This is a genomic window from Hydrogenophaga intermedia (assembly GCF_023715105.1).
In the GTDB taxonomy this organism is placed as follows: Bacteria; Pseudomonadota; Gammaproteobacteria; order Burkholderiales; family Burkholderiaceae_C; genus Hydrogenophaga; species Hydrogenophaga intermedia_A.
In genome coordinates, this window is sequence record NZ_JAMBNO010000011.1 from 1 (window position 1) to 56,487 (window position 56,487).

General features: G+C 69.1%; 52 protein-coding genes (1 of these 52 only partly in view). 11 read left to right on the forward strand and 41 right to left on the reverse strand.

What is annotated here, in order from left to right; all coding sequences use genetic code 11:
* On the forward strand, positions 1–656 hold a 656-nt coding region (locus tag M3149_RS23310), incomplete at its 5' end, for a TonB family protein (RefSeq protein ID WP_251709584.1).
* Here the strand turns inward: M3149_RS23310 and M3149_RS11565 are convergent.
* Genes M3149_RS11565 through M3149_RS11590 form a run of 6 tightly spaced genes read right to left on the reverse strand, consistent with a single transcriptional unit; the run spans position 653 to position 7,319 of the window.
* Positions 653–1,453 carry a S1 family peptidase gene (locus tag M3149_RS11565; RefSeq protein WP_251709586.1) on the reverse strand — a complete coding sequence of 267 codons (801 nt, stop codon included), beginning with the start codon at positions 1,451–1,453 and terminating at the stop codon, positions 653–655. The genes M3149_RS23310 and M3149_RS11565 overlap by 4 nt on opposite strands.
* Complete coding sequence (gene gshB, locus M3149_RS11570) at positions 1,450–2,394, reverse strand: glutathione synthase (RefSeq protein ID WP_251709588.1); 945 nt, start codon at positions 2,392–2,394, stop codon at positions 1,450–1,452. Before gshB ends, M3149_RS11565 begins: the two co-directional genes overlap by 4 nt.
* A complete protein-coding gene (locus M3149_RS11575; protein WP_251709590.1) occupies positions 2,391–3,575 on the reverse strand; it encodes a benzoate/H(+) symporter BenE family transporter in 1,185 nt (394 codons plus the stop codon). Before M3149_RS11575 ends, gshB begins: the two co-directional genes overlap by 4 nt.
* Positions 3,576–3,603: 28 nt before the next feature.
* On the reverse strand, positions 3,604–4,137 hold the full coding sequence (locus M3149_RS11580) for a hypothetical protein (protein ID WP_251709592.1): 534 nt from the start codon (positions 4,135–4,137) through the stop codon (positions 3,604–3,606).
* A 42-nt stretch (positions 4,138–4,179) separates the two neighbouring features.
* Positions 4,180–5,715, reverse strand: a complete 1,536-nt coding sequence (locus tag M3149_RS11585; protein ID WP_251709594.1) for an OmpA family protein — start codon at positions 5,713–5,715, stop codon at positions 4,180–4,182.
* A complete protein-coding gene (locus M3149_RS11590; protein ID WP_251709596.1) occupies positions 5,715–7,319 on the reverse strand; it encodes a hypothetical protein in 1,605 nt (534 codons plus the stop codon). The genes M3149_RS11585 and M3149_RS11590 overlap by 1 nt, the downstream gene beginning before the upstream one ends.
* A 137-nt stretch (positions 7,320–7,456) precedes the next feature.
* Between M3149_RS11590 and M3149_RS11595 the strand changes: the two genes are divergently transcribed.
* Entirely contained in the window at positions 7,457–8,410 is a 954-nt protein-coding gene (locus tag M3149_RS11595) for a helix-turn-helix transcriptional regulator (RefSeq protein ID WP_251709598.1), read from the forward strand.
* Here M3149_RS11595 and M3149_RS11600 read toward each other — a convergent pair.
* Entirely contained in the window at positions 8,407–10,278 is a 1,872-nt protein-coding gene (locus M3149_RS11600; RefSeq protein WP_251709599.1) for a potassium transporter Kup, read from the reverse strand. The genes M3149_RS11595 and M3149_RS11600 overlap by 4 nt on opposite strands.
* Positions 10,279–10,422: 144 nt before the next feature.
* Positions 10,423–11,715, reverse strand: a complete 1,293-nt coding sequence (gene gshA, locus M3149_RS11605) for a glutamate--cysteine ligase (protein ID WP_251709601.1) — start codon at positions 11,713–11,715, stop codon at positions 10,423–10,425.
* Positions 11,716–11,849: 134 nt separating this feature from the next.
* Here gshA and M3149_RS11610 point away from each other — a divergent pair, with 134 nt between their 5' ends.
* Positions 11,850–12,128 carry a BrnT family toxin gene (locus M3149_RS11610; protein WP_251709603.1) on the forward strand — a complete coding sequence of 93 codons (279 nt, stop codon included), beginning with the start codon at positions 11,850–11,852 and terminating at the stop codon, positions 12,126–12,128.
* The gene (locus M3149_RS11615) at positions 12,103–12,375 is read left to right on the forward strand and encodes a BrnA antitoxin family protein (protein WP_251709605.1); all 273 of its coding nucleotides are present in this window, start codon (positions 12,103–12,105) and stop codon (positions 12,373–12,375) included. The genes M3149_RS11610 and M3149_RS11615 overlap by 26 nt, the downstream gene beginning before the upstream one ends.
* 7 nt (positions 12,376–12,382) lie before the next feature.
* Here M3149_RS11615 and M3149_RS11620 read toward each other — a convergent pair whose 3' ends face one another.
* The 5 genes from M3149_RS11620 to M3149_RS11640 all read right to left on the reverse strand — a co-directional run bounded on the left by M3149_RS11620 (position 12,383) and on the right by M3149_RS11640 (position 15,534).
* Entirely contained in the window at positions 12,383–12,769 is a 387-nt protein-coding gene (locus tag M3149_RS11620; RefSeq protein WP_251709607.1) for a RidA family protein, read from the reverse strand.
* Positions 12,770–12,785: 16 nt separating this feature from the next.
* The gene (locus M3149_RS11625) at positions 12,786–13,265 is read right to left on the reverse strand and encodes a DUF1772 domain-containing protein (RefSeq protein WP_251709608.1); all 480 of its coding nucleotides are present in this window, start codon (positions 13,263–13,265) and stop codon (positions 12,786–12,788) included.
* A gap of 7 nt (positions 13,266–13,272) precedes the next feature.
* Positions 13,273–13,731, reverse strand: a complete 459-nt coding sequence (locus M3149_RS11630) for an SRPBCC family protein (protein WP_251709610.1) — start codon at positions 13,729–13,731, stop codon at positions 13,273–13,275.
* Between the two features lie 154 nt (positions 13,732–13,885).
* Complete coding sequence (locus M3149_RS11635; RefSeq protein ID WP_251709612.1) at positions 13,886–14,251, reverse strand: hypothetical protein; 366 nt, start codon at positions 14,249–14,251, stop codon at positions 13,886–13,888.
* 2 nt (positions 14,252–14,253) lie between these two features.
* Positions 14,254–15,534, reverse strand: a complete 1,281-nt coding sequence (locus M3149_RS11640) for a glutamate-5-semialdehyde dehydrogenase (RefSeq protein WP_251709614.1) — start codon at positions 15,532–15,534, stop codon at positions 14,254–14,256.
* 83 nt (positions 15,535–15,617) lie between these two features.
* Between M3149_RS11640 and M3149_RS11645 the strand changes: the two genes are divergently transcribed.
* Positions 15,618–15,935: a YnfA family protein gene (locus M3149_RS11645; RefSeq protein ID WP_251709616.1), complete on the forward strand. Its 318-nt coding sequence runs from the start codon at positions 15,618–15,620 to the stop codon at positions 15,933–15,935.
* 158 nt (positions 15,936–16,093) lie between these two features.
* Here M3149_RS11645 and M3149_RS11650 read toward each other — a convergent pair whose 3' ends face one another.
* Positions 16,094–17,728 (reverse strand): DUF3455 domain-containing protein, encoded by a 1,635-nt coding sequence (locus M3149_RS11650; RefSeq protein WP_251709618.1) that lies wholly within the window; start codon positions 17,726–17,728, stop codon positions 16,094–16,096.
* 26 nt (positions 17,729–17,754) lie between these two features.
* Positions 17,755–18,600 (reverse strand): class I SAM-dependent methyltransferase, encoded by an 846-nt coding sequence (locus M3149_RS11655; protein WP_251709620.1) that lies wholly within the window; start codon positions 18,598–18,600, stop codon positions 17,755–17,757.
* A 70-nt stretch (positions 18,601–18,670) separates the two neighbouring features.
* Between M3149_RS11655 and M3149_RS11660 the strand changes: the two genes are divergently transcribed.
* The gene (locus M3149_RS11660; protein ID WP_251709622.1) at positions 18,671–20,761 is read left to right on the forward strand and encodes a transcriptional regulator; all 2,091 of its coding nucleotides are present in this window, start codon (positions 18,671–18,673) and stop codon (positions 20,759–20,761) included.
* Between the two features lie 195 nt (positions 20,762–20,956).
* Complete coding sequence (locus M3149_RS23030) at positions 20,957–22,696, forward strand: methyl-accepting chemotaxis protein (protein ID WP_435370742.1); 1,740 nt, start codon at positions 20,957–20,959, stop codon at positions 22,694–22,696.
* Between the two features lie 24 nt (positions 22,697–22,720).
* Here the strand turns inward: M3149_RS23030 and M3149_RS11675 are convergent, their stop codons facing one another.
* Positions 22,721–24,370: a phosphoethanolamine transferase gene (locus M3149_RS11675; RefSeq protein ID WP_251709624.1), complete on the reverse strand. Its 1,650-nt coding sequence runs from the start codon at positions 24,368–24,370 to the stop codon at positions 22,721–22,723.
* Positions 24,371–24,489: 119 nt separating this feature from the next.
* Between M3149_RS11675 and M3149_RS11680 the strand changes: the two genes are divergently transcribed.
* Entirely contained in the window at positions 24,490–25,251 is a 762-nt protein-coding gene (locus M3149_RS11680; RefSeq protein WP_251709626.1) for a hypothetical protein, read from the forward strand.
* Here M3149_RS11680 and M3149_RS11685 read toward each other — a convergent pair.
* Both M3149_RS11685 and M3149_RS11690 read right to left on the reverse strand, forming a co-directional pair.
* Entirely contained in the window at positions 25,167–27,707 is a 2,541-nt protein-coding gene (locus M3149_RS11685) for a cation-translocating P-type ATPase (protein ID WP_251709628.1), read from the reverse strand. The two genes, M3149_RS11680 and M3149_RS11685, sit on opposite strands and share 85 nt — an antisense overlap.
* Positions 27,677–28,099, reverse strand: coding sequence for a universal stress protein (locus M3149_RS11690; protein WP_251709629.1), 423 nt, complete (start codon positions 28,097–28,099; stop codon positions 27,677–27,679). Before M3149_RS11690 ends, M3149_RS11685 begins: the two co-directional genes overlap by 31 nt.
* 255 nt (positions 28,100–28,354) lie before the next feature.
* Between M3149_RS11690 and M3149_RS11695 the strand changes: the two genes are divergently transcribed.
* Positions 28,355–29,635, forward strand: coding sequence for a thiolase family protein (locus M3149_RS11695; RefSeq protein WP_251709631.1), 1,281 nt, complete (start codon positions 28,355–28,357; stop codon positions 29,633–29,635).
* Between the two features lies 1 nt (position 29,636).
* A complete protein-coding gene (locus M3149_RS11700; RefSeq protein WP_251709633.1) occupies positions 29,637–30,056 on the forward strand; it encodes a Zn-ribbon domain-containing OB-fold protein in 420 nt (139 codons plus the stop codon).
* Positions 30,057–30,095: 39 nt separating this feature from the next.
* On the opposite strand, the gene M3149_RS11705 is transcribed toward M3149_RS11700, so the two are convergent.
* The 18 genes from M3149_RS11705 to M3149_RS11790 all read right to left on the reverse strand — a co-directional run bounded on the left by M3149_RS11705 (position 30,096) and on the right by M3149_RS11790 (position 50,206).
* Positions 30,096–31,127, reverse strand: coding sequence for a histone deacetylase family protein (locus tag M3149_RS11705; protein ID WP_251709853.1), 1,032 nt, complete (start codon positions 31,125–31,127; stop codon positions 30,096–30,098).
* Between the two features lie 137 nt (positions 31,128–31,264).
* Positions 31,265–31,975: an ABC transporter ATP-binding protein gene (locus M3149_RS11710; protein WP_435370743.1), complete on the reverse strand. Its 711-nt coding sequence runs from the start codon at positions 31,973–31,975 to the stop codon at positions 31,265–31,267.
* Complete coding sequence (locus M3149_RS11715) at positions 31,972–32,721, reverse strand: ABC transporter ATP-binding protein (protein ID WP_251709636.1); 750 nt, start codon at positions 32,719–32,721, stop codon at positions 31,972–31,974. Before M3149_RS11715 ends, M3149_RS11710 begins: the two co-directional genes overlap by 4 nt.
* Entirely contained in the window at positions 32,718–33,770 is a 1,053-nt protein-coding gene (locus M3149_RS11720) for a branched-chain amino acid ABC transporter permease (protein WP_251709638.1), read from the reverse strand. Before M3149_RS11720 ends, M3149_RS11715 begins: the two co-directional genes overlap by 4 nt.
* Position 33,771: 1 nt before the next feature.
* Positions 33,772–34,665, reverse strand: a complete 894-nt coding sequence (locus tag M3149_RS11725) for a branched-chain amino acid ABC transporter permease (protein ID WP_251709640.1) — start codon at positions 34,663–34,665, stop codon at positions 33,772–33,774.
* A 22-nt stretch (positions 34,666–34,687) separates the two neighbouring features.
* Complete coding sequence (locus tag M3149_RS11730; RefSeq protein WP_251709642.1) at positions 34,688–35,869, reverse strand: ABC transporter substrate-binding protein; 1,182 nt, start codon at positions 35,867–35,869, stop codon at positions 34,688–34,690.
* A 44-nt stretch (positions 35,870–35,913) separates the two neighbouring features.
* Positions 35,914–36,726 (reverse strand): enoyl-CoA hydratase/isomerase family protein, encoded by an 813-nt coding sequence (locus M3149_RS11735; protein ID WP_251709644.1) that lies wholly within the window; start codon positions 36,724–36,726, stop codon positions 35,914–35,916.
* A 45-nt stretch (positions 36,727–36,771) separates the two neighbouring features.
* Positions 36,772–38,319, reverse strand: a complete 1,548-nt coding sequence (locus M3149_RS11740) for an AMP-binding protein (RefSeq protein ID WP_251709646.1) — start codon at positions 38,317–38,319, stop codon at positions 36,772–36,774.
* Positions 38,312–38,815, reverse strand: a complete 504-nt coding sequence (locus M3149_RS11745) for a (2Fe-2S)-binding protein (RefSeq protein ID WP_251709648.1) — start codon at positions 38,813–38,815, stop codon at positions 38,312–38,314. Before M3149_RS11745 ends, M3149_RS11740 begins: the two co-directional genes overlap by 8 nt.
* Positions 38,812–39,627, reverse strand: coding sequence for an FAD binding domain-containing protein (locus M3149_RS11750; protein ID WP_251709650.1), 816 nt, complete (start codon positions 39,625–39,627; stop codon positions 38,812–38,814). The genes M3149_RS11745 and M3149_RS11750 overlap by 4 nt, the downstream gene beginning before the upstream one ends.
* Positions 39,624–42,566, reverse strand: coding sequence for a xanthine dehydrogenase family protein molybdopterin-binding subunit (locus M3149_RS11755; protein ID WP_251709854.1), 2,943 nt, complete (start codon positions 42,564–42,566; stop codon positions 39,624–39,626). The genes M3149_RS11750 and M3149_RS11755 overlap by 4 nt, the downstream gene beginning before the upstream one ends.
* A gap of 205 nt (positions 42,567–42,771) precedes the next feature.
* Entirely contained in the window at positions 42,772–43,650 is an 879-nt protein-coding gene (locus M3149_RS11760) for an AraC family transcriptional regulator (protein ID WP_251709651.1), read from the reverse strand.
* Between the two features lie 237 nt (positions 43,651–43,887).
* Positions 43,888–45,342 (reverse strand): aldehyde dehydrogenase, encoded by a 1,455-nt coding sequence (locus tag M3149_RS11765; protein ID WP_251709653.1) that lies wholly within the window; start codon positions 45,340–45,342, stop codon positions 43,888–43,890.
* 28 nt (positions 45,343–45,370) lie between these two features.
* The gene (locus M3149_RS11770) at positions 45,371–46,186 is read right to left on the reverse strand and encodes an ABC transporter ATP-binding protein (RefSeq protein WP_251709655.1); all 816 of its coding nucleotides are present in this window, start codon (positions 46,184–46,186) and stop codon (positions 45,371–45,373) included.
* Positions 46,183–46,977, reverse strand: coding sequence for an ABC transporter ATP-binding protein (locus tag M3149_RS11775; RefSeq protein ID WP_251709657.1), 795 nt, complete (start codon positions 46,975–46,977; stop codon positions 46,183–46,185). The genes M3149_RS11770 and M3149_RS11775 overlap by 4 nt, the downstream gene beginning before the upstream one ends.
* The gene (locus M3149_RS11780) at positions 46,967–47,995 is read right to left on the reverse strand and encodes a branched-chain amino acid ABC transporter permease (protein ID WP_251709659.1); all 1,029 of its coding nucleotides are present in this window, start codon (positions 47,993–47,995) and stop codon (positions 46,967–46,969) included. Before M3149_RS11780 ends, M3149_RS11775 begins: the two co-directional genes overlap by 11 nt.
* Positions 47,992–48,894 carry a branched-chain amino acid ABC transporter permease gene (locus M3149_RS11785; RefSeq protein ID WP_251709661.1) on the reverse strand — a complete coding sequence of 301 codons (903 nt, stop codon included), beginning with the start codon at positions 48,892–48,894 and terminating at the stop codon, positions 47,992–47,994. Before M3149_RS11785 ends, M3149_RS11780 begins: the two co-directional genes overlap by 4 nt.
* A gap of 115 nt (positions 48,895–49,009) precedes the next feature.
* Positions 49,010–50,206: an amino acid ABC transporter substrate-binding protein gene (locus tag M3149_RS11790; protein ID WP_251709663.1), complete on the reverse strand. Its 1,197-nt coding sequence runs from the start codon at positions 50,204–50,206 to the stop codon at positions 49,010–49,012.
* A 174-nt stretch (positions 50,207–50,380) separates the two neighbouring features.
* Here M3149_RS11790 and M3149_RS11795 point away from each other — a divergent pair, with 174 nt between their 5' ends.
* Complete coding sequence (locus M3149_RS11795; RefSeq protein ID WP_251709665.1) at positions 50,381–51,346, forward strand: helix-turn-helix domain-containing protein; 966 nt, start codon at positions 50,381–50,383, stop codon at positions 51,344–51,346.
* An 18-nt stretch (positions 51,347–51,364) separates the two neighbouring features.
* Here the strand turns inward: M3149_RS11795 and M3149_RS11800 are convergent, their stop codons facing one another.
* The 5 genes from M3149_RS11800 to M3149_RS11820 form a co-directional block, all read right to left on the reverse strand.
* Positions 51,365–51,916, reverse strand: coding sequence for a glycine zipper 2TM domain-containing protein (locus tag M3149_RS11800; protein ID WP_251709667.1), 552 nt, complete (start codon positions 51,914–51,916; stop codon positions 51,365–51,367).
* 130 nt (positions 51,917–52,046) lie between these two features.
* Complete coding sequence (holA, locus tag M3149_RS11805; RefSeq protein WP_251709669.1) at positions 52,047–53,099, reverse strand: DNA polymerase III subunit delta; 1,053 nt, start codon at positions 53,097–53,099, stop codon at positions 52,047–52,049.
* A gap of 13 nt (positions 53,100–53,112) precedes the next feature.
* Positions 53,113–53,619 carry an LPS assembly lipoprotein LptE gene (gene lptE, locus M3149_RS11810; RefSeq protein WP_251709671.1) on the reverse strand — a complete coding sequence of 169 codons (507 nt, stop codon included), beginning with the start codon at positions 53,617–53,619 and terminating at the stop codon, positions 53,113–53,115.
* Positions 53,620–53,621: 2 nt separating this feature from the next.
* On the reverse strand, positions 53,622–56,282 hold the full coding sequence (gene leuS, locus M3149_RS11815) for a leucine--tRNA ligase (RefSeq protein ID WP_251709673.1): 2,661 nt from the start codon (positions 56,280–56,282) through the stop codon (positions 53,622–53,624).
* A 97-nt stretch (positions 56,283–56,379) separates the two neighbouring features.
* A protein-coding gene (locus tag M3149_RS11820) for an ExbD/TolR family protein (protein ID WP_251709675.1) crosses the window boundary here: on the reverse strand, positions 56,380–56,487 show its final stretch. The gene runs 324 nt beyond the window's last position; only the last 108 of its 432 coding nucleotides appear in the window; the start codon falls outside the window, past its right edge; the stop codon is at positions 56,380–56,382.

Consider the following 56,487-nt stretch of genomic DNA (forward strand, 5'->3'; position numbering starts at 1 on the left):
AAGCCGCAGCGCGTGAAGCCGCAGCGCGTGAAGCCGCAGCGCGTGAAGCCGCAGCGCGTGAAGCCGCAGCGCGTGAAGCCGCAGCGCGTGAAGCCGCAGCGCGTGAAGCCGCAGCGCGTGAAGCCGCAGCGCGTGAAGCCGCCGACCGGGCCGCGGCGGCGCAGGCCGAGCGGCGCGACGCCGAGGCCCGACGCGAGGCGCGCTTGCAGGAGATCGGCCGCCAACTCAATGAGGAGGCCGACCGCCGCCGCGAAGCTCAGGAGCGGCGCGAAGCCGAGTCACAGCGCGAACCGTCTGCCAGCCCGCTGCGCCGTGTTCGCCTGCTCGGGCGATACGACCCCAACCCCGAACTCGTGCGCTACGCCGAGGTCTGGGCGCGGCGCATCGAACTCAACACCCTGCCCGATGCGTTCGGCACTGCGCGGCAGCAGCCCCACGTCGACCCGGTGGTCAATGTGGCGGTGCGCAGCGACGGCACGGTGGAGTCCGTCACCCTGCTGCGCTCCAGCGGGGTGGCGGCGCTGGACGCCGCCATCGAGCCGATCGTGCGCAGCCCTGCCGTGCAACTGCCCTTCCCACCCACGCTCGAGCGGTTGTACGACGTGATCGAGATCCGCCGCAGCTGGCACTTCGACACCGCGGTGCGGCTGTACTAGGCCGTGCGTCGCGCGCTGGAATCCTGCGTCAGCGTGAGCAGGATGTCGGCGTACCAAGCGCAGTTCAGGCCCAGCGATTCGTCGAGCACGTGGTCGCGGTTGCCCATGTCCATACGCGCCGAGTGCACGCCCAGCAGCCGCCAGGGCAGCGCATCGGTGGCAAGCGCGGCATCGCGCATCACCACCGGCGCGCCGCTGGTGCCCCGGTGGGTGCGCGCGTCGGTGAGGAAGTAGCCCCGCCCCTGGAAGCGGATGCCGAAGGGCGACGCGATGGCCGCGTGGCGCAGCACCGGTAGCTGGTGCACCGTGTCCTGAAAGCCCAGCGGGTAGCCGGCGATGCACAGCGTGGCGTCGATCGGCACGGCCTTGAAATCGCGCGCCAGGTGGGCGGGCGTGAAGGCAAACACCAGCGCACCCGCGGGCAGCGCCGGGCGCTGGATCTCCAGCACCGCCACGTCGATGTCGCCGCCGCCGTCCTGCCCCTGGTGCCACGCCGCCACGCCCTTGGCGTAGAGCGGCATCGAGAAGCCAGTGCAGCGCGTGAGGTCGCGCGGATCGAGGTGCAGGGTGATCTCGATGCGGTCCGGGCGGTGATCGCTCTCCTCGTCGATGAACACGTGCCGGCTGGTGGCCAGGAACAGGCGCTCGCCGCGCTGGAAGAAGAAGCCGCTGGCGTTGGTGAGCGGCTGCGTGCCGTTGAAGGTGGCCACGCGCGGCGTGGCCAGGAACAGCGGGTCCACCGCGGGCGAGGCACCGGCTTCGGGCACGGCAGGGGCGGCGGCGGGCGCGGCGCTCATCGCAGCGCCGCTTCGAGCGCGTCGACGAACATGGCCGGTACGTCGAAGCCGGTCTGCTGCTGGATCTCCTGGAAGCAGGTCGGGCTGGTGACGTTGATCTCGGTCACGCGGTTGCCGATCATGTCCAGCCCCACGAGCAACAGGCCGCGCGCGGCCAGCACCGGCGCCATGGCCTCAGCCACCGCGCGGTTGTCGTCGGTGAGCGGCTGGGCCACACCCTTGCCGCCGGCCGCCAGGTTGCCGCGCACCTCGCTGCCCTGCGGAATGCGCGCCAGAACGAAGGGCGCCACCTTGCCGCCGATGAGCAGCAGGCGCTTGTCGCCATCCACGATCTCGGGCAGGTAGCGCTGCACCATCACGCTGGTGTGGCCACCGTGGTTGAGCGTCTCGATGATGGAGCCGAGGTTCATGCCATCGGGCCCGACGCGGAAGATGCCCATGCCCCCCATGCCGTCGAGCGGCTTGAGGATGATGTCCTTGTGCTCGGCGTGGAAGTGGCGGATCGCCTCTGGCGAGCGCGTCACCAGCGTGGGCGGCGCGTACTGCGCGAACTCCATCAGCGCGAGCTTCTCGGGGTGGTCGCGCAGGGCAGCGGGCTTGTTGAACACGCGCGCGCCCTCGCGCTCGGCCTGCTCGAGCAGGTGGGTGGCGTAGAAGAACTCGCTGTCGAAGGGCGGGTCCTTGCGCATGACCACGGCGTCGAAATCCTTGAGCGCCTCGCGGCCCTGGTGCGTCACGCGGTACCAGTCGTCGAGCGCGCCGGTGAGTTCGATGCGCCGCACCAGCGCCGTTACCGGCTCACCGCCCTGCCACTGAAGGTGCTGCGGTTCGCACGCGGCCAGCGCATGGCCGCGCCGCTGCAGCTCGCGCATCATGGCGAAGGTGCTGTCCTTGTAGGTCTTGAAGCTCGCCAGGGGATCGGCGACGAAGAGAACGTTCATGATGCTTTCGGATGGGTGCGGTACTGTTGCACAAAGAGCGCGATCGCGCCCGCGACCACGCCCCAGAAGGCCGAGCCGATGCCGGCGATGACGACGCCGCTGAGCGTGACGAGGAAGGTGATGAGCGCGGCCTCGCGGTGCCGCTCGTCCTGCAGCGCGGTGTGCAGGCCACCGCCGATGCTGCCCAGCAGCGCGATGCCGGCGATGGCCATCACCAGCTCGCGCGGGAAGGCAATCAGCAGGCCCGTGACCAGCGCGCCCACCAGGCCGATGCCGCCGTACAGGGCGCCACACACCACGGCCGCGGTGTAGCGCTTGTTGCGGTCGGGGTGGGCCTCGGGGCCCATGCAGATGGCCGCGGTGATCGCCGAGAGGTTGAGCGCGAAGGCGCCGAAGGGCGCGAGCACCAGCGTGGCGATGCCGGTGACGGTGAGAATGCGCGAGATCGGCATGTCGTAGCCCGCGGCGCGGATGGCCGCCACGCCCGGCAGGTTCTGCGAGGCCATGGTGACGATGAAGAGCGGCAGGGCCAGGCTGGTGAAGGCCGCGAGGCTGAACGCCGGCGCGGTGAACACCGGCACCGCCCATTCGAGCGAGATGGCGCCGGCGTTGAAGCGGCCAGCCATCACCACCTGCGCGATGCCCGCGGCCAGCGTGAACACCACCGCGTAGCGCGGCGCAAACCGCCGCGCCACAAGGTAGACGCCCAGCATCAGCACCACCAGCCCGAGCGCGGTTTGCGCTGCACCGAACGCCTGCAGGCCGAAGCGCGCAAGCACACCGGCCAGCAAGGCCGCGGCGATGGCCATCGGGATGCGGTTCATCACCCGCTCGAACCAGCCGGTGGCCCCCGCCAGCGTGATCAGCGCGCCGCACATCAGGAAAGCGCCGATGGCCTCGGCCATCGAGAAGCCGCCGGCCAGGCCGGCGCTGGCCAGCACCGCCGCGCCCGGTGTGCTCCACGCCACCATCACCGGCTGGCGCAGCACCAGCGAGGGAATCACCGTGCACAGGCCCATGCCCACGCCGAGCGCCCACATCCACGAGGTGATTTGCGCCGGCGTAGCGCCGAAAGCCTGCGCGGCCTGGAAGACGATGGCCACCGAGCTGGTGAAGCCCACCAGCACCGCGACGAAGCCCGCGGTGGCGGCCGAAAGGCTCAGATCCTTGAAGAACGACATGCGGCATTTTGCCGCCCGGCGCGTCCCCTCAGAGTCCGTGGGCCTTCACGAGGGCGTCGGCGAAGGCGCTGGCGCGCTCGCGCCGTGCTTCTTTCTGCGCTTCGTCTTCCTTGAGCACCACGTGGGGATTGACCGTGATGGCTGCGACCGCACCGCTGGTGTGCGGGAACAGCGTGAGACGTCCGCGGTCCTTGCGCATGACCAGCGTGGCCGCGCCGCCAGGCGATCGGGTCGCCGAGAAGCGGCCACCGCCGTACTGCGCGATCTGCTGCAGCGTGCTGTCGCGCTCGGCCACCAGGTTGGCGGGCGTGTCCCACTTCACCACCGACGCGGTGAGCACCGGGTTGCCCTTCGCGGTGCGCCAGACACAGGAGACGTCGGCGCGTGTGGTGCGCAACTGGGCCTTGACGCCCTCGCCCACCAGCGGCGCCACGGTGGTCGCGGGTAACCAGTCGCAGGGCGATTGGCGGATCAGCGCCTCCCAGCGCTCGGCGGCGCTCGTCTGCGCCAGCGCGGCAGCGGGGGTGAGCAGGGCCGCGGCGACGAAGATGGCAATCCTCATGGGGTGTGACAGCGGCGTGCGCATCGGCGACTCCTTCGATTCTCAGCGCCGGGTGCCAGTGGGCGCGATCAGCAGGTCCACGCGGCGGTTCTTCGCGCGGCCCTCCTCGGTGTCGTTGGTCGCCACCGGCCGCGTCTCACCATAACCCTTCAGGTTCACGCGGTTGGCCGGCAGCGCCACGCGTTGACCGAGGTAGGTCCAGACCGATTTCGCGCGCGCCTCGGACAGCGCCAGGTTGGCCGCGTCGGCGCCGGTGCTGTCGGTGTGGCCTTCCACCGTGACGCGGATGTCCTTGCCGTAGGCCTGCACCTGCTGCGCCAGCGCGTCGAGCGCGGCCAGCGCCTCGGGCTTGAGCACCGATTTGCCGACGTCGAACAGCAGCGCGCTGTCCAGCGAGAGCCGGATCTCGGCGCCCACGGCGGCGATGGCGTCGATGTCGGCGCCCGCGTGGTTGCCGCCGCAGGCCTTGCCCGCGTTGCGCAGGCGCACGAAGCCGTAGCGCTCGCCTTTCTTCGCAAACGGGCGGATGTCGACGTCGGAGCGCGCGCCTTCGATCACACCGACCTCGACCCAATCGCGCCCGTCGACCGAGATGGCGAGTTCGGTGCGCTCGACGATGGGGCCGATCTCGAAGATGTAGAGGTCCACGCCCTCCACGTCCACCAGCACGTTGTCGGTGAACTGCACCACCAGCTCGCCGTCGCAGCCGAGCGAGATGAAATCGGCGCTGGTGGTGCTGCGGTAATCGGGTTCGCCGAGCGCCGAACCGGGGAAGTCGAACGGCGTGCGCGAGGGCTTGGCACCGGGCTTGAACGACACCGCCACATCGGCGAACGACAGCTGGCCCAGCGGCAGGCAGATGGCGCGCTTGCCGGTGCCGTAGACGAGGCCCGGGCAGTCCTTGTCGGGCCGGCCCGAGGGCGCGTCGGGCTTGATGCGCTCGTCGGCACTGTGCGGCATCATCGCCTCGATCTGCGCGAGCGAGATGCCATTCGGCCCGGCTTCCTTCATGAGCTGCTTCATGTCGGCCGTGGTGAGACCGATGCGGTTGCCGTTGGTGGCCAGCAGCGCATCCAGTTGCTCGCGTGGCATCGCCAGGCTGCCGCCCATGCCCTTGACCATGTGCTCCAGCGCACTGGCCGTCAGTTCGATGACCTGCCCGCGGCGCGCGCGCTCGATCGCCTCGCGCGCGCCGGGGGTGGCGTCGGCCAGGCGGTCGCGCGCGTCGCGCAGCTCGGCCGCGCGGCGCTGGCGGTCCTGCCGCGACGACGCCTCGGGCGGTGCATCGGCGCCGGGCAGGGCGCTGAAGTCGAGGTCGGGATACGCTTTTTGCAACGCCGCCAGACGCCCTGCGGTGGCGCCCAGCGGGCCGCTGCCGCGCTGCTCTTGCAGCAGGTAGCGGTCGCCACCGCGCGGAATCACCCACACGCGGCGATCACCGTCGTCCAGCAGCACGGTGGCCTCGGGTGGAATCGGCACCCTTTGCGACTGCGCCCAGACCGGCGCCAGGACGGCCAGGCACAGGGCGATCAAGGCATGGCGAAGTGCCTGGCGAAAGCGGTGGTTCGGCGGTCTCATCAGTCGCTGCGCTTGTAGCTGTTGGCCATGGTCTGGTGAAAGAACAAGCCCGAGGTCTGGCGCCACATCGGGTTGTTGTTGAGCTCGGTTTCGCAACGGCCAATGCGATCGAGGATGTCGGCCAGCCGGTCGTTGAACTCGATGAGCTTGGCGTCGTAGGCCTTCTTCGTGCCGTCGAAGGACTGGCGGATCGACAGCTTCTGCGCCGCCCAGGCGCCCTCCAGCAGGCTGTGCGGTTTGGGCAGCTTGTCGCCCAGGTCGATCACCTTGGTGACGTAGTCGCGCGTGCCGCTGTAGAGCACCCGCAGTTGTTCGTAGAGCTGCAGCTGGCGCTCGAAATCGGCCAGCGGCTGCGCGTAGCACTGCTGACACCGCTCGAAATGCGCCCACGCGGCATCGGCCTCGCTGGCACGCTGCACGCCGTCGCCCTCGATGCTCGGCGGGCGACACGACAGCGGCATTGGCGGAAAGCGATCCGGCTGGGGTTCCGCGTCGCGGTCCGAGTCGAGCAGCAGCTTCAGGCGCTCGATTTCGGCGCGGTTGCGTGCCACTTGCTGGGCGAGTTCACGCGCGTGGTTCTCGGCGGCGGCGATGCGCTCGCGGTAGTCGCCCTCGGGCGCGGCGCCGCTGTCGGCCTCGGCGGGGTCCTTGGGCGCGCCGGCGCTGGCGTCCTTGTCCTTGTCGCCGGTGCTTTCACCTTCGGCCGCCTTGTCCTTGTTGGCCGCCGTGTCGCGGGCGGCGTCCTTGTCCTTGTCGGCGGGCTGGTCGCTGTCCACCGCCTTGTCCTTGTCGACCACGTCCTCCTTGTCCTTGGACTCCTTGGGCGAGCCGGGGCCACCGGGCGGTTTCCAGCCCTGCACATCGAACGGGTTGGGCGCACCCGGCTGGGCCAGCACGGGCCCCGCCGGTGCCAGCAGCGCGCCGCTGGCGAGAGCGAGCGCGGCCCACGCCAGCGGGTCGCGCCCGCGGCGACCCCACCACCAGCCCGCCGCACCCATCGCCAGCGCACCCAGGGCCAGCGCGCCCCAGAGCACGGTGTTCGAACCTGCCCCCGCAGCACCGTCGGCCATGCCGGCCTGCGCCGCGCGCGCGGTGCCCGGCGCGGCATACACCGCTGCCAGCGAGCGCGGCACCGGCTCGCCCTGCCAGAACAGCACGGTCGCGCGCACCGGCTCGCCTGTGAGCGAGACCAGCCTCACGCCCACATCCCCGTGCGCGCGACCGTCGAAGCGAAACACGCCGCCCCCCTCGGTGCTGCCTTCGGCTTGCGCCTGCGCCCAGGCATGGCGGTGCAGGCTCACCCGCACCGGCCGCTCGGCGTGCTCGGCCACCACCTGCACGGACAAGGGTGCCGCCACGTTGAGACCGCGCACGTAGACGCGCTGCTCGCGATCACCCTGCAACCGCAGCTGGACGCGGCCCCATTGGCCGGGTTCGCCGCTGCGCTCGGCCAGGCGCACCTGCCGCGCCTTGACCTTGTCGCCCGGCGCCACCATGGGTTCGGCCAGGGCGGGCAAGACGGCGACGGTACCCAGGCACCACAGTGCGGCGTGCAGCCAACGCCGCCAGACCCGCCACTGCGCTTCACGCCATGCACGATTCACCGCCCACCTCCACGAGAGCCCCGGGCACGGGACCACGGACCGATGTTCCATGCGATCAATGGCGATGTTGCGACCGCGGTGCTGTGCTACACCGCCGACTGCTGTGATGGACAGACACAGGTTCAGGAGGACACGGCATGAACGACACAACCTGGCGAGTCGACTGGCGGGCCGCGCGCGCCCGAGCGCCCCATGAAGGGGCCAGCCTGCTGCGCCAGACGCGCAGCGCCCTGCGCTGCGAGCGCATCGGCCTCACGGCGGGGCTGGCCCTGTGCCAGGTGCAGGGCCACAGCGAGCAGGCGCTAACGCTCGAAGCCCCGGCGGTGAGCGAGCCGCGCGTGCACTGGCAATTTCTCGCCGATGGGGCGGGCCGCCTGCTCGACCCGCTGGGCGAGCACGACATCGCACCCGAGACGCCGATGCTGTTCGCGCCGCCGTCGGGGGGCGTGGCCTGGCAACTGCCACGCCGCGCGCGTGTGCACCTGATGAGCCTGGATGTCACCGCGTCGGCGCTGGGGCACTGGTGCGACAGCCGCCAGGCCCATGAGTTGCTGTTCCGCCGCTCGCAGGCCGTCGTGCTGGACCTGGGCCACCTGCGCAGCCTGAACGCACAACTTCGCACACTGCTGCACGCCGACCACCCGCGCGGGCCGACCTGGCGCCTGCAATGCGAGTCGCTGGCGCTGCAGTTGCTGGCCGAGGGCCTGGGGCATCTGGGTCTGCAGGCGCCATCCCCGCACATCGGCCCGGCCGACCGCACCCGGCTGCGACGCGCGCGCGAGTGCCTGCTGGAGGCACCCACCCCACCGGTGACGATGCTGGCGCTGGCGCAAAGCGTGGGGCTGCCCTTGCGGCGCCTGCAGCGGCTGTACGAACAGGAGCACGGCGAGCCGTTGAAGCAGGCGCTGTACCGCGCGCGCCTGGAGGCCGCGCGGCGTGCGCTGCTGGAGGGCGGCGCGTCCATCAAGCAGGTGGCATGGCGGGCGGGCTACGCCCACGCGACCAGCTTCACACACGCGTTCAAGGCCTACTGGGGGCACGCGCCGAGCGAACTCACCTCGCGCCGGACACGCGGCGGGCGTGGGACCTAGATCTCCACCTTCGAGCCGAGCTCGATCACCGCGTTGGCCGGCAGGTTCAGGAAGCCCGCCGCTGCAGCCGCGTTGTGGTGCATGGCGGCGAACAGCTTTTCGCGCCAGGGCGCCATGCCGCTGCCCAGCGTGGGCGTGACCACGTCGCGCGAAAGAAAGTAGCTGGTGGTCATGGGCTCGATCTCGCAACCACGCAGGCGCAACGGCTGCAGCGCGGCAGGCACGTCGGGGTCGTTCTTGAAACCGTAGTGGATGGTCACGGCCCAGCAGTCGTGCCCCAGCGGCTCGACCTGCAGTCGCTCGTTGAGGCCGATCCACGGCACCTCGTGCGAGCGCACCGTGACGAACAGGTTCTGCTCGTGCAGCACCTTGTTGTGCTTGAGGTTGTGCAGCATGGCGTTGGGTACCACGCCGGGCTCGGCGGTGAGGAACACCGCCACGCCGGGCACTCGAAGCGGCGGCTCGACGAACACCGCGTCCAGAAAGCCGCGCAGGTCGAGCGCCTCATCCTGCTGCGCTTTCGAGACCAGGCTGCGGCCCTGCTGCCACGTCATCATGAGCATGAACACCACGCCGCCGATGAGCAGCGGGAACCAGCCCCCGTCGAACAGCTTGAGCAGGTTGGAGCTGAAGAAGGCCAGGTCGATGAGGAAGAACACGCCGGTGGCGGCCACGCACAGCCACAGCGGGTACTTCCAGCCGTAGCGGATGACGAAGAAGGTGAGCGTGGTGGTGATGAGCATGTCCAGCGTGACGGCGATGCCGTAGGCCGCGGCCAGGTTGCTGGAGGACTTGAACATGACCACCGCGAGCACGATGGCGGTGAACAGGGCCCAGTTCACGAACGGGATGTAGATCTGCCCGGTGTCGCGCACGCTGGTGTGCAGCAACCGCAGCCGCGGCAGGTAACCGAGCTGGATGGCCTGCTTGGTGACGCTGAAGGCGCCCGAGATGAGCGCCTGCGAGGCAATGACCGTGGCCATGGTGGCCAGCACCACCAGCGGCAGCAGCGCCCAGGTGGGCGCCATGCGGAAGAACGGGTTGCTCACCGCGCTCGGATCGGCCAACAGCAGCGCGCCCTGGCCGAAGTAGTTGAGCGTGAGGCAGGGCATGACGACCGAAAACCAGGCCAGGCGGATCGGCTTCTTGCCGAAGTGGCCGAGGTCGGCGTACAGCGCCTCGGCCCCGGTGACGGCCAGCACCACGGCCCCAAGGATGATGAAGGTGGTGCCCGGCTGCTGCCACATGAAGCGCAAGGCATGGTGCGGGCTGAGCGCGCCCAGGATCTCGGGGTGGTGCACGATGTGCGAGACACCCAGCACCGCCACCGTGAGGAACCACACCAGCGTGATCGGCCCGAAGTAGCGCCCGATGCCGCCGGTGCCGCGCTTTTGCACCGCGAACAGCACGAACAGCACGATCAGCGTGAGCGGCACCACGTAGCGGTGCAGCGCGGGCGAGATCACGGTCAGGCCCTCCACCGCCGACAGCACCGAGATGGCGGGCGTGATCACGCCATCGCCGTAGAAGAGCGAGGTGCCGAAGATGCCGATGACCAGCAGCGCGCGGCGCAACGCGGGCTTGTCCTTCACCGCGTTCGCGGCCAGCGCGAGCATGGCGATCAGGCCGCCCTCGCCCGCGTTGTCGGCGCGCAGCACCAGCACCACGTACTTGAGGGAGACGATGGTCGTGAGCGTCCAGAAAATGATGGACAGGACGCCGTAGACGTTGTCGTGCGTGAAGGGCACGTGGCCGGATCCGAAGATCTCTTTCACGGCGTACAGCACGCTGGTGCCGATGTCGCCGTAGACCACACCGATGGCGCCCAGCGTGAGGGCGGCCAGCGAAGAAGGCGCGCGGGAATTCAAGCGAAAACCCCACCGGAAATCCGTGGGGCGTGTGCTCAGAGGCTGCGAATTCTGCGCCCGCCGGACGGCGCGCGCCATGGGCTGCAGGGCCTAAAACACGGGGAGTTGTGCAGTATGTTGCGCTGCAGCAACCTTGGCCCCCTTTCAGTCGAGGTTTTCCGCCTCGGGGTCGGTTGCTTCGAGCTCGTAACTGGCGGCCAGCATGGCCAGACGCCCGATCACGCCGTACATGTAGAAGCGGTTGGGCACGCTGGCGCCGGGCTTCACACCGGGCTGCGGCAGCTGCGCGCTTTGCTCGAAGGCCAGCGGCACGAAGCTGGAGCCCGGGGCGTTGAGGTTCTCGTCCTCGCCACGGTCGGCGTGGATGCGGTAGAAGCCGCCCACCACGTAGCGGTCCATCATGTAGACCACCGGTTCGGCCACGGCGCTGTTGATGCGCTCGTGCGTGAGCACGCCTTCCTGGATGATGACCTCGGTGACGGCCTGCCCGGCCTGCACCGTGGCCATGCGCGCGCGGGCCTTGGGCGTGAGGGCGTCGAGGTCCTTCACGTCGCGCACCGTCATGATGCCCATGCCGCCGGTGCCGTTGTCGGCCTTGACCACCACGAACGGCTTCTCGTTGATGCCGTATTCCTTGTACTTGCGCCGCACCTTGGTGAGCAGTGTGTCGGTGTTGGTGCGCAGGCATTCGAGCCCGTCGTCGGCCGTGAAATCGACCTGGCCGCACTGGTTGAACATCGGGTTGATGAGCCACGGGTCCATGCCGAGCAGCTTGCCGAAGCGCTTGGACACTTCCTCGTAAGCCTTGAAGTGCGTGCTCTTGCGCCGCGTGGGCCAACCGGCGTGCAGGGGCGGCAGGAGGTACTGCTCGTGCAGGTCCTCCAGGATGCCGGGCACGCCGGCCGAGAGGTCGTTGTTGAGCAGGATGGTGCAGGGATCGAAGTTCTTGAGGCCCAGGCGGCGCTTGCCGCGCTGGATGGGCTCGAGCGTGACCTGCCCGCCATCGGGCAGATCGATCTTCGTCGGTGCGGTGATGTCGTTGGAGAGCGAGCCCAGGCGCACATTGAGCCCGGCCATGTAGAAGATCTTCTGCAGCGTGGCCAGGTTGCTCAGGTAGAACGAGTCGCGCACGTTCTCGGGCACCAGCAGCAGGTTCTTGGCCTCGGGGCAGATCTTCTCGATCGCCGCCATGGCCGCCTGCACAGCCAGCGGAATCATCTCGGGCGTGAGGTGGTTCCAGCCGCCGGGGAACAGGTTGGTGTCCACCGGCGCCAGCTTGAAGCCGGCGTTGCGCACGTCCACCGAGGTGTAGAACGGCGGCGTGTGCTCCATCCATTCCAGTCGGAACCAGCGCTCGATCACCGGCGTGGATTCGAGGATGCGCTGCTCGAGTTCGTTGATCGGGCCGGTGAGGGCAGTGACGAGGTGGGGGACCATGGGCTGCTGGATAGGGCGGTGGGGGTATCCATCATAGGGATGCCCCAAGAATGTTCGATGTGAGGCCGTGGGCCAGGAATGCAAGCAGCGACGGCTGCGGCTGGTCAGACCATCAAATCGTACATACAATCTGGATGCGCATCACCTTCGATCCCGCCAAGAATGAGCGCAACGTTCGCGATCGCGGCCTGTCTTTCGAGGCGGTGTCCGGCTTCGATTTCGACAGTGCCCTGGTCTGGATGGATGAACGCCAGCCCCACGGCGAGACGCGCTACGTGGCCATCGGCTGGCTGCATGGCCGCCTGCACGTGCTGTGCTTCACCGAAGCGCCCGGGGGAATCCGGGTGATCAGCCTGCGCAAAGCCAACCCCAGAGAGGTCCGCCGCCATGCCCAGAACCCGACCACTGATTGACGCCAAGGGAGAGGTGCGCGAACTCGCGACGCGAGACCTTGCCGGCTTTCGTCCTGCTGATGAGGTGCTGCCGCCCGCGCTGAAGCGCCGCCTCGGCGTGCGGGGTCCGCAGAAGGCGCCGACCAAGGAGCGCATCACGATCCGCCTGTCGCCAGACGTGGTCGACGCCTTCAGGGCAACGGGCGAAGGTTGGCAGACGCGGGTCGACAGCGCGCTGAAGGACTGGCTCAAGTCACACCGGCCTTGAAGTCGGTTCACGCCCCGCCCTTGAGCGCTGTGACCTCGATCTCGATGCGCATGCGCGGATCGGCCAGGCCGGCCGAAATCATCATGGCCGCGGGGCGAACCTGACCAAAGTAGCGCTGCAGCACCGGCCAGGTCTTGGGGAATTCGCTGCCGTCGGGCAGCACGTAGGTCACGCGCACCACGTCGCGCAGGCTGGCGCCGGCCTGCTGCAAGGCCGCCTCGATGTTGCGCAGGCATTGCTCGGTCTGTGTCTCGATGTCGGGCGCGATGGTCATGGTGCCGTAGTCGAAGCCGGTGGTGCCGGAGACGAACACCCAGTCGCCCTGCACCACGGCGCGCGAGTAACCGATCTGCTGCTCGAAGGTGGAGCCGGAGGAGATGAGGCGGCGTGACATGTCGGCGTCCTTGGGTTCAGTGGTGGGAAAGCGCCAGCCCCCAGGCCAGCAGCGCGATCGACAAGGCACCCAGTGCCGTGCGCACGTGGTTCCAGCGCAGCCAGTCGTGCGCGTAGCGCGGCCACAGCACCTGGGCCTCGCGCAGATCAACGCGGGCCAGGCGGTTGTTGAGCGGCACGTTGAAGGCCGTGGTGATGCCCAGTGGGCCGAGCAGGTAGGCCAGCGCGCCGGCGGCCAGGGCGATCGCGCCCGCGCCGCCCTGCCACAGCGCACCCCCACCCAGCAGCACGCACAGCAGCGCTGTGCCCAGAAAGGGCAGCAGGAACAACGGGCGCACGATCAGCACGTTGATGCGCTGCATGGTCGACATGCCCTCCTCGGGGGGCAGCTCGAGCAGCGCGCGCATGACCACGAGCGAGAAGGCGAACAACAGGCCGGTGATCAGACCGGCGCCGACGAGGGCGGCAATCGCGGCGAGCTGGAGCAGGGTCGGCATGCGCCGATCATGCCCGCTCGGGCGACTCACACAAAGCCTTCAGGCGCGCCAGCGCCTGGGGCCAGGTCTCGTTCATCATGGCCGCCCATTCGGTGGGGATGTCCTGCTCGATGTCCAGCCGCGTGCCACCGGCCTCGGGCGTGAAGCGGTAATTCTCGTAGGCCGGCGCCCACGCCTTCACGGCCTCGCTCGTGGTGTCTTCGATGCCATTGGCAATGAGGCCCAGATGGCGGATGGAGACAAAGGCGTGGCGGCGGTTCTCGGCAATCTCGGCCACCATGCCGTCACCCGAGGGCGCAAGAAAGCGGATGCGTGCGCCCGGCGCCCAGGAGCCCTCGTAGGTCGAGCCTTCACAGAAGGCCGAGGTCCAGTCGCGGTAGGTGTCGAGTTCGAGCATGGTGGCCCACACGCGCACGACGGGGGCGGCGATGTGGGTGCTCAAGCGCAGGTGTTGCAAGCGGTTCATGAAGCCTCCAGAAGGGGTGGGCAGGTCATGACTCGACGTTGCAGCGCGGCAGGATTCGACACCGGTGATCCAGGCCGTCGCGGTGGACCGACCGCAAGGTAGGCCACGTAGCCCAGGTGCGTCATGCCCATGGCGGCACCTGCTGGTCCGTGGTTCAGCGCTGCGGCTGCGGCCGCACGCAGGCGCTGGCGCTGGCCGGCACGCAGGCACCGGCGCAGGCCGCCGCGCCATAGCGGTCGATCGCCACCGCGCCGTGCGGCTGGTTCGAGCAGAAGACGTCGCCACGCTGATCGCGCACGCAGTTGCCCGGGCCGCAGACGAGGTCGCCATAGCGGTTGGCCAGGATGCCGCCACCGGCGTTGGAGCACAGCACATCGCCGTAACGGTTGGTGAGGCAGCGCCCCTCGGGCGGCGGGCACACGATGCGGCCTTCCCGGTTGGTGGTGCAGGCCACGTCGCCCGAGGCCATCGCCGACGACGCCGCGAACACCAGCCACAGGAATGGAGCAAGCAAGCGCATGTTCAACCCCGCACCTCGCCTTCGCCCAGCACCACGTACTTGAGCGAGGTCAGGCCTTCCACGCCCACCGGGCCGCGGGCGTGGAACTTGTCGGTGCTGATGCCGATTTCAGCGCCCAGGCCGAACTCGAAGCCGTCGGCAAACCGGGTGCTGGCGTTGACCATCACGCTCGCGGAATCGACCTCGCGCAGGAAACGCTGCGCGTGCACGTGGTTGGTGGTGAGGATGGCGTCGGTGTGGTGGCTGCTGTAGCGGTTGATGTGGGCAATGGCCTCGTCCACACCGGCCACCACTTTGATGCTGATGACGGGCGCGAGGTATTCCTCGTACCAGTCCTGCTCGGTGGCGTCGACCACCTTGGCGCCAGGCAAGCCCGCAAGCAGCGCCTTGCTCTCGCCGCACACGCGCATTTCGACGCCCTTGGCCGCGAAGATGGCGCCGATCTGCGGCAGGAACGCATCTGCCACGCCGCGCGCCACGAGCAGGCTCTCGGTGGCGTTGCAGGGGCTGTACTTTTGTGTCTTGGCGTTGTCGGTCACCTTCACCGCGAGCGCGATGTCGCACGGGTCGTCCACGTAGGTGTGGCAGTTGCCGTCCAGGTGCTTGATGACCGGCACCTTGGCCTCGGCGCTGATGCGCTCGATCAGGCCCTTGCCGCCGCGCGGGACGATCACGTCCACGTACTGCGGCATGGCGATGAGCTGGCCCACGGCGGCGCGGTCGGTGGTGGGCACGAGTTGCACCGCGTCGGCGGGCAGGCCGGCGTCCAGCAGTGCGCGCTGCACCAGCGCGGCCAGGGCCCGGTTGGAATCGATGGCCTCGGAGCCGCCGCGCAGGATGGCGGCGTTGCCGCTCTTGATGGCCAGCGACGCGGCCTCGATGGTCACGTTCGGGCGGCTCTCGTAGATCATGCCGAACACGCCGATGGGCACGCGCATCTGGCCCACGCGGATGCCGCTGGGCATCTGCTTCATGCCCGAGATCTCACCAATGATGTCGGGCATGGCAGCGAGCTGCTCGCAGCCTTGGGCACAGGTTTCCAGCACCTTGGGCGTGAGCTTGAGCCGGTCCACCATCGGTTCGGCCAGGCCATTGGCGCGCGCGCGCTCCAGATCCTTTGCGTTCTCCACCGAGAGTGGCTGCACGCTCTCGCGCAACAGCGCGGCCAGACGGCGCAGCGCCGTGCCCTTGGCCGCGGCGCTGGCCTTGGCCATCAGGCGCGAGGCCGCCAGCGCCTGCTGCCCCAGGGTGTGCATGAGTTCGGTGGTGTTGCTCGCGTTCATGGGGTGGGATTTTCGCACCGGCGCCACCCGGGCGCGCACCGTGGGGCCGCAGGGGCCGATACTGCGGGCACCCGAGCCCACCCATGCGCACCGTCCTGCTCTACCTCGCCACCGCCCTGGCCGAAATCGTCGGCTGCTACCTCGTCTACGCCTGGCTGCGCCTGCACCAGTCGGCCTGGCTGCTGCTGCCGGCCGCGCTGGCGCTGGCCGCCTTCGCCTGGCTGCTAACGCTGCACGACACGGCCTCGGGCCGGGTCTATGCCGCCTACGGCGGTGTCTACGTGGCCGCCTCGCTGGCCTGGCTGTGGGCGGTGGACGGCGTGCGGCCCACCGGCTGGGACGTGGCGGGCGTGGCGGTGGCGCTGCTGGGCATGGGGCTGATCGCTTTTCAGCCGCGCTGAGACATCAGCGCAACCGGATCGCCACGGTCCGACCCACCGGCACGCCGGCCGCGACGTTCTGCGGGGCGCTCGGCCAGGCCGAACGCTCCGCAGGTAGCGCCGCCGCGGACGCGCGCCAGGTAGCAGGTAACGCCATGCACAACGCGATGGGCCACGCTTCAGGACACGTAGAACAGGTAGTCCGCCGTGTACGGCACGCGCTCGGTCTCGCCCACCGCGGCCGCGCTGCAGGCACGGGCCGGCGCCGTGCCGCCCTGGGTGTTGACACGCTGGATCTGGGTCACACGGGCGAAGCGGCCCTCGTTGCCCACCGAGCGCGCGGACAGCAGCAGCCAGGGGATCGCGTCCGCCTGCGGTGCGTCGGCGCGCGCCTGCACCGCGCCCACGATGCGGCTGCCGTCGGCGGCCTGCCAGTGCGGGCCGCTGTCGTGCGAGCCCACGGGCTTGCCCGCGGCATCGAACAGCTCGGCCTGCGGGCCCACGAAGATCCACTGCGCGCCGCCCGGTGCAGCGGCATCGGCCCGGCATTCATAGACCTGCACGCCGCGCGCCGCGATGCGCTCGGCAAAGCGGGCGGCGCCCTGGGGTGTCAGGGCGGGCGGCACGGCCGCGGCCAGCGGCGGCTGGGCCACCCGCGCCACTGCCAGCGCCCCCACCTGTCGGCCCATGTCGGTGCCCACCTCGGTGGCGCTGCGGAAGTGGATGCCGGCCCACACGCGCGCGTCCGCCACCTCCTGAACAAACGCGTCCACCGATTTCCAGCGCCGCGTGGCGCCGTTGGCCGTGGGGCTGCTGGTGCTCAGCTCGGGCAGGCGCGACCGGCCCACCTCGGCCTTGATCACTTCGCCCACCGATGAGGCCAGCACGCTGTGGGCGCTCGGGTACTCGGGGTGCATCGGTGTGTCGATCAGCGGCGTCCAGCCGGCCTGCAGGTCGGTCGCGGGGTGCTCGTCGCGGTCGCCGTTGCGGATGGCGGTGACGGGGCGCCAGAAGTGGTGGTGGTACTTGGCGTCCATCACGGCGATGACGGCATCGTCCATGGCCTGGCCGGTGGCCGCGAACAGGCGCGCGTTCTGCGCCAGGCTGCGCCCGGGCTGCTGCGCCACCGAGCGCACCACGCCGTGGTAGATCGCGGGCAGCGAGTATTCCCAGAAACGCGCCACCGCGGTCTGCTCGGCGCTGCGATGCGTGCTGGCCCTGGCACCGAGGGCTTTCACCTCGTTGTAGTCGCGCGCCCATTGCGCGCTGTTCAATGCAGGCGGTGGCGCGGGGCGGAACTGCGCGGCGTCGTTCATGAGCCAGGGTTTGCGCTGCGGCCATTGCGACGCTGCCGCGGCGGCGGTGGGCACGTAGACACCGGGCGCGGCGTGGGGGCGGTAGCGCTCGGGCGTGGCTGCGCCGTCGTCGGCACGCCAGGCCAGCACGCGCGCGGCCACGCCGGCCGCGGTGGACTGACCATCTCCCAGGCGCGCCAGCGCGGCCTGGTAGGCGGCGGTGATGGCGGCCTCCTGCTGCGGCAGCAGCTTGCCCAGCGCCACGCGGTTGGCGGCGGCCACCGCCGCCTGTTGCGCGGTGGCGTCGGCCTGTGGCGGCAGGGCGGACACCGCCTCGTGCACCGCGGTCTGCACCAGGGCCATCACGCGGATCGCGGGTGGTGTGCCCATCTTCGCGGCGGTGATCAGTTCGTCCGCGGTGCGGTTCCAATCGGTCACGGCGTCGGCGCACGCGCTGGCGCTGCCCAGGATGGTCGCCACCGCGATGGCGGCGACCGTGAAGGTGTGAAGGGTTCTCATGGTGTGCTCCGGATGGGCCCGTGCGTTCAGTGGCGGGTGATGACGATTTCGAGGTAGTCGCTGGGGATGACCAGGCCACCGCGTTCGGCGCTGTTGAACTGCTGCATCAGCGCGAGCAGGTCGGCCGTGAGCGCCTGCTGGCCGGTGGGGTTGAGCGCAGCGAAGGCCTTGAGGATGGGGCCGTAGTAGCTGCGGAACACCTCCAGCATGTGGGCGCTGGAGCGGTAGCGGAAATGGAACTGACGCACCTCGGTGGCGATGTGCGCGGCGTGCTCGCCGAAAAGCTCGGCGATCTGGCCCGGCGTGCCCCACAGCGCGGGCGAGCTCACGCCGGGCGGCGGCGGCACGTGCTTGCCCAGCGTCTTGAACACCTGGCCAATGAAGCCGGCCGGTGTCCAGTTGGCCATGGCGATGCGCCCGCCGGGGCGGCACACGCGCAGCATTTCGGCGGCCACGCGCGGTGGGTTGGGCGCGAACATGTTGCCGAAGGTGGAGACCACGGCGTCGAAGCTGGCGTCGTCGAACGGGAGGGCCTCGACGTCGGCTTCGAGGAAGTCGATGCCGTGCAGGCGCTCGGCGGCAGCACGTTCGCGCGCACGCTCCAGCAGCGCGGGCACGTAGTCGGTGGAGGTGACCTCGCACCAGCGGCGCGCGGCGGCCAGCGTGGCGTTGCCGTTGCCGGCGGCCACGTCGAGCACGCGCTGGCCGGCGCGCAGGTCGGCGGCCTCGCTCAGCGTCTCGCCAACGATTTGCAAGGTAGTGCCGACCACGGCATAGTCACCCGAGGCCCAGGCGGCTTTCTGGCGTTGCTTGATGGCGGCGAAATCGGGGGCCGTGGCGGCCGGGGCCGGCGCGGCGAGGGAAGCGGTCATGGCATTCATGGGGGTTTGCTCCGGAGGAGAGGTTGAGGACGAGGCCCTGCGTCGCAGGGAGCCCTGACTGTTGACGCCGCGCGTGGAAGCCCCCGTGGTGAACCGCGTGGAAAAGAGCGTGGAAATGAACCAGCCAATGCCTGCCGTCGCGCCGCTGGCGCTGCAACTGCTCGGTCCGTTGTCGGTGCGCCGGCAAGGCGCGGTCGTGGCGCTGCCACCCTCTCGCAAGGTGCGCGCGCTGCTGGCCTACCTGGTGGTGACAGGCCGCCCCAGCGCGCGCAGTCACCTGTGCGAACTGCTGTGGGACGTGCCCAACGACCCGCGCGGCGAGCTGCGCTGGTCCCTGAGCAAGCTGCGCGGCGTGCTCGACAGTCCGGGGCGCGTGCGCGTCATCGCCGACGGCGATCGTGTGATGCTCGACCTCGAAGGCGCCGACATCGACGTGCACCATGCGCTCGATGCCCTGCGCCAGGGCGTGGTCACGCTGGCACCCGGCCGTCTGGCGGCGCTGGCGGCCCATTTCGCGCGTGGTGATCTCCTGCAAGGTCTGGAACTGCCGCGCAGCCCCGCCTTCGCTGGCTGGTTGGTGGCCGAGCGACGCCGCCTGCGCGCCGTGCACGCCACCGTGCTGGAGCACTGGGTGCGCGCGCTGCCCACGGGCAGCGACACCGCGCTTGCGGCGATCGAGCGCTGGCTCGCGATCGCGCCGTTCGACCGACAGGCGCACGAGCGGCTGCTCGACGCGCTGGCCGCGAGCGGGCGCCTGCGCGAAGGCGAGGAACACCTGGCCACCACCGCGCGCCAGTACGAGGCCGAGGGGCTGGACTGGGCGCCCATCGGCCACGCGTGGCGAGCCGCGCGGCAGCGGCACACAGGCGCGGTGGTGGCCACGCGCGCCACCACAACAGCGTCCGCGCCGGTCAGCGAGATCGTGATCACCAGCGACCCAGCACTCGAACCTGAGCGCCAGGCCACCCGGCGCGCATCGCTTGCCGTCATGCCCTTCGAAGACCGCACGCCCGGCGCCACGCGCGGCGGCGGGCTGGGCGACGGCATGACGCACGACGTCATCACGCGCCTGGCCAAGCTGCGCAGCGTGTTCGTCATCGCCTCGGGCACGGTGTTCGCGCTCGCGCAGCGCCAGGCCGGCCCCGAGGACGCAGGGCGGCGGCTGGACGTGGGCTATGTGGCCAGCGGCTGGCTGCGCCGTGACCCGCAAGGGCAGCTGCGGGTGTCGGTGCAACTGGCCGAGACGCGCAGCGCGCAGGTGGTCTGGGCGGAGGAATTCGCGCGCCGGCTCGACGACGCCTTCGCCGTGCTGGACGAGATCGGCAACCGCATCGTGACGGCCATCGCAGGCCAGATCGAGATGGTCGAGCGCAACCGCGCGGTGCTCAAGAACCCGAGTTCGCTCAACGCCTGGGAGGCGCACCACCGCGGGCTGTGGCACATGATGCGTTTCGCGCGCGAGGACAACGAGCAGGCGCGCCATTTCTTTCAGGCCGCGGTGCGGCTGGACCCCACCTTCGCGCGCCCGCACGCCGGTCTGTCGTTCACGCACTTTCAGGACGCTTTCCTGGGCTGGCGCGAGCGCGACGCCGCGATCGAGCAGGCCTACCGCAGCGCGGCCGACGGCGTGATGGCCGATGAGCACGACCCGACATCACACTGGGCGCTGGGGCGTGCGATGTGGCTGCAGGGCCGCCGGGACGGCGCGCTGCGCGAACTGCGTGAGGCCATCGAACTCAGCCCCAACTTCGCGCTCGGTCACTACACGCTGGCTTTCGTGCACGCGCAGTCGGGCGACCCGGCCATCGCCATCAGCGAGGCGGACCACGCCCGCGCCCTGAGCCCCATGGACCCGTTGCTGTTCGGCATGCTCGCCTCGCGCGCACTGGCCTTGCTGCGCCTGGGCCGCATCGACGAGGCGGTGGAATGGGCGCAACGCGCCAGCGCGCGGCCGAACGCGCACATCCACATCCGCGCCATCGCCATGTTCAGCCTGGCGCTGGCCGGGCGCACGGCCGAGGCGCGGGCGGCGCTGGCCAACATCCAGGCCACGCAGGCGGGCTACGGCATGCCCGATTTCCTGCAGGCCTTTCGGCTCGACCCACAAACCGAATCGCTGGTGCGCAAGGCGGTCGGCCTGCTCGACGGCTGAGGGCGCGCGTGCTGATGGCATGGTCGGTGGCTGGAACCTGACCGCCCAGCCAGCCGGTGACGCGATCAACGGCGAAAAGGGCGGAACAGGGTGTGGCTCACCCGGCTTATCCCGGTTCAGGCGGCTGGGGAATCTGCCGAAATACGGGTTGTGGGATCGCCGTTTTCGGTGTCCTGTCTCAACCCGACTACCGAGATGGCCATGTTCAACAACCTCAAGATTTCCACCCGGCTGGTGGGCGCGTTCACCGTGCTGCTGGCCCTCTTATTGCTCATCGGCGCGCTGAGCGCCACCCGAGCCATCGCGGTACGCGACCAACTGGTCGACATCACCGAGCGCCGCATGAAGATCATTGCCGAGCTGGAACTCGTTCGCGATGAAGGCAACTTTCAGGCGCGCGCGCTGCGCAACATGGCACTCATGACCGACCCGGCCCAGGTGGCCCAGGAAAAGCAGGCCATCGAGAAATCGAAGGCCGAAGTGGTCCGGCTCGTGTCGGCGCTCGACAAGATCATCGTGTCGGCCGAAGGGCGCGCGCTGCAGCAGGCCACGGCCGACGCACGCCAGCCGTTCCGCGACGGCCAGGAGAAATTCATGGCCTTGCTGGCCGGCGGCCAACGCGAGGAGGCCATCCGCTTCCTGCTGGAAAGTCTGCGCCCGCTGCAGCTGGCCTACTTCAAGGCGATCGACAACGCGGTGACCTTTCAGTCGAAAGGCGCAGACGAAGCCGGCGCGCAGGCCAAGACGGCGGTGGCCAACCTCGTGACCACCATCATCGCGGCCGTCTTGCTGGCCGCCCTGGTGGCCGTGGGCATGGCCGTTTGGATCATTCGCTCCATCACCCGCCCGATCAATGAAGCGGTGGAACTGGCCCGCGCCGTGGCCGCCGGCGACCTGACGCGCCGCGTCGAGGTGCGCTCGAAGGACGAAACCGGCGTGCTGATGCAGGCCCTGGCCGAGATGCAGAACGGTCTGGTGCAGGTGGTCAGCCGCGTGCGCGGAGGCTCCGAAGGCGTCTCCAGCGCCAGCGTGCAGATTGCGCAGGGCAATCAGGACCTGAGCTCGCGCACCGAGAACCAGGCCAGCGCCCTGGAAGAGACCGCGGCGTCCATGGAAGAGCTGTCCTCGACGGTGCGCCAGAACGCCGACAACGCCGCGCAAGCCAACCAGCTGGCGCAGACCGCATCGAATGTGGCGCGCCAGGGCGGCGAGGTGGTGTCGCAGGTGGTGGACACCATGAAGGGCATCGAGACCAGCTCGAAGAAGATCGCCGACATCATCAGCGTGATCGACGGCATCGCCTTCCAGACCAACATCCTGGCGCTCAACGCCGCGGTGGAAGCCGCGCGCGCAGGCGAGCAGGGCCGCGGCTTTGCGGTGGTGGCTGGCGAGGTGCGCAACCTCGCACAGCGCAGCGCCAGCGCGGCCAAGGAAATCAAGGACCTGATCACCGAGAGCGTGGAGCGTGTCTCCAGCGGCACGGTGCTGGTGGACAAGGCCGGCAGCACCATGAGCGAGGTGGTCGACAGCGTGCGCCGGGTGACGGACATCATGGCCGAGATCAGTGCGGCCAGCAAAGAGCAGAGCGACGGCGTGGCGCAGATCGGCGAGGCCGTGACGCAGATGGATCAGGCCACGCAGCAGAACGCGGCGCTGGTGGAGGAGATGGCCGCGGCCGCCAGCAGCCTGCGCACGCAGGCCAGCGACCTGGTGCAGGCCGTGGCGGTGTTCCGCCTATCCAGCAACGCGGTGGGCTTCAGCGCCATCACGCCGGTGGCACCGGCCGCTCACGCCCCGGCGGTCAGCGCCGCCCCCGCGCGTGCCGCGCTGCCGAAACCCGTGGCGCGCGCCACCCCCAAGGCGGCCGCGCCCACTGCACTGCCACGCAGCCAGGCAACGCACGCTGACGCCACGGGCGAGTGGGAATCCTTCTGATCGCCTGATGGGCCTGTGCCGACCTCACACGCGTCGGCACGGCGCCAGCAAGTCCTTCGCGGCGTCTATGTCGCTGCCGCTCAGGCGCAGCAAGCCACTGACCGTGTGAAAGACGTTGTCCTGGCTCCAGGGCCGCGACGCAAGCGCGTTCAGGCAGCTTGTCTGCACATCCTGCACACGGCGCATGTCGGGTGACATCCACAGCAGCATGGGCACCTGCTTCTGCTCGGCGGGCGCGATCGACCAGGGCATGCCGTGAAGGTAGATGCCCTTTTCGCCGAGGGACTCACCGTGGTCCGACACGTAGAGCAAGGCGACCGGGCGGTCCTGCTGTTTGAGCCATGCCACCGTGTCGGCCAACAGCGCATCGGTCTCGCGGATGGCGTTGTCGTAGGCGTTGACGATCGACGACGGCTCGCAACTGGCGAGGGCCTTCGAGCGGCACTCCGGCATGAACAACTTGTGCTCGGGCTGCGAACGGCGGTGGTACTCGGGTCCGTGGTTGCCCATCTGGTGCAGCACCACCAATGACCCTTGTCGGTCGCGCCCACGGTCGATGGCGGCAAGCACGCCGGGCAGGGACTGCAGCAGCAGGGCATCCGGGCATTCGCCATCGGGGCAGTGCTCGGGAGAGGCCATCGAACTCAGAAAACGGTGGGGAATGCGGTCGCACACCCCCTTGCAACCGGCCTGGTTGTCCAGCCAGTACACGCCCAGGCCGGCGCGTTGCACCAGGTCCACCAGGCTCTCTTCGTGTGCCTGGTTCAGGCCGGCGCGACCCCGGCGCGAGAACAGGCAGGGCACCGACACCTGCGTGCTGGTGCCGCAGGACTGGACGTCGGAGAAGTACACCAGATCACCCTCGGTGCGCAGCGCCTGCAGGCGCGGCGTGGTCGCGCGGGCGTAACCGCCCAGGCCAAAGTTCGCCGCGCGCACCGTCTCACCCACCACCACAACCACCAGCGGCGCACGGTCATGGGCGGCGGCCGTGATGCGCACGCTGGCATCCAGGCCCACGGGCCGCAGCGGCTGGGCGGCCATGGCCGTCTCGCCCAGCCCCTGCACCACCACGCCGTAAACCACGTTGAACGGGTTGACCATGTAGCGCAAGGACTTGTGGTTGCGCATGAGCGAGGAGATGCCCTGGAATCCCGAGAGCAGCGCGACCACAAGCACTGCGAGCGCCACCAGCACGGTGGCACTGCGCTGCCACCACTGGTGCCGCGCTGCCACCGGCCGCACGGGCATGCGCCACCACACGATCGACGGCAGCACCGCACCCACGAACAGCGCCATGGCAAGGTGAGCGCTCAACAAGCCCTGCGTTTCCAGCCGGTCGGTGTGAAACACGTTGGCCACCATGCCGGGGTCGATCACGATGCCGTAGGTGAACATGAAGTAGCCGGCCACGCTGGACAACAGCAGCAGCACAACCCCCAGTGCGCGGCGCCAGGGACCCCACATGAGGGCGGTCAATACGGCCAAGAGCGCGGCGCCTACCACCATGGCGAACGTGAACATGACCCACAGGCCACCGGGCTGCTGCACGTCCGGGCTCAAGTAAACCGCACGCCACAGCGCGACGTTGCCCACCGTGGCCAGCCACAGCGCCAGCAGCAGTTCGAGACCGATCGGGTGAATGCCGCGCGAGCGCGGGGATGGGGCAGCTTGCATGGGGCGCATGCTTTGCCCGGCGCATTAAGCCGCGCTTAAACACCCAGCCTTTGCCATGGGCCATCCGTCGGGCGCGGCGACTTAATCCTGCGTTCAGCCTGGCTGGGTCGAATCAGGGAATGCGCTACGACGTCCTGAAGACCACCTTGAAACCCGCTGGCCTGGAGTGGTGGCTGCCGACCGCGGTGGGGTTGTACCTTGTCGTCTGGTGGGACTACCTGCGCATCGACGTCGGGGTGATGCTGCTGATCGGCACACCGCAAGGCTTTGCGCTGCGCCACAACCTCTGGCTGGAGGCGCTCGGGCACGACGGCGCCCGCAACCTTGCCTTGCTCGTGCTGCTCCTGATGTGGCTGGCGGTGTTCCGCGCGCCCCGCGCGCTGGCCGTTTTCTCCCGTCCGGAACGCTTGTTCATGGCGCTGGCCACCAGCCTGTGCGCCTTGCTGATCAGCGTGCTCAAGCACCACAGCGTGGTGAGTTGCCCCTGGGACCAGGCGGTGTTCGGTGGCAGCGCCCACTGGGTTCCGCACTGGGCCTGGTGGGTGACCACGGATGGTGGCCCGGGCGGCTGCTTCCCGGGTGGTCATGCGTCATCAGGCTTCGCCTTCATCGCGGCGGCCTGGCCAGGGCTGGCCAGCCGCGTTGGCTCGCGGCGCTGGCGCTGGGGCGCCTGGGTATTGGTGCTGGCGCTCGCCTCGGGTCTGGCCTTGGGTGTGGTGCAGACCCTGCGCGGCGCGCACCCACCAGGGCACACGCTCTGGACGGCGTGGCTGTGCTGGACGGCAAGTGGGCTGTTCTACGCCGTGTTCGCAAAAGCGATGGCGCTGGCAGGCGCCAGGCGTGCGGCCAGCGCCCGCACCATGAGCAACACCAGCGCATAGGCCGCGAGGATCCCGCCCCAGTCGCCCGCGTGCAGCGGGCGCAGGTTCAGCCATTCGCTCACACCGGGCACCTGAATCAACACACCCAGCGACATCAGCGTGGCGCCGACGAGCCAGCGCGCCGCGGCGCTGTGCAGGCCGGTCAGTCCGCTGGCAATGCCGGCGCTGGACGCGAGCAGCACACCCAACCCCATGGCACGCGCGTGCTCGACATCGCGATCGGCCCCGAGCGCATGCAGGTAACTCCCGACCACCGCCACGCTCACGAGGCTGCCGATCAAGGCCATCGCCAGCCAGGCATCGAGTGAGAAGAAGCGCGCGCGACGGTGTTGGTGTTGGCGTTCCACCGAGGCCAGTGGTCCGGCCGCGGGAAGGTGCTGGAACGCCAGCATTGCTGTCGGGTGGATCACCAGCTCGAGCCAGACGACGTGGATGGGCAGGAACAGCAGGGGCAGCCCCATCAGCGGCACGGCGGCGGCGCCAACCACGAGCGGCACGTGCACCAGCAGCAGGTAGGCGAACGCCAGGCGCAGGTTCAGGAACAGCTGGCGGCCCTCGGCCACCGCATCGACGATGGTGCGCAGGTTGTCGTCGAGCAGCACCACCGGCGCCACCTCGCGCGCACTTTGCGTACCGCGCTCGCCCATCGCCACGCCAATGTCGGCCATGCGCAGCGCAGGCACGTCGTTGACGCCATCGCCCGTGACGGCCACCAGCTCGCCGTCGGCCTGCAAGGCTTGCACCAGCGCGAGCTTTTGCGCCGGTGTCGCACGCGCGATCACGTGAACGCCGGCGTGTGTGCGCAGCAAGGCGCCGGCGTCGTCGCCCGGCGCGAGTGCGGCGACCACCGGGTGCGCGCCACCGAGCCCGATCTCGCGCGCGATCGCCGCAGCGGTGCCCGGGTGGTCGCCGGTGACCATGATCACGCGCAGACCGGCGTGCATGCAGTCGGTGATGGCCTGGCGCACGCCTTCGCGCACCGGGTCCTCGAAAGCGAGCAGGCCGACCAGGCCGAATCCAGACGCGGGTTCGGCATCCGCGGTGGCGTTTGCCGCCAGGTCGCGGCACGCGCAGGCAATGACCTTGTGGCCGTCGCGTGCCAGGGCCTCCACGCGCGCGAGCCAGGTGGCGCGCTGCGGGTCGGCGAGATCGCACAGGGCGAGCACCGTCTCGGGTGCGCCCTTGGTGAAGGCCGTGGTGGCACCGTCGGCCGCGCGCACGATCACGGTCTCGCGTCGCCGTGCCTCGGTGAACGGGAACGCCGACAGGCGGGTCGCCGCGGGCAGCGGCCCGGCGGCACCGTGCAAGGCCTCATCGAGCGGATCGCCGCTGTCCGGCCGGGCAGCCCACGCCGCGGACTGCAACAGGGTGGCGTCGTCCTGCCCATCGGCCGGCACACGATGCGCCAGCACCAGCACGCCCTCGGTGATGGTGCCGGTCTTGTCGGAGACGATGCAGCTCACACGGCCGATGTTCTCCACCGCCACGGCGCGCCGCACAAGCGCTTTGCGGCGCGCCAGCCGGTAGACGCCCACGCCCAGAAAGAAGGTGTAGACGACGGGAAACTCCTCGGGGATCGCCGCCACCGCCAGCGTCACCGCGCTCAGCAACGCGTCGATCCAGCCATGCCCGTGCCACAACCGGATCGCCGCCAGTGCGGCGCAGGCGATCAGTGCCACCACGAGCAGTGCGACCACCAGCTCGCCGATGGCCTGCTGCAACGGTGTGGCGGCGTGGCTGCCTGCGGTGGCGGATCGCACGATCTCGCCGTAGCGCCTGTGGCCACCGATGCAGAGGATGCGCAGCCGCGCGTCGCCGGTCAGCAGGCGCGTTCCAGCAAAGCCACGGTTGACGTCGGCTGCACGGAGTGACGGCGGCGTGCCCGGTGCAACGCTGCGTTTGGGCACCGGCAGCGATTCGCCGGTCAGTGTGGACTCGTCCACCTGGAGTTCGCTGCCGCCCACCAGCAGCCCGTCGGCGGGAAAGTACCCGCCCGGCGTGATGGCCACCAGATCGCCCGGCACCAGGTCGCGGGCTGGCACGTCCTGCCATTCCCCGTCGCGAAGCACCCGCGCCGTGCTGGCCAGGCGGCTCGCCAGGCCCGCCGACGACGCGGCCGTGCGGCGATGCAGCCAGGCGTCCATGCCGAGCAGCGGCAGCATGGCCAGCAGCAGCGTGAGCGACTCGCCGCCCTGGCCCAGCAACGCGTACAGGCCCGATGTCACCAGCAGGAACCACAACATCGGGTCGCGCGCCGTGTCGCGCGCGATCACGCGCCAGCCGCTGGCTTGCGGCGGCACGATGTCGTTGAAGCCGTGCACGCGCTGCGCCTGCACCTGCGCCGAGGTCAGCCCCTGCGCGCTCGCATCGGCAGCATCGGCCGCATCGGTCGCGCCAGTCGCGTCGGCCGCGGCGAGGCGAACGGCTAGCGCACCAGCAGCACCGGCGTGCGGCACAGGGAGAGCACCTTCGTGGCCACCGAGCCCAGCACCAGCCCGGCCAGAGCGCCACGGCCGTGCGTGCCGAGCACGACAAGATCGAAGCGCTGCTGCTCGGCCAGCCGGGCGATGGTGGACGCCGCCGGGCCGATGCGGTGCGCGAATTGCGCCGTCAAGCCACGCCGCTGAAAGAACGCGCGGACCGGCTTGAGCACGTTCTCGGCGTCCTCGCGGTAGAGAGCCTGCACGTCCGGCTTGTCGGCGAAGGCCGCCGCGCGGTGCGGCAAAGGTGCCACGCAATAGAGCACCGTGTAACTGTGTTGCGCGCCCAGCCAGCCGTCATGGGCAGCCAGAAAGGCCAGCATGCGCCGGGTGAAGGGGCTGCCGTCGACCGCCACGAGGATCTTCAAGTTGCTGCCTCCTGCTTGCATGGGCCGCGGCCGGCAGGGTGATCGCCCTGACACCGGACACACGTGCGATTGTGGTCCCCCGCAGCCGCAGCGGCTTGATCTTCATCAACGCGGGGTGGCCATTGACAGCGTTCATCCGCAGCGTGAGCGGCCATCGGCGCGCACACGAGCTTGATGCGCATCAACATCGGCCCGGCGCATGCATCTAGATTGCCAAGGCAGGCTGATCCAGCCACGGTATGGAAGGGGACATTCATGCGGAACCAGTTGCGCGAGCCGGTGGCGATCGCCGGCGTCGGGTGCTCGCGATTTGGCGACCTGCTGAGCACGCCCGGCCTGAAGGGGCTGAGCCTGCAGGCGCTGACCGCCATGGCGGTGAAAGAGGCGCTCGACGATGCCGGGCTGAGCGGCCAGGACGTCGATGCGGTGTTCGCCGGCAACGCCATGGTGCACAGCTCGCAGGTGCCGGGCACCTACACCCAGCTCTCGAAATGGACCGGCACGCAGTTCAAGGCCGGTGTGCACTTTGAGGCGCAGTGTTCGACCACCAGCGTCGGCGCGGCGCTGGCGGCCATGGCGGTGGCAGCCGGCGTCTACGACGTCTGTCTCGTCTACGGCCTGGAGACCACGCGCACCAAGGTCAAGGGCCTGAGCCCATACGAGCGCGAACCGATCAGCCACCAGCAGACCTGGCTGTGGACCGACATGGCCGTGAACCAGGCCTACGGCGTGCCGCAGGGCTACGACATCTTCTCCACCTACAACGGTCTGGTCGCGCTCGGCTACTGCCGCAAGCACGGCATCTCGATCGAGGACTACGAGCGCGGCATGTTCGAGCTCTGCCGCACGCGGCGGCTGCACGGCTCGATGAACCCGAAGGCGAACGTGCAGGAGACGCTGGAGGCCAAGGCCGCGGCCGAGGGCTTTGCCGACCCGTACGACTTCTGGCGCTCGGACCAGCACAACCCCTTCGTGGCCTGGCCCTCGCGGTTGTTGAGCCTGGTGACGACAGCCGACGGCGCGTCGGCGTTGGTGATCGCGCGGCCCGAGGCGCTGCGGGGTGCGAAGTCAACGCCGATCGGGTTCAAGGGCTTCGGCATCTGCTACAGCGACCTGCCCTGGTACGGCGAGGACCCGACGCACTGGGAGTTCGACCGACGCGCCTGCCACGCGGCAATGGACATGGCGGGCATCGGTGCGGCCGACATCGACTACCTGCACACGCATGATTGCTCGCACATCTCCGGCCTGTGCACGGCCGAGATGATCGGCTACCTGAAACCCGGCCAGGGGCTGGCCGCTGCGCGCGAAGGCCGTCTGCGCTTCGACGGCGACCGCCCGATGTCCACCCACGGCGGGCGCCACGCTTTCGGGCACGCCTGGGGTGCGAGCGCCGGCTCCGACATCTACGAAGCGGTGCTGCAGATGCGTGGCCAGGCGGGCAAGCGACAGATGCCCAAGCGACCCGAGATCGCCATGATCCACACGCATGGCTACGCAATGATCAGCACCGCGGTCACCCTGGGAGCACTCTGACATGGGCAACGAGCAAACACAGCCCAGCGCGATCCGCTGGTACTACGAGGGTCTGAAAGAGGGCACGTTTCGCGCCGTGCGTTGCAACGACTGCGGGCGCCTGACCTTCCCGCCCACCGGGTGTTGCGAGCACTGCGGGAGCTGGTCGGTCGAGGGCACCACCATCAGCGGCGAGGGCACGCTGCTGTTCGCGACCCACAACATCGCGCCCGCCTGCCACCCGCGCTTCGAGGCCATCGCCCCCTACGTCTATTGCCACATCCGGCTGAAGGAAGGCAACATCGTCCAGGCCATCGTGCTCGGCGTGCAGGCAACGCCCGAGCAACTGCATGCGCTGTTCAAGCGCGGCCCGGTGCCGGTGAAGGCAGAGACGTTGACGATGGAAGACCTGCCAGTGCTGGCGTTCCGGCTCGCCGCTTGAGCGTGCCGCAAGGCGAGGCTGTGGCGCTGCCTGACGCGATCAGGCGAACCCGCTCAGCACGTTGGCTGCGTTGACGCCCAGCTCCTGGGCGGCATACCCGCCTTCCAGGATCAGTGCCGTGGGCAGGCCCAGCAAGTGCAAGCGCTGGCCGAGCCGGACGAAGTCTGGCGATTGCAGCGCGAACTTCGAGATCGGATCGCCCGCGTAGGTGTCCAGCCCGAGGGACACGACCAGCGCGTCGGCGCCGTGGGCCGTGACGCGCTGGCAAGCGGCCTCCAGCGCTGCGAACCAGCGATCAGCCGACGTGCCGGCCGGCAAGGGCAGGTTCAGATTGAACCCCGCGCCCTCCCCGCTGCCGGTCTCGTCGGCGTGACCCAGGTAGAACGGGTACTCGGTTCGCGGGTCGCCATGAATGCTCACGAACAGCACATCAGAGCGCGCGTAGAAGATGCTCTGCGTGCCGTTGCCGTGGTGGTAGTCCACATCGAGGACAGCCACGCGCTGGCAACCGCGGGCCAGCAGCGCCTCGGCCGCGATGGCGGCGTTGTTGAGCAGGCAATAGCCACCCATGAAGTCCGCCCCCGCGTGGTGGCCCGGCGGCCGGGTGGCGCAGAACACGGCACGCTCGCCTTGCGACAACAGCGCTGCCGCGCTTACCGCCGCATCGGCACCGGCCTTCGCGGCCTGCCAGCTGCCTGCGGCCAACGGGGTGCCGTTGTCCATGGAGTACAGGCCCAGTCTGGCGATGAAGTTGTCGGGCTCCACATCGTGGCGCAAGGTGCGCACCGGCCAGACCGAGGGGAATGGCTGCACGCTGGCGTTGGCAGGGTCGATGGCCAGCCACTGCTGCCACACGGTTTGCAGAAAGTGCAGGTATGCGGCCGAATGCACACGGGGCAACACGTCCGCGCTGTCGACGTGCGGCGCGCGCACCTCATGCCCGCGCGCAGCGAGTTCCGCCAGCACGTACTCGGCGCGCGACGGCGTTTCAAAACACGGCACCCGCTCGCCGCGGAAGAACTCGTGTTGCGGGGCGTGCAGGGCGTGGCTGGGGGAGACAATGGCGAGCATGGCGGGCAGGCTGGTGGGTGTGACGGCAGGCAGGCAGCCTGGTGCCTGCACTGTAGCGGTGTCGATGTCCCGGCCAGGCCTGGTCACGCCGGGCATGAAGGGCCCTCTCCCACCCTTGCACGCCACACCAGCCGCCTTTACACGCTGATGCGGCCAACAAGCGCCTGACGGTCGCCTGGATCGCTCGATTCACCCTCGGCCACCACCTGGCCGCGTTCGATCAGGTAATGCCGCGTGGTCAGGTTCAGCGCGCGATGCACGTTCTGCTCGACAAGCACGATGGGTGTCCCTTCACGGGCCAGCTTGCCGATCAGCTCGAATATCTCGTCGACGATCATCGGCGCCAGCCCCTCCGTGGGTTCGTCGATCAGCAAGAGGCGCGGAGCCCCCGCCAGCACCCGCGCGATCGCCAGCATCTGCTGCTCGCCTCCCGACAAGGTGGTGCCCATCTGACGCCGTCGCTCGGCCAGCCGGGGAAACCGCTGGTAGGTCTCGTCCAGGCGCCGGCGGGATTCGGCCCGGCTGCGCGACGGGCACTGCATCTGGCCCAGTCGCAGGTTCTCTTCCACGGTGAGTCCGGGAAAGATGCGCCGGTCCTCGGGCACCAGGCCAATACCGCGGCGGCAGATCTGGTCGGCGCTGACGCCGTCGAGACGCTCGCCATCGAACAGCACCTGTCCGCTCGACGGAGCCAGCCAACCCGCAATGGTCTTGATCACGGTGGTCTTGCCCACACCGTTGCGCCCGAACAGACCAATCACTTCGCCCTTGCCCACCCGTAGGTCGATGCCTTGCAGCACGTGGCTCAGACCGTAGTGGGTGTGAATGCCTTTGAGTTCGAGCATCAGTGCTTCTCCCCGAAATAGGCGGCCTGCACCGCCGGATTGGCGCGCACCTCGGCCGGTGGGCCCTCGGCCAGCTTCTGACCCTGGTGCATCACGACCACGTGGTCCGACAACTGCATCACCAGATCGACATCGTGTTCGACGAGCAGGATGGACAGCCCGTGGTCACGCGACAGGCCCCGGATCAGGGACTCGGTTTCGCGGGTGTCGGTGTGGCTCATGCCCTGGGTGGGTTCGTCGAGCAGCAGCATGCGCGGTCGCGAGGCCAGCGACACCGCGATCTCCAGGCGTCTTTGTTCGCCATGCGACAGGTAGCCGGCCAGCTCGTCGGCCTTGGCGCGCAGCTCGAACTGACCGAGTAGCTCGTCGACCCGTTGCGCGGCGATGGTGCTGCGCACCAGCGGCCGGAACAGGCCGCGGCCACGCTCCAGGAACTGTGCGGCCAGGCGAAGGTTTTCGCGCACCGTCAGATCGAAGAACAGGTTGGTGATCTGGAAGGAACGCGACAACCCATTGGCCAGCAGCTGGTGCGGCGCCTGGCTGGTCACGTCCCGGCCATCGAAGCGCACGCTGCCGGCCGTGGGGCGGATGGCACCGCTGATGAGGTTGAACAGGCTGCTCTTGCCTGCCCCGTTGGGCCCGATGACCGCGGTGATGCGGCCCGCCTGGGCCTCGAAGCTCACGTCGTGCACGGCCTTCAAGGCACCGAACTGCACGCTCAGGCCCTGAACCGAGAGGATGGCACTCATGGGTGGATCTCCTTGCGCGCGTGGCGGCGTTCCAGCCAGCGCTGCAGGGCCGGCGTGGCATAGCCGATCAGGCCGCGTGGCATCACGATCACGACGATCACGAACAGCACGCCGATCACGATGTGGTGATGCGCGGTGAAGGAACCCACCACCGAGCGCATGCCGGTGAGGATGGCCGAGCCATAGAGCGGGCCGATCAAGGTTCCGGTCCCGCCGACGATGACGTTGATGACCGCATTGCCCGAGACCTGGAAGAACATCAGTTCGGGCGAGACGAAGCCACGCAGCATGGGGTACAGGGCGCCGCTCATGCCGGCGATGCAGGCGGCAGCCACGAAGGCACCAAGCTTGTAGCGCCAGGGGTCCACCCCGAGAAAACCCACGCGGTGCTCGTTCGTGCGGATGGCGTCGAGCTGGCGACCAGCCGGGGTGTCCATCAGGTAACGCAGTCCGATGTAGATCGCGCCGATGAACGCCAGCACCAGCAGGAAGAATCCTTCGGGCGTGCCCGAGTTCAGGCCGGGGATCACGGTGGCCGCGGGCACGCCGATGATGCCGTCGGAAGCCCCAAGCTCGCGCGTGTTGTAGATCACCTTGGACAGCACCTGTGCCATGCCGAAGCTGATGAGCGCGAAATAGACCCCCTTGGAGCGTATGGCGATCAGGCCGCCGATGAGGCCGGCCACCATGCTGAACGCCAGCGCGCTGGCCATGGCCAGCCAGAAAGAGTCGCTCCAGTGTTTGAGCACCAGTGCCGACACGTACGCGCCCAGGCCGAAGAACAAGGCTTGTCCCAGGGGGAGCAATCCGACGCGACCCAGCAGCAGGTCCACCGACAGTGCCAGACCACCGAAGATCAGGGCCTCCGTGGCCAGGCGCAGGTAGAACACGTCGCCCAGGGCGAACGCGGTGGCGCCGAAGACCAGGGCCCCGGCAAAAAACAGGATGGCCAGCCATGACGCGGCGGAGCGTCGCCGTGCCGGGGAGGCCAGGGCGTCCATGCCCTTGCGCCCCGAGGCGATCGCGGAAGTCGATGCGGGTGTGGTCATCTCAGGCGCTCCCGAGTTTTCCGAACAGCCCTTGCGGACGCCACATCAGCACCAGGACCATGATCCCGAACAGCAGCGGATCGCTCCACACCGGCGAGATGTAGAGGCTGGAGATGGACTGCACCTGGGTGAGCAGCAGACCGGCCAGCACGGCGCCCTTGATGGAGCCCATGCCACCGATGATCACCACGCTGAAGGCGATGAGCACGAAGTCGCGCCCCATGGTGGGGAACACCGAATAGATCGGCGCCAGCAGCACGCCCGCAATGCCCGCCAGCGCGACACCGAAGGCGAACGTCGCGGCATAGACGCGGTGCACCGGCACGCCGAGCGAAGCGCTCATGTGACGGTCGTACGCGGCGGCTCGCACCACGGCGCCCACCGACGTGCGGAACACCAGCAGCCAGACCGCTGCGATCAGCGCGCCGCCGAACAGCATCACGAACAGGCGGTAGTTGGGAAAGAACAGGCCCACCATCTCGGTGGCACCGCTGATGGGTGCCTCCATGCGCAGCGGATTGGCGCCGAAGACGATCTTGAGCGCGTCTTCCAGCACCACCGCCACGCCGAAGGTGAGCAGCAGGGTCAGCGTGTGGCGGTCCTTGCTGTGAAAGACGCGCTGGATCAGGCCGCGTTCGGTGGCGTAACCCAGCACCGCCATCAACAGCGGCGTGAGGGCCAGTGCCCACCAGAATGACAGCCCGAGGCCCAACAGGGCCACGGCCAGGTAGGCACCGATGGCGTAGAACTCGCCGTGGGCCATGTTGATGACGTCCAGCAATCCGAAAATGATCGTCAGGCCCAGGGCCATCAACACCACGGCCACGCCGATGGAAAGGCCATTGATCATCTGCGGTGCCAGCACGAACTGCAGCCACTCCAGGGCGTTGCTCATGGTGTTGCGCTCCAGGCGTTGATCAGAAGCGGTTGCAGACGTCGGGACCGATCGCCGCGTCGGCCTTGACCTGCCCCACCAGCTCGAACTTGCCACCGTTCACGCGCATCGCGTACATGTCCTGCATGGCCTGGTGGTCGCCGGCGCGCATCGTCTTGGTGCCCTGCGGCGTGTTCCATTGCAGACCACGCATGGCGGTACGGACCTTGTCGGTGTCGGTGCTGCCGGCCTTTTCGACCGCGGCCTTGTAGAAGAACAGCACGCCGTAGCTGTCGGCGCCGTACAGGTCGGGCGCGGCCTTGTTGGCTGCTTCGAAGTCGGCCACGAACTTGCGGTTTTCGGGCGAGTCGATGCTGGTGGCATAACCCACGCCGGTCACGAAGCCGTCGGCTGCCTTGCCGATGGCGGGCAGGTTCTGCGAGGTCACCGTGCCGGAGGCGCCCACCACCTGCACGTTGCGGCTGATGCCGAACTCGGCCATCTGCGAGAACAGCCGCACCGTGTCGTTGCCGGCCACCGACGTGTAGATGACCGCCGGCCGGGCCGAACGCATCTGACCGAAGAACGGGGAGTAGTCCTTGTTGTCCAGCGGCGCGAACACCTCGCCCACCGACTTCGCGCCCTTGGCTTCGGCGGCCGTCTTGAAGGCAGCGACCGTGCTGCGCCCCATCTCGTAGTCGGGGCCGAGGTAGAACACGTTGGCGTTCGGACGCGTGCTGGACAGCCAGTCGGCCAGGGCGGCCGATTGCATGCCGGCGCGGGCGTTCACGCGGAACACGTTGGGCGAGCACTTGTCCCCGGTGATGGAGTCCGCGAACGACACGGTGGTGGCGATCAGGCGGCCGTTGCGCTCGGCGAGCTGGCCGACGGCCAGCGTCGATCCGCTGTTCACGGTGCCGGTCAGGAAGTCGACCTTGTTCACCTGGAACAGCTTCTCGGCCTTCTGCACGGCCACGGCGGGGTTGGCCTCTTCGTCTTCGTAGATCAGTTCCAGGGGGCGTCCGGCCACACCGCCGGCGGCGTTGATCTGGCGCGCGGCCAAGTCCAGCCCCCACTTCACCTGCTGGCCGATGCCGGCGTAGGTGCCCGACAGCGGCGTGACAACGCCGATGCGGATGGGCTGTGTCTGTGCCAGGGCGCTGCCGGCCAGGCCGGCCAGGGCGAGCGCCAGCGGAAGGGATGCGGTGCGAAGGGTGGTGTTCATGTCTGTCTCCTCGATCGGGGGTGGGGTTGGGGGTGGCGGGAAAATCAGGTGCCGTTGAAACGGGGGCGGCGCTTGTCGTGGAAAGCCTCGACGCCTTCACGGAAGTCGTTCGAGCTGCGCAGGCGCGAGTAGCAGTGCCCTTCGAGCTCGATGGCGATCGACAGGGGCGAGTCCTCGGTGTCGTTGAGCAGCTTCTTGGCGGTGCGCTGTGCCAGAGGCGAGAAGCCGCGCAGTTCGTCGACCAGTGCGTCCGTGGCGGCCTCGAGTTCGGCGTCGGGCACGCACTCGGTGGCCACGCCCCAGTCGCAGGCCTGGGGCCCGGCGATGCGGCGGCTGCGCATCACGATGTCCTTGGTGCGCGTGATGCCGACCATCTTCTGCAGCCGGGCCGAACCACCCGAACCGGGGATCTGCCCCAGCTTCTGTTCCGGCAGTGCGTACAGCGTGGTCGGTGTGACCAGGCGGAAATCGCAGGCCAGGGAAATCTCGAAGCCGACACCGAAGCAATAGCCGCGTGCGGCAGCGATCACCGGCTTGCTGCAGCGGGCCGGTGCGGCCACGTTCCAGGCCAGCTTGCTCACATGCTCGGGTGAGGCCTCCAGAAAGCCCTTGATGTTGCCGCCGCTGGAGAAGTGCTCGCCTTCGGCGCGCAGCACGATCACGCGCACATCGTCGTTGGCGTCCAGGGCTTCGAAGGTGATGCGCAACTGCTCGCGCTGCGTCATCGAGATGACGTTGAACGGCGGTCGGCAGAGCACGATGTCGGCGCGCTGGCGTGCGGGGTCGATGTCGACGCGGTAGCCGTCGAACGCAGCACTCAGGGTGAGCGCGGGGTGTTTCAGGTCATTGAGTTGCATGGCGTCCTTGCGGGGGGGGTGGGAGAAACGAAGGGGGGGCAGTCGTCAGGCCGGTGGCACGGCGGGCAGCGGTGGGGGCGCGGCGTCGAACTCGCCGGCCACCAGCTTGCGTCGCAGCACCTTGCCCACGGGCGACTTGGGGATCTCGCGCACGAACACGTATTCGCGCGGGCGCTTGAAGTTCACGAGGTCGGAGGCGCGGCAGTGCGCGTCCAGCGATTCGGCGGCCACGTTGTCGCGCGCCTTCACGAAGGCCACCACACGCTGGCCCCAGCGCTCGTCCTTGAGTCCGGCCACCGCCACTTCATCCACCGACGGGTGCAGGGACAGCACGGACTCGATATCGACCGGCGAGATGTTCTCGCCGCCGCTGATGATCATGTCGTCCACACGGCCGGTGACGAACAGATCGCCTTCTTCGTCGACATAGCCGGTGTCACCGGTGAAGTACCAGCCGTCGCGCAGGCTGCGCGCATTGGCCTCGGGGCGGTTGTGGTAGCCCTCGAACGCTTCGTCGCTGAGCAGGTCGGCCACGATCTGGCCCTCCTCGAGCGGTGCGGCCACGTGCTGCGGGTTCTTCGAGTCGAGCTTGATCACCCGCAGGCGGGTGTTGATGCCCGCGCGGCCGGCCGACCCGGGCTTGCCCACGGCGTTCTGGTTGATCGAGAAGGTGTAGATCTCGCTGCTGCCGTAGTGATTCACGAACAGCTCCGGCTGGAAGGCCTGCTGCAGGCGCAGCAGCAACGCGTCGTGCATGGGCGCGCCGGCGAAACCGAGCTTGCGCACCGATTGCGTGTCGGTGCGCTTGAAATCGGGGTGCGAGAGCAGGTCGTGATAGAGCGTGGGAACGAGGTAGAGATGGCTCACGCGCTCGGCCTCGATCGCACGCAGGGCGGCCGCGGCGTCGAAGCGGGGCATGCAGACGAAACGGCCATCCACCAGTGCCATGGTGAGCAGCGAGCGAACGCCCATGGTGTGGTAGAGCGGCATGACGCCCAGCGTGCGTTCGCCGTAGCCATAGCGGTTCTGCGCCACGTGCGCCAGGGCGGCCACGCGCTCCGCGCGCTGCCTGCGCGGCACGCCCTTGGGCGCGCCGGTCGTGCCCGACGTGTACAGCATGAGGGAGAGGTCTTCGGCCCGCGCCATGGGCGTCGGATCGGCAGGCTCGGCGAAGGCTTGTGCGAAGCGCGGGTCGTCGCCGGCCACATCCCCGACGGCGATGCGCACCACGGCCCGTGCCAGCAGCGACTGCGAGACCGCTTCCTGCGACACCGCTTCGTAGACCAGCAGCTTCGCGCCCGAATCGCGCAGCGCGTAATCGATCTCCTCCGGCTTGGCGCGCCAGTTGAGTGGCGTCATCACCAGGCCGGCAAACTGGCAGGCCCAGTGCAGCGTGGCGGCCTCGTGGCGGTTCTGCAGCACCCCGAGGACGTGATCGCCCGGGCGCAGACCCAAGGCCGCCAGGCCGCGTTGCACGCCACCGATGGCACGCGCCCATTCGGACCAGCTCAGGCGCAGGGCGCCATCGACCAGTGCGGTGGCCGCGGCCGCGCGGTCCACGCTTTGCAGGAAGGTGCGTCCGAGATCAAGCACGGGCCACCTCCATCACGGCGTTGACGATCGGCGTGTAGCCGGTGCAGCGGCACAGGTGCCCGCTGAGCATGTCGCGCACCGCGGCCTCGTCGGGCACCTGGCCGTTGGCGCGCTGGCGCTGCAGCCAGTCGGCGCTGGACATGAGGATGCCCGCGGTGCAGAAGCCGCACTGCAGCGCGTGGTGGCGCTTGAAGGCGGCCTTGAGCGCATCCAGCACCGCGTCGTTGCCGCCGGGGTTCTCCACGGTGTCGACCTGGCGGCCGTCCACCTGGACCGCCAGCGTCAGGCAGGCACGGGCGGCCACGCCGTCGATGCGCACCGTGCAGGCGCCGCAGACACCGTGCTCGCAGCCCACGTGGGTGCCGGTGGCGCCGAGTTCATGGCGCAGGAAATCGCTGAGCAGCAGCCGCGGTCGGGCCTGGCCGCTGCGCGCGCGGCCATTGAGGGTGAGGCGCACCGTGTGCAAGGCCTCGCGCTCGAGAACGGGGTGGTTCATGCGGGTCTCCGTGCTTGCTGGATGGCCTGTCGCGCCAGACGGCGCAGCAGGTGGCGGCGTGTGGCCGCGCTGGCGTGGGCGTCGTCACGGACGTCGAGCGACCACGCGAGTTCGTTCAGGGCATCGTCGAGCGCGTCATCGGCCAACGGCGGCAATTCGACGGCGTGCGGCCGGTCACCCAGGCCGCCCACCGCCACCCGCATGCCTTGCGCATGGGCGATCACCGCGACCGCGCACAGCGCGAAATCGCCATGGCGGCGGGCGTGCTCCGCAAACCCGAAGGACTGACCTGCGGCGGGGCGCGGGAAACTCACCGCTTCGATGAGTTCGTCGGCCCGGCGCGCCGTGCTCAACAAGCCGGTGAAGAACGCAGCGGCGGCCAGCTGGCGGCGATCGCGCGCGCTGCGCAGATGCACGCTGCCCTGCAGTGCCACCAGGCACAGCGGCAGCTCGGCCGACGGATCGGCGTGCGCAACGGACCCACACACCGTGCCGCGGTTGCGGATCTGGACGTGCGAGATGTGCGGGATGGCCAGTGCCAGCAGCGGTGGCACATCGGGATGTGCCTGCAACTGCGCTTGCGTGACGGCCGCGCCGACGCGTAATGCGCCCGGCTCCACCGCGATGGACGCCAGCTCGGCGCTGCGCGAGATGTCGATCAACAGCGCGGGCTGGGCCAGCCGCATGTTGAGCACGGCCATCAAGGACTGACCGCCGGCCAGGATGCGCGCGCCTTCGCCATGGCGCTGCAGCAGCTCGGCGGCGACGGCCGCGCTGTCGGCGCGCACGTAGTCGAACGCGGCGGGCTTCATGCCATGACCCCCAGGCGCTGCAGCAGGCGGCGCCACCAGGCCACGGGCGCGGCATCGCCGCCCGAGGCCTGGCGACCCAGCGATTCGAAGAGCTGCGCCACGATCACGCGCGCGGCGCCCTCCAGCATGCGGCTGCCCACCATGGCCACCTTGCCACCCACCTGGGCGCGGTAGTCGTAATGCAGCAAGGTGCCACCGGCCGTGGCTTCCAGGCGCACCAGGCCATCGCCCGCGCCCGTGCCCAGGCTGGAGCTGCCGCGGCCAGCCAGCCGCAGCCGGTGCGGCGCCTCGATGTCGGAGAGCGTGATGCGCGCTTCATAGCGCGCCTTGATCAGACCGATGCCCACCGTCACATCGGCCCGGTAGCGGTTCTCGCCATCGGCCTGCAGTGCGTGGCATCCCGGGATGACGCGGGCCAGCGCCGCGGGGTCGAGCAGCACGGCAAAGACGCGCTCGGGCGGTGCGGCAATCTCCACCGTGCCTTGCGCGGCGAGCGACAGGCCTTCGCCCGCCGCAGCCGGCGCGGGGGTAGGTGCCTTCGGGTGGCGCGGCGCGGGTTCCGTCTTCTGCAGGTAGGCGAGCACGCGATCGGGCGTGAGCGGTAGTCGGATGTCGGCGACGTCGCGTAACGGACGCAGCGCGTCTGCGAAAGCATTGGCGATGCAGGGCGGCGTGCTCATGTTGTTGCCTTCGCCCAGGCCTTTCGCGCCCAGGGGCGTGAAGGGGCTCGGCGTCTCCAGGTGCACGATCACCGGATCGGGTATCTCGCAGGTGGTGGGCATCAGGTAGTCGGCCAGCGTGCCGCTCTGGAAGCTGCCGTCGGCGCCGTAGCGGAACTCCTCCAGCAGGGCGGCGCCCAGGCCCTGCGCAAAGGCGCCCCGGATCTGGCCGTCGGCCAGCGCCGGGTTGAGCAGGCGTCCGGCGTCGTGCGCCGTGATGTAGCGGTCCACACGCACCGCACCGGTGTCGGGGTCGATCTCCAGGCCGCAGACGTCGAACACGAAGCCGTAGGCGGCCGAGGTGTTGACGCGGTCCTGCGGATCGGGCGCGCGCAGGGTCTCGGGCGTCCAGAAGGCGGTCTCGCGCAGACCCGGTGTCTCGCCCGCCGGCAGCAGCGCGGGCGCCCAGTGCGGGCTGGCGGCCAGCCGCGTGAACGGCTGGGCCTGGTCCGGCTGACGGCGGTTGAAGACCTTGCCGTCCTCGAAGCCGATGTCCGCGCTGTCGCAGCCCCAGGCCGCGGCGGCGATGCGCGCCAGTTTGTCGCGCAGGCGCTGCGTGGCCAGGTGCACCGTGCCCGCCACGGCACCCGCGAAGCGGCTGCTGTAGTTGCCCGCGGCCACGCTCCAGGCGTCCTTGGCGGTGTCGAACTCCACGTTGACCACCACCTGGGCGGGGTGCAGGCCCAGCACGTCCGCCACCACCTGGGCGCACACCGTCATGTGGCCCTGGCCTGCGGGGGCGGAGGCGATGGTCACGTTGACGCCACCCAGCAGGTCGATGGCCACGGTGGCGCTGGCGATGGCGCCGTTCTTGGGCCCGGCCTTGGCGCGCTGTTCGGCCGTGAGCACGGTGCTGATGTAGCCCATGTTCGACACCGACGGTTCGACGATGGCGGCCACGCCGATGCCGTAGAGCCGGCCCGCGGCCCGCGCTGCGCGCTGACGCTCGCCGAGTTGCCGGGCCTGTGCTTCGGCCATGGCCATGTGGGTCAGGCGCGCGTAATCGCCGGAGTCGAGCACCGCGCCGGCGGCCGCGGTGTAGGGAAAGGCGTCGGCCGGCACGTAGTTGCGCAGGCGCAGTTGCACCGGGTCGATGGCCAGCTCGACCGCGATGCGGTCCATCAGCCGCTCCAGCGCGTAGTACACCTGTGGCCCACCGAAGCCACGCACCAGGCCGGTGGGGGTCTTGTTGGTCACGACCACGCGGTTGCGCACCGCCAGGTGCTCGATGGCGTAGGCGCCGGTGAGCGCGCCGTGCATGCGGTAGAAGGTGGCGGGTTCGGGCGCGCGCAGGTAGGCGCCCACCTCGTCGGCCTGGTCGTAGCGCAGCGCCAGCACGCGGCCCTCGGGCGTGACGGCGGCCTCGATGGTGGTCAGCCGCGCGGTGGCCGAGGTAGCGGCGCTCAGGTGCTCCAGGCGGTCCTCGACCCACTTCACCGGCGCACCCGCCTTGCGCGAGGCCAGGCACATCAGCACCACATACGGGAACACCGCCTGCTTGACGCCGAAGCTGCCCCCCGAATCGCGGGGCACGCGGTGGCGCAGCTTGTTGCCCGGCACCTTCAGGGCCATGGCCATCACCGCGTGCAGCGAAAACGGCCCCATGAAGTTCGAGAGCACATCGTAGCCCTCGTCGCCAGGCAGGTGTTCGGCGATCACCACACCGCATTCGATGGGCGAGCAGCTGTTGCGCGGGTAGTGCACCGTGGTGCGAACGGTGCGCACGCCGGGTCGGGCGAAGGCCGCCCCGGGGTCACCGTAGCAGAACTCGCGGTCCGACACCACGTTGCTGCCCACGGCCTCGTGCAGCGGCAAAGTGCCTTGCTGCAGCGCGCGTTCGATGTCCATCACCACCGGCAGGGGCTCGTACTCGACCCGCAGCAGATCGAGCGCGTCCTCGGCGATGTAGCGGTCCTCGGCCACCACCACCGCGACCGGTTCACCCACGTGGCGCACGCGGTCCACGGCGAGGGCCCAGTGCTGCATCGGCTGCTTGACGCCCACCACGAAGGGCTGGGCCCAGGCCTGCACGTCGGCACCGGTGAGCACGGCGCGCACGCCGTGCAGCGCGAGTGCGGCCTGCGTGTGGATGCCGAGCAGCCGGGCGTGCGGATGGGGAGAACGCAGGACCGCCGCGTGCAGCGTGCCCGGGCGTGTGCCCAGGTCATCGGCGTAGGCGCCGCGACCGTTCAGCAGGGCATCGTCTTCCAGCCGCTCCATGCGTTGGCCGACCCAGGCCTGCCGGGCGGCACCCACCAGTGAAGGTTCTGCGTGCAAGCTTGTCTCCTGTGCCGACGTGGCGGCTGCAGTTCATGTGCAGCGCCAGTGTCAGGAGGCAGGAGGTGCGCGCGTTATCGCCAGCGTCGGGCGAATGACCGGACGATCTGCCGGCTATCCCAATAGTCTGGTGACTTTGCGGCCGCGCTCAGATCACGTGCGAGCGTGGGCCGGCCGGCGGCTCGAACAGGTTGACCTTGCGGCGGTAGTCGCTGGGCGTGATGCCCAGGTGCGCGCGAAAGAAGCGCGAGAAATGGCTGGGCGCGGAGAAGCCGAGTTCGTGCGAGACATCGCCCACCGGTTCCTGGCTGTGGGTGAGCCGCTGCACCGCCGCCTCGAAACGCAGCACGTTGGCGTAGACCAGCGGCGTCACGCGCGTGTCGCGCTGGAACAGCGTGAAGAAGTGGGCGCGCGACAGACCGGTGGCGGCGGCCAGTCCGTCGACGTCGAGTTCGCGCGCCACGTCCTGGCGCATGAGGGCGATGGCCTGGCGGATGCGGGGGTCCATGGCCACCGGCGGTTTGCTGCGCAGCAGGCTGGCCAGATCGCGCCAGCCCGAGTAGCTCTCGACCACGGCGATGATGAGGTTGAACAGCAGGTCCTCGAGGCGCCCGGGGGAGACCTCATCGTCCCACCAGAGTTCGAGCACGAACTCCTCCACCATCTTGCGGGTGGCTTCGGTGAGTCGAACGCAGGGTTCGGGAAAGAAACGCGGATGACCGGACAGTGCCAACGAGCGCTGCAGCTCGGCCAGCCAGCCGGGCTCGATGTAGAGCGCCAGGATCAGCGTGCGCGCACCGGGAGGCGCTTCGTGTTCGTAGGCGTGGTGTTCCCAGGCGTTGACGAGCACGGCGGTGTCGTCCGTGAGCGGCGCGCGCTCTCCGCGCACGCTGAAGGCGCTGTCGGCACCGCCCGCCTTGATCAGGATGTGGCAATGATGATGGGCGTGTCCCACCAGCGGTGCGTCCATGTCCAGCAGCGCAACCCGGCCGAAACGCCCCTGAAAGATCTTGATGGCTGAGGACAAGTTCGAACTCCTGGGCCGAACGATACCGGGATCCGTGGGGACTGAACAGGTGCCGTCGACAGGGGCATCCGGGTGGTTTCCCAGGGTGGGTCGCCCCGGGAACGGGCCGTGCCGTGACGCATTCTGGCGGTTGAAGCCACCGTTCGCGAAGCTTCCCGGCCACACACCGGATCAAAGGCCCTGGAAGCTCCCGCCTCCAGGGCCTTTGCCCTCCTCCTCGCGGTTCGTTGCCGCTGATCAGAACGGGTAGTGCCGCGGTGTGGTCTGCAGGGTGATCCAGCGCAGCTCGGTGAACTCGGCGATGCCGGCCTTGCCGCCGAAGCGGCCGATGCCGGAGCCCTTGACGCCGCCAAAGGGCATCTGGGCTTCGTCGTGTACGGTGGGGCCGTTCACGTGGCAGATGCCGCTGTCGATCTTGCGCGCGACGTTGAAGGCGCGGGCGATGTCCTTGCCGAAGACGGCGGCGGAGAGGCCGTACTCGTTGTCGTTGGCGCAGGCGATGGCTTCTTCGGTGTTCTTCACGCGCACGATGCACTTGACCGGTGCAAAGGTCTCTTCGCGGTAAATGCGCATCTCGGGCGTGACGTGGTCGAGCACGGTGGCGGGCATCAGGGTGTCGGTGCTCTTGCCGCCGCACACCAGTTTGGCGCCTTTGGCGAGTGCGTCGTCGATGAGTTCGTTGCAGAAGTTCACGGTGTTCATGCCGATCACCGAACCCAGCACCACGGGCTCGGGCTTGCGCGGGTCGCCCACGGGCAGGTTCTTCGCCTTGTCGCCGAACTTCTTCACGAATTCGTCGGCGATTTTGTTGTCCACGATGATGCGTTCGGTGCTCATGCAGATCTGGCCGCTGTTGGCGAAAGCACCGAAGGCCGCGCCATTGACGGCGTCGTCGATGTCAGCGTCGTCAAGGATGACCAGCGGTGCCTTGCCGCCGAGTTCCAGCACCACGGGCTTCAAGTACTTGGCGCAGGTCATCGCGATGATCTTGCCGACCTTGGTGGAGCCGGTGAAGTTGACGCGCCGCACCGCGGGGTGCGCCACCATGGCTTCCACCACGGCGCCGGCGTCGGCCGGGGCGTTGGTGATGTAGTTCACCACGCCGGCGGGGAAGCCCGCGTCCTGGAACGATTCGATGATGAGCTGGTGGGTGCGCGGGCAGTTCTCACTGCCTTTCAGGATGACGGTGTTGCCGCAGGCCAGCGGCACGCAGATGGCGCGCACGCCCAGGATGATGGGCGCGTTCCACGGCGCAATGCCGAGCACCACGCCCGCGGGCTGGCGCACGCCCATGGCCAGGCTGCCGGGGATGTCGGACGGGATCAGCTCGCCCGAGATCTGGGTGGTAAGCGCCGCGGCCTCGCGGATCATGCCGGCAGCCAGGAAGCAGTTGAAGCCGGCCCACATGGCGGTGCCACCGGTTTCCGCGGCCACGGCTTCGATGAACTTGGGCGTATTGGCTTCGAGGGCGTCGGCGGCTTTCAGCAGCAGCGCACGGCGCTCGCCGGGCCCCGTTTCGCTCCAGGTCTTGAAGGCCTCGGCCGCGGCTTCGACGGCCATCACCGCATCGGCCGGGCTGGCGGCGGGCGCGCGCGTGGCCACGCTGCCGTCAAGCGGGTTGCGCCGTTCGAAGGTGGCGCCTTTTTCGGCCGTGACTTTGAGGCCGTTGATGAGCATGGACATGTCGGACATGGTTCTCTCCTTGGGTTCGGGTCTCGGTTCAGGTGGTCACGGCGGCCTTGCGCCGCGCCACCGCGTCGGCGGCGTTGGTGGTGCCGGTGGCGGGGTCCTTGTCGGCGCCCAGGTAGGCCTCGCGGATGACGGTGGAGCGCGCCAGCAATTTCGCGGGCCCGCTGGCCACGATGGCGCCGCGTTCGAGCACGTAGCCGCGGTCGGCCACGGCCAGCGCCTTCTTCACGTTCTGCTCCACCATCAGCACGGTGGTGCCGGCGTCGGCAATGCGGCGCGCAATCGCCAGCAGCTCGTCCACCATCTTCGGCGCCAGGCCGAGCGAAGGTTCGTCGAGCATCAAGAGGCGCGGCGCGCACATCATGGCGCGCGCCACGGCCACCATCTGCTGCTCGCCACCGCTCATGGTGCCGGCCAGCTGGTTGGCGCGTTCGCGCAGTTTCGGGAAATCGTTGAAGGCTTGCTCGATGCGGCGCGCGCGTTCGCCTTTCGGCACCAGCCAGCCACCGAGTTCCAGGTTCTCGGTCACCGTCATCTGCGGGAACAACTGCCGGCCTTCGGGCACCAGCGCCACGCCGGTCTCCACGATCTCATGTGTCTTCTCGGGCAGTTCTTCGCCGTCGAACAACACCGTGCCCTGGCGCGGGATGAGGCCGTTGAGCGCCTTGAGCAGCGTGGTCTTGCCCGCGCCGTTGGGGCCCAGCACCACGGTGAGGCCGGGTCGCGCTTCGAGCTTCAAGTCGCGCAGCACCAGGAAGGCGCCGTAGCCCGCGCTCAGGCCATCGACCTTCAGGTGCGCCTGCTTCGCGCCGCCCAGGCGGAACGGGGTGTCGCGGTGCCACATCATGCTGCGGCCCCTTCGGTTTCGGGTTCGCTCATCTCGTCGCCCAGGTAGGCCTCGATCACCTCGGGGTTGCGGATCACCGCGCGCGGCACGTCGTCGGCGATCTTGCGGCCCTGGTGCAGCACGATGACGCGCTCCACGTGGCGCAGCAGCGTGCTCACCGCGTGCTCGATCCACACCACGGTGAGGTCGAGCTCGTCGCGCAGGCGGCGGATCAGGCGCGCCATTTCCTCCACCTCGTTCTCGGTGAGGCCGGCGGCCACTTCATCCAGCAGCAGCAGCTTGGGCCGCGTGGCCAGCGCCATGCCGATCTCCAGCAGCCGCTGTTGCGAAGGCGTGATGGCGGCGGCCGGCAGGTCGGCCTGCGCGGACAGGCCAATCAGGCCGAGGATGCTGTCGGGCGTGCGCAGCACCCAGGGCACGCCGACCTCGTCGCCCCAGAAGATGTACTCGCGCCGGCGCTTGCCCGCGAACTTGAGGCCGAAGGCGATGTTGTCGCGCACGAGCATGTCGCCAAAGGTCCGCGGCGTCTGGAAGGTGCGCGCCAGGCCGTGCGCTGCGAAGCGGTGTGGCGCCTTGCCGGCAAGCGAGCGGCCGCGCAACTCAAGCCGGCCGCTGGTGGGTTTGGTGACGCCCGAGACGGCGTTGAAGAAGGTCGTCTTGCCCGCGCCGTTGGGGCCAATGATGCCCACCAGCTCGCCAGGCATGAAGGTCGCGCTCACGTTGTCGACGGCGGTGAGGCCACCGAAGCGCACGGTGATGTCTTTGGCAACCAGGAGGGGCTCAGTAGACATGCCGCGCCTCCCGCTGTTTCTTCTCGCGCTGCTTGCGGCGTTCGGTCTCGCCGCTGAGGTCGTCCTTGGTTTCTTTCCACCAGGCCTTGAGGTCGCGCCACCAACCCTTGAAGGTGTCGCTGCGCACCGAGGCCAGGCCACCCGGCAGGTACAGCACCGAGAGGATGAGCAGCAGGCCGAGCGACATCATGTAGATCTGCGGCACCTGCAGGCGCAGGGTTTCGGCAAGCACGCTGAACACGATGGCAGCGATCAGCGGGCCCCACAGCGTCATGGCGCCGCCGATGAGCGCGATCAGCACGGTTTGAAAACCAATGAAGGGGTTGAAGACGGTGTGCGGGTCGATGTAGGTCCAGCGCACGCTCATGGCCGCGCCCACGGCGCCCGCGATGGCCGCGGTGAGCGCGAAGCCGGCCGTCTTCACCAATCGTGTGTTCACACCAAGCGTCTGCGCGCGCTGCTCGTCGGCACCGATGCCCTGCATGGCCAGGCCGAAGCGCGTGCGGCGGATCCAGATGGAGAGGAACACCGCCAGCACCGCGAGCAGCAGCACGGTGAAGTAGATGGTGTCGCGCTCGGGCACCACCATGAGCACGCGGCCCACGGTGCCGGTGACGCTTTTCTCGAAGTAGCTGATGGCGTGGCGGATGAGCTCCGTCATGCCGAAGGTGAGCACCGCGAAGTAGGTGCCGCGCAGGTGCAGCACCGCCGCGCCCATCACGATGGCCACCACCGCCGCGATGCCTGCGCCGGCGGCGATGGCGACCGGCCAGCTCAGCGTCTCCAGCCCGATGGCGCTGGTGTACGCGCCGATGCCGAAGAACGCCGAGGTGGCGAGCGAGAGGTAGCGCGTGGTGCCGCAGAACAGCGCCCAGCTCGACGAGAGGGCGATGTACATCAGGCAGGTGAGCGCCATGGAGACGACGAATTCGCTCGCGAAGCCGGGCAGGACCACGGCCCAGCCGGTGAGGCCGAACAGCACGAGCAAATCGCGGATGAGGAATTGCCTGGAGGTCATGCTTTTCGGGTCTTTCGCGAGAACAGACCTTCAGGGCGCAGCAGCAGCACGCCGATGAACACGATGTAGCTCAGCAGGGCCTTGAGCGACGGGTTGGTGAAGTGCATGCCGATGGCCTCGATGACACCGAGCAGCAGGCCGCCGGCGAGCGCGCCGCCCATGCTGCCGAAGCCGCCGAGCGTGATGACGATCAGCGCCGTGACGGTGTAGGGCTCGCCCATGGACGGGCTGATGGTGTAGGCCATGGAGAGCAGACAGCCCGCCACGCCCGAAAGACCCAGACCGATGCCGAACATGAGCGGGTGCAGACGCTTGGTGTCGATGCCCATGAGCTGCGCACCGGTGGGCGACTGCATGAGCGCGCGCACGCCTTTGCCCAGCAGGGTGGTGCGCAACAGCACGATGAGCGCGCTGGCGAACAGCAGCGCCAGGCCGAACACCAGCAGCTTGTTGACCGCGAACTGCGCCTGCCCGCCGGGCAGCGGAATGGCGAACGGCTGGGTGAGGAAGTCGTAGCCGCGCAGGTCGCCGCCCCAGATCCAGCTGATGGCGTTCTGCACCAGGAACATGAGGCCGAAGGCGACCATGAGGCCGCGCGCCTCGAACACGTCCAGGTTGGGCGAGGTGGCGGTGAGCCGGCGAAAGCACAGCCAGTGCACCGCCACGCCGATGCCGAACAACAGCGCAAACGAGACCGGGATCATCCACAGCGGCGAGAGCCCGAAGGTGGCCGCCACCATCCAGGTGATGAAGGCGCCCACCATCAGGAACTCGCCATGCGCGATGTTCAGGATGCGCATGAGCCCGTACTGCAGGTTCAGACCCAACGCGACGAGCGCATAGATGCCCCCGGTGATGAGGCCGGAGGCGATGAGCTCGATCCAGGAGGAAAAAGACATGCAGGCAACGCGTGAAGGGATGTCGTCGGGAATGCCGCGGATCCGGCTTCGCCGGTCCGCAGGCATGGCCCCCTTGAGGGGGGTGACGCGCCGCGGGCGCGGCGCGGGGGTGGTCTTACCTCCAGGCGGGCTTGTTCGGGTTCAATGCCGCGGTGGCCACCTGCTTGGGCCACACCACCTCGAACTCACCGTTCTGCCATTGGCCCACGGTACCCGGCGTGCCCACGTTCTCGCTGCCCTGGAACTTGATGTCACCAATGATGGTTTTGTGGGTGGTGTTGGCCACGTAGTCGCGGATGGCCTTGCGGTCCAGACCGTGCGCCTTGACGGCGTTGGTGAGGATCTCCAGACCGGCCCAGGCCGCGCCGCTGGCCCAGCGGTCGGGTTCCTTCTTCTGGCTGGCCACGTGGGCGTCGAAGTAGGCCTTGGCAGCAGCGCTGGTCTTGCTGTTCCACGAGCCCATGCCGAGCACGCCCTCGGCGCCCGCCGGCGTCATGACGTTCTTGTAGAGCGGGAAGGCGGTGCCGACCGACGCGTAGAAGAACTTCGGATTGAAGCCGATCTCCTTGCTCTGGCGGCTGGCCAGAATGGTGTCGGGCGGATAGGTGAAGCCCACGAACGCGTCGGGATTCTTGTCCTTGATGCTGCGCAGCGTGGGGCTCAAGTCTTTCACGCCACCGGGGTAGCTGGTGTCCTGCACGAGGTTGATGCCGGTGCCCTGCAGCGCCACCTTGAGGGCGGCGTAGTTCTCCAGGCCGAAGAGGTCATCCACGTAGATGCAGGCCACGCTCTTGACGCCATTGGCCTTGAGCATGTCGACCAGCGCGCCGCACATGGCCGCGGGCTGCTGCAGCAGCAGGAAGAAGTAAGGCAGCTTGAGCTCGACCAGCCGTTTGGACAGCGCGGTGGGCGCGAGGAAGGGGTAGCCGAAGCGGTTGGCCAGGGGCGCGACGGCGAAGTTGGCGTTGGAACCCCAGGGCGGCAACACGAGGTCGACCTTGTCGCTGCCCATGAGCTTCTCGTAGGTGCGCACCACGGTTTCCACGTCGCTGCGGTCGTCGCTGCTGATGAGCTCGATGCGGCGGCGCACGCCCTTCACGTCCAGGCCACCGGCGGCGTTCTGTTGCTCGGCCCAGAGCAGGAAGTTGGGCTCCTGGCTGGTCTGGGCACCACCGGTCCACGGGCCGGTGCGGGCCATGGTGTAGCCGATGCGCACAGGCGTGTTCTGGGCCATCAGTTGCGGGGCAACCGCCATCGCGCCCACGGCGGCTGCGGTCTGCTGGATCATCACTCGGCGGTTGCTCAAGGCCATGGCTTGTCTCCTGGTGTTGGGTTGTCCTCGGACAGCCACATCGTAGGAAAAGCCCCGCAACGCCGCTATGCCGAAGATGCACTGTCTGCTTGACCAATCGCGCATGGCGATGCGGGTTTACCCGCAATGTGCAACGGCGCGCGGGGGCATGCCAGGGGCCGGACAATCGCCGGCATGAGCCAACCCACCCCGATGAGCACCGACGCTGTGGCGCCGGCCGAGCGCGCTGCGATCTGGCGCGAGTGGGTATGGACGCACTTCGGCGGACTCGACTCGGACCTGTACGGCGACACCACGTTCGAAGGCCACATGAGCGCGTCGCGCGCCGGCGACGTGATGCTCACGCGGCTGGAGGCCAACCGCCACCGCGTGATCAAGAGCGACCGCCTGGCGCGCGCGAGCGAGCGGCCCTACCTGAAGATCGTGGCGCCCTGGCGCGGCAGCGCGGGCGTGGCCCAGGCCGGGCGGGAAGCCTGGGTGCGCCCGGGCGGCTGGTCGATCTACGACACCACCAACCACTACGCGGTGGCCAACCCTGAACGCGTGGAGCACCTGATCGTGATGCTGCCGCGCGAGCAGCTCAGCGAGCGCGGGTTGTCGCTGGAGCCGCTGATGGCGCGCCAGATCGGTGGCGTGAGCGGCATCGCACGCGTGGCGCTGGAAACCATGCGCACCACCTACCAGGAATTGCCGGGCATGAGCGAGGCCGCGGCGCGCGGCGCCGGCGAGGCCATCGTCGAGCTGGTGCGGCTGTCGCTGCTGGAACTCGCGGGCCGCGCCGACGGGCGCTCACAACTCGAGTCGTTTCGCGACCGCATCCGTGTGCACATCGGCCGCCACCTGCGCGACCCCGGCCTCTCGCTGGATCACATCGCGAGCGCCATGAACTGCAGCAAGCGCCACCTGCACAAGGCCTTCAGCGCCGAGGACGACACGCTGGCGCAGTACATCCAGCGCCAGCGCATCGAGGCCTGCATGCGCGACCTGGCCGACCCGCGGCGCGCCGAGCGCACCATCACCGAGATCGCGTTCTCCTGGGGCTTCAACAACACGGCGCACTTCAGCCGTGTGTTTCGCGAGCACACCGGCGTCACGCCGTCGGCTTTTCGCGCCGGGGCGTTGCCCGGTGCCGCGCGCTGAGCCCAGGGCGCTGCGCGATCAGGACTTCGTGCCGGCCGGCGCGGTGGTGTCGACCTTGCCGTCCTTCACCGGCAGTGTGGCGCCGGGCTTGAAGCTGGTGCGCACGGTGCCGCTCTGGCCGTCGAGCCGGTAGGTCACGTCGTAGCCGCTGAGCTTCTGGCTCTTGTCGTTCACGGTCCTGCAGCGGCGCTCCATGGTGGTCACGGTGTCGCGCTCCTGCATGCCCTTTTGCACCTGGTTGCCCGCGTAGCCGCCGGCCACGGCGCCGGCCACGGTGGCCACTTTCTTGCCGCTGCCGCCGCCGATCTGGCTGCCCAGCAGGCCACCCGCCAGGCCACCCACCACTGTGCCGGTGATGCGGTGCTCGTCCTTCACGGGCGCCTGGCGCTGCACCGCCACGTCTTCGCAGACCTCGCGCGGCGTGACGACGGTGGTCATCACTTCCTTCACGGCCACCACCTCGGCGGCCTGGGGTTTGGCCAGCGTCTGGTAGCCACCCACCGCGCCCGCCCCCACGATCACCATGGCGAGACCGCCCAGTGCCATGCCTTTGATCATCGACTTGTCCATGTGCTCACTCCTTTCGCCGCCAATCTAGCCGTCGCGGCCGGGGTGCTTGTTACGGAAGGTGTCTTTCGCACCGGCGCGGATACACAAAGACGCGGCTCTTTACACGCGAGCCGCTGGCGCTGACGCTGCGTCAACGCAGTGCGCAGGCCCGTGCCACCTTCATGGCCAGTTGATGCAGGGCCTGCCAGGGGTCGGCCGGCCAGTCGGGGGCCTTGAGGCCCTTGACGACGCCGTCCACGGTGTGGGCATCGTCCAACCAGCGCGCCAGTTGCGCGGCGCTCAGTTGGGGCAGCACGCGTTCGACGAGCTTTTCCTTCACGCCCCAGACACGGTTCTCACGCAGCGCCAGCGGCAGCGGGCGGCCGGCGTCCAGGGCGCTGCGCACGCGGTTCAGGGTGCGGATGTCCTCGGCCAGCGCCCAGTGGACCAGCACCGGCGCTTCGCCTTCGGCCTGAAGGCCGTCGAGCATGCGCTGCACGCGGGCCACCTGGCCGCCGAGCACGGCCTCGGCGAGCTTGAAGGCGTCGAAGCGCGCCACGTTGAGCACGGCCGATTCGACCTGCTCGAAGCTCAGCTCGCCCGCGGGGTGCAGCAGCGCGAGCTTCTGGATCTCCTGGTGTGCAGCCAGCAGGTTGCCCTCGACACGATCAGCGAAGAAGGCGAGCGTGCGCTGGCCCTCGGCGCCCGCGGCCACACGCTGCCCCTGGGCTTGCAGGCGCTGTGCAATCCACTGCGGCAGCGCCTTGCGATCCACGGGTTCCACGCGCACGGTCACGCCATGCGCATCGAGCGCGGCGAACCAGGCACTCTTTTGCGTGGCCATGTCCAGCCGCGGCAGCACCACCAGGGTGAGCGTGCTGTCGTTGCCATCGGCTGCTTCAGCGAGCTGCTGCAGCGCAGCCGAGCCGTCCTTGCCGGGCTTGCCCGAGGGCACGCGCACCTCGACGATCTGCTTGTCGGCAAACAGGCTGAGCGAGGCGCCACTGGCGAGCACGGCCGACCAGTCGGCGTGCGCGCCGGCCATGGTGTGCACGGTGCGCTCGGTGTGGCCCTGCGCGCGCGCCGCGGCGCGGATGGCGTCACCCGCCTCCTGGATCAGCAGCGGCTCGTCGCCGTACAGCGTGTAGAGGCTGCGCAGGCCCCGCTGCAGTTGGGCGCCGAGCTGGTTGGCCGCTACCTGCATCGGTGGGCCCGCGTCAGGTGCGGTCGACCGCAGCGAGGCGGCGCAACACCTGCTGCACGATGTCGCTGGTCATGTCGCGGTAGAGCAGCTGCTCCTCGGCGTCCTTGGCGAGCACCTGGGTCTCGTTGAAGCTCAGGTCGCGCTCAAGCAGCAGCTCGGTGTCGTCGATGAGGATGCGCTCGTCAGCAGTCTGCAGGTTGAAGCGGAAACGCGTGCGCAACTGCAGCTCACGGACCTGACCCGAGGCGGTCTGGCCCACGACGGCACGCTCGCGCTGGTCGATCAGCACGCGCAACACCACAGCGGAGGCGTCTGCGGGGCTGGCCGGGTCGGCACTGGTCAGCACGCGCAGGCCGTTGATCTGCAGCTCACGACGCAATGCCGCCGCCGTGATCGTCGACTCGCTGCCCACCATGCGCAGCGCCGCGAAAGGGAACTTCGGCGCCTGGCGCAGCTGGAAACCGCAGGCGGGCAACGCCAGGGCGGCGATGGTGGCGAGCGCGAGGCGGCGTTGCAGCATGGTCAGACCACCACGTTCACCAGACGGCCCGGCACCACCACCACCTTCTTGGGGGCAGCGCCCGCGGCCTGCTTGATGAAGGCCTCGCTGGCCAACGCGGCGGCTTCGATGGCGGCCTTGTCGGCGCTGGCGGAGACGGTGATGGCGCCGCGCAGCTTGCCGTTGATCTGCAGCACGAGCTCGATCTCGTCGCGCTGCAGCGCGGTCTCGTCGGCCTGCGGCCAGGGCGCATCCAGCAGCGTGCCGGGGTAGCCGAGTTCGTGCCACAGGGCGTGCGTGATGTGCGGCGTGGCCGGGTACAGGCAGCGCAGCAGGATGCTGAAGCCTTCTGCAGCGGCAGCCTGGTCTGCCGCGCCCTCGGGCTGAAAGCCTTCCAATGCGTTGAGCATCTTCATGGCGCCCGAGACCACGGTGTTGTATTGCATGCGCTGGTAGTCGTAATCCACCTGCTTGAGCACGGTGTGGATCTCCAGGCGCAGCGCCTTGGCGGCCTTGGAAAGCCCGCCCGCATCGACCGCAACCGCTTGCGCGCCGGTGATGCCCGCTTGCGCGAGCTTGTGGCCGTGCGTCCACACGCGACGCAGGAAGCGGTAGCTGCCTTCCACCGCGGCGTCATTCCACTCCAGCGTGGCCTCGGGCGGCGCGGTGAACATGGTGTACAGGCGCGCGGTGTCGGCGCCGTACTTCTCGATCAGGTCCTGCGGGTCGACGCCGTTGTTCTTGGACTTGGACATCGTGCCCACGCCCTCGTAGTCGATCGGCGTGCCCGCGGGCAAGTCACCCACCGCGTGCTTGAGCTTCGCGCCGACGACCTTGCCGCCCTCGTCGAACGTGTTCTCGACGTCGTGCGGCCAGAAGTATTCCTTGCCACCCTTGTCGGTGCGCCGGCTGTAGATGTGGTTGAGCACCATGCCCTGCGTGAGCAGGTGTGTGAAGGGCTCGTCGATCTTCACCAGACCGAGATCGCGCATGACCTTGGTCCAGAAGCGCGCGTACAGCAGGTGCAGGATGGCGTGTTCGATGCCGCCGATGTACTGGTCCATCGGCATCCAGTAGTCGGTGCCGCCGGCCACCATGCGCTCGCTGTTCTTCGGGTCGCAGTAGCGCATGAAGTACCAGGACGAGTCCACGAAGGTGTCCATGGTGTCGGTCTCGCGCCGCGCCTGGGCACCACACACCGGGCAGACAACGCCGGCGTGGAATGCCTCGTGGTGGTTGAGCGGGTTGCCGCTGCCGTCGGGCACGCAGTCCTCGGGCAGCACCACCGGCAGGTCCTTCTCGGGCACGGGCACGGCGCCGTGCTCGGGGCAGTGGATGATGGGAATCGGCGTGCCCCAGTAGCGCTGGCGGCTGATGCCCCAGTCGCGCAGGCGCCAGGTGGTCTTCTTCTCGCCCAGCGCACCGAGCAGTTCGGCCACCTTGTCGACCGCGGCCTTGTACGGCAGGCCATCGAGCACGCCGGAGTTCACGCACACGCCGCGCTGCTTGTCGCCGTACCACTCCTGCCAGGCGTCGGTGCTGAAGGTCTCGCCCTCGACCGCCACCACCTGCTGGATCTTCAAACCGTATTTCTTCGCGAAGGCGAAATCGCGCTCGTCGTGTGCGGGCACGCCCATGACGGCGCCGTCGCCATAGCCCATGAGCACGTAGTTGCCCACCCACACCGGCACCGCCTCACCGGTGATCGGGTGCGTGACCACGAGGCCCGTGGGCAGGCCCTTCTTCTCTTGCGTGGCAAGTTCGGCTTCGGTGGTGCCGCCGGTCTTGCATTCCTCGATGAAGGCGGCGAGTTGCGGATTGCTGGCTGCGGCGTGCGTGGCCAGCGGGTGCTCGGGTGCCACGGCACAGAAGGTCACGCCCATGATGGTGTCGGCGCGCGTGGTGAACACGTAGAGCCTGCCATCACCGATGAGGCCACCATCGGCACCCTTGATCTGGTGCGGGAAGGCGAAGCGCACACCCTCGCTCTTGCCAATCCAGTTCTCCTGCATCAGGCGCACCTTGTCGGGCCAGCCGCTGAGCGTGGCCCTGGGGTTGCCGATCTGCACGTGGTCAAGCAGCTCGCCCGCGTAAGCGGTGATATTGAGGTAGTAGCCCGGGATCTCGCGCTTTTCCACCAGCGCGCCGGTGCGCCAGCCGCGGCCGTCGATGACCTGTTCGTTGGCGAGCACGGTCTGGTCCACCGGGTCCCAGTTCACCACCTGGGTCTTGCGGTAGGCAATGCCCTTCTCGAGCATCTTGAGGAACAGCCACTGATTCCAGTGGTAGTACTCGGGCGAGCAGGTGGCGACTTCGCGGCTCCAGTCGATGGCCAGGCCCATGGCCTGCATCTGCCGCTTCATGTAAGCGATGTTGTCGTAGGTCCACTTGGCCGGTGGCACCTTGTTCTTGATCGCCGCGTTCTCGGCCGGCAGGCCGAAGGCGTCCCAGCCCATCGGCATGAGGACGTTGTAGCCCTTCATGCGCAGCTGGCGCGTGAGCATGTCGTTGATGGTGTAGTTGCGCACGTGGCCCATGTGCAGCTTGCCGCTGGGGTAGGGCAGCATGGAGCAGGCGTAGAACTTCTTCTTGCCGGCGTCTTCGGTGACGCGATAGGCGTCGGCGGCGGTCCACTGGGCCTGCGCGTTGCGCTCGACGTCTTGGGGGGCGTACTTGTCTTGCATGGGAAGGGCGTGCGGTGCCGGCGGCGGCGCCGCGGCGAAGCGGGGATTTTAGGGTGCGCCCCCGGGGCCGCGGGCGCCGTGCGGCATGCGCGTGGATTCAGCGCGCCGGGGCAGCCGGATCGGCCACGAAGCCGATGCGCGATAGGCCCGCCGCCTGCGCGATGCCGATGAGCGCCACCACGCGGCCATAGGGCACGCGCTCGTC

Excerpts from the sequence above, each read along its gene's own strand:
- M3149_RS11650 (WP_251709618.1), bottom strand. The coding sequence starts at position 17,728 with ATGAGAACCCTTCACACCTTCACGGTCGCCGCCATCGCGGTGGCGACC.
- holA (WP_251709669.1), bottom strand. The coding sequence starts at position 53,099 with ATGCAGGTAGCGGCCAACCAGCTCGGCGCCCAACTGCAGCGGGGCCTG.
- M3149_RS11645 (WP_251709616.1), top strand. The coding sequence starts at position 15,618 with ATGCGCACCGTCCTGCTCTACCTCGCCACCGCCCTGGCCGAAATCGTC.
- M3149_RS11700 (WP_251709633.1), top strand. The coding sequence starts at position 29,637 with ATGGGCAACGAGCAAACACAGCCCAGCGCGATCCGCTGGTACTACGAG.
- M3149_RS11635 (WP_251709612.1), bottom strand. The coding sequence starts at position 14,251 with ATGCGCTTGCTTGCTCCATTCCTGTGGCTGGTGTTCGCGGCGTCGTCG.
- M3149_RS11630 (WP_251709610.1), bottom strand. The coding sequence starts at position 13,731 with ATGAACCGCTTGCAACACCTGCGCTTGAGCACCCACATCGCCGCCCCC.
- M3149_RS11750 (WP_251709650.1), bottom strand. The coding sequence starts at position 39,627 with ATGAAGCCCGCCGCGTTCGACTACGTGCGCGCCGACAGCGCGGCCGTC.
- M3149_RS11785 (WP_251709661.1), bottom strand. The coding sequence starts at position 48,894 with ATGTCTTTTTCCTCCTGGATCGAGCTCATCGCCTCCGGCCTCATCACC.
- M3149_RS11705 (WP_251709853.1), bottom strand. The coding sequence starts at position 31,127 with ATGCTCGCCATTGTCTCCCCCAGCCACGCCCTGCACGCCCCGCAACAC.
- M3149_RS11800 (WP_251709667.1), bottom strand. The coding sequence starts at position 51,916 with ATGGACAAGTCGATGATCAAAGGCATGGCACTGGGCGGTCTCGCCATG.
- M3149_RS11620 (WP_251709607.1), bottom strand. The coding sequence starts at position 12,769 with ATGTCACGCCGCCTCATCTCCTCCGGCTCCACCTTCGAGCAGCAGATC.
- M3149_RS11655 (WP_251709620.1), bottom strand. The coding sequence starts at position 18,600 with ATGACCGCTTCCCTCGCCGCGCCGGCCCCGGCCGCCACGGCCCCCGAT.
- M3149_RS11625 (WP_251709608.1), bottom strand. The coding sequence starts at position 13,265 with ATGCCGACCCTGCTCCAGCTCGCCGCGATTGCCGCCCTCGTCGGCGCC.
- leuS (WP_251709673.1), bottom strand. The coding sequence starts at position 56,282 with ATGCAAGACAAGTACGCCCCCCAAGACGTCGAGCGCAACGCGCAGGCC.
- M3149_RS23030 (WP_435370742.1), top strand. The coding sequence starts at position 20,957 with ATGGCCATGTTCAACAACCTCAAGATTTCCACCCGGCTGGTGGGCGCG.
- lptE (WP_251709671.1), bottom strand. The coding sequence starts at position 53,619 with ATGCTGCAACGCCGCCTCGCGCTCGCCACCATCGCCGCCCTGGCGTTG.
- M3149_RS11575 (WP_251709590.1), bottom strand. The coding sequence starts at position 3,575 with ATGTCGTTCTTCAAGGATCTGAGCCTTTCGGCCGCCACCGCGGGCTTC.
- M3149_RS11610 (WP_251709603.1), top strand. The coding sequence starts at position 11,850 with ATGCGCATCACCTTCGATCCCGCCAAGAATGAGCGCAACGTTCGCGAT.
- M3149_RS11595 (WP_251709598.1), top strand. The coding sequence starts at position 7,457 with ATGAACGACACAACCTGGCGAGTCGACTGGCGGGCCGCGCGCGCCCGA.
- M3149_RS11720 (WP_251709638.1), bottom strand. The coding sequence starts at position 33,770 with ATGACCACACCCGCATCGACTTCCGCGATCGCCTCGGGGCGCAAGGGC.
- M3149_RS11745 (WP_251709648.1), bottom strand. The coding sequence starts at position 38,815 with ATGAACCACCCCGTTCTCGAGCGCGAGGCCTTGCACACGGTGCGCCTC.
- M3149_RS11780 (WP_251709659.1), bottom strand. The coding sequence starts at position 47,995 with ATGACCTCCAGGCAATTCCTCATCCGCGATTTGCTCGTGCTGTTCGGC.
- gshA (WP_251709601.1), bottom strand. The coding sequence starts at position 11,715 with ATGGTCCCCCACCTCGTCACTGCCCTCACCGGCCCGATCAACGAACTC.
- M3149_RS11715 (WP_251709636.1), bottom strand. The coding sequence starts at position 32,721 with ATGAGTGCCATCCTCTCGGTTCAGGGCCTGAGCGTGCAGTTCGGTGCC.
- M3149_RS11565 (WP_251709586.1), bottom strand. The coding sequence starts at position 1,453 with ATGAGCGCCGCGCCCGCCGCCGCCCCTGCCGTGCCCGAAGCCGGTGCC.
- gshB (WP_251709588.1), bottom strand. The coding sequence starts at position 2,394 with ATGAACGTTCTCTTCGTCGCCGATCCCCTGGCGAGCTTCAAGACCTAC.
- M3149_RS11585 (WP_251709594.1), bottom strand. The coding sequence starts at position 5,715 with ATGAGACCGCCGAACCACCGCTTTCGCCAGGCACTTCGCCATGCCTTG.
- M3149_RS11615 (WP_251709605.1), top strand. The coding sequence starts at position 12,103 with ATGCCCAGAACCCGACCACTGATTGACGCCAAGGGAGAGGTGCGCGAA.
- M3149_RS11775 (WP_251709657.1), bottom strand. The coding sequence starts at position 46,977 with ATGTCTACTGAGCCCCTCCTGGTTGCCAAAGACATCACCGTGCGCTTC.
- M3149_RS11640 (WP_251709614.1), bottom strand. The coding sequence starts at position 15,534 with ATGAACGCGAGCAACACCACCGAACTCATGCACACCCTGGGGCAGCAG.
- M3149_RS11790 (WP_251709663.1), bottom strand. The coding sequence starts at position 50,206 with ATGGCCTTGAGCAACCGCCGAGTGATGATCCAGCAGACCGCAGCCGCC.
- M3149_RS11695 (WP_251709631.1), top strand. The coding sequence starts at position 28,355 with ATGCGGAACCAGTTGCGCGAGCCGGTGGCGATCGCCGGCGTCGGGTGC.
- M3149_RS11735 (WP_251709644.1), bottom strand. The coding sequence starts at position 36,726 with ATGCAACTCAATGACCTGAAACACCCCGCGCTCACCCTGAGTGCTGCG.
- M3149_RS11730 (WP_251709642.1), bottom strand. The coding sequence starts at position 35,869 with ATGAACACCACCCTTCGCACCGCATCCCTTCCGCTGGCGCTCGCCCTG.
- M3149_RS11755 (WP_251709854.1), bottom strand. The coding sequence starts at position 42,566 with ATGGAGCGGCTGGAAGACGATGCCCTGCTGAACGGTCGCGGCGCCTAC.
- M3149_RS11580 (WP_251709592.1), bottom strand. The coding sequence starts at position 4,137 with ATGAGGATTGCCATCTTCGTCGCCGCGGCCCTGCTCACCCCCGCTGCC.
- M3149_RS11675 (WP_251709624.1), bottom strand. The coding sequence starts at position 24,370 with ATGCAAGCTGCCCCATCCCCGCGCTCGCGCGGCATTCACCCGATCGGT.
- M3149_RS11765 (WP_251709653.1), bottom strand. The coding sequence starts at position 45,342 with ATGTCCGACATGTCCATGCTCATCAACGGCCTCAAAGTCACGGCCGAA.
- M3149_RS11680 (WP_251709626.1), top strand. The coding sequence starts at position 24,490 with ATGCGCTACGACGTCCTGAAGACCACCTTGAAACCCGCTGGCCTGGAG.
- M3149_RS11725 (WP_251709640.1), bottom strand. The coding sequence starts at position 34,665 with ATGAGCAACGCCCTGGAGTGGCTGCAGTTCGTGCTGGCACCGCAGATG.
- M3149_RS11770 (WP_251709655.1), bottom strand. The coding sequence starts at position 46,186 with ATGATGTGGCACCGCGACACCCCGTTCCGCCTGGGCGGCGCGAAGCAG.
- M3149_RS11795 (WP_251709665.1), top strand. The coding sequence starts at position 50,381 with ATGAGCCAACCCACCCCGATGAGCACCGACGCTGTGGCGCCGGCCGAG.